Here is a 55,702-nt window from a genome sequence, read left to right as displayed (position 1 = left end):
GTGGAAGTGGATGTTGGCCGTGCCCACCGCTTTCCAGTCACCTTCGCGCGCCGCCCGCCGCCCGTCCCCGACCGCCGCGGTGAGGCGGTCGAGGGCGAACGGGGGTGCGCCGAGGCCGCGGACGACGGCGCACTCGACGAGGGTGCGGGTCCGGTAGATGTCGACGACGTCCTCGACGGTGAGCACCCGCACGAAGACGCCCCGGTTCAACTCGTGGACCAGCAGCCGCTCGTGGGTGAGCAGGCGGAACGCCTCGCGCAACGTGTTGCGGGAGACGCCGAGCGCGCCGCCGATGCCGTCCTCCGACAGGCGGGTGCCGGGCGGGAAGTAGCCCTCGGCGATCCGGCCCCTGAGGATGTCCGAGACCCGCTCGGCGGTGCTGGTGCGCCCGAGGAGGGCGCGGTCGTCGGCCAGTCCGGTCAACTCCTGTGCCATGCCTGGAATTCAACCGCAGTCGGCAGGACGGGACAACAAGGGTATTGAGGGATCGTTGAACAATCCCCTACGGTCCTCCACAGCAACGCCTCCAGAAGCACCCTCCCTCCCCATCGCGAGGTGCCCATGAGCGTGAACACCCTCCGTCAGCAAACCCCCACCGATGACACCACGTTCGGCTGGCTCCGGGCCCTCGGCCCACGCGGCCGCCGCGCCTTCGCGGGCGCGTTCGGCGGCTACGCCCTCGACTCCTACGACTACTTCACGCTGCCGCTGACCATGGTCGCGATCTCCGCGTACTTCGGCCTGGACAGCGGGCAGACCGGCCTGCTCACCACCGTCACCCTGGTCGTCTCGGCGGTCGGCGGCGCCCTCGCGGGCGTCCTCGCCGACCGCGTGGGCCGGGTCAGGGCACTGCTGCTCACCGTGATCACCTACGCCGTGTTCACCGTGGCCTGCGGCTTAGCGCCGAACTACGAGACGCTGCTGGTGCTGCGCGCCTTCCAGGGCCTCGGCTTCGGCGGTGAGTGGGCGGTCGGCGCGATCCTGGTCGCCGAGTACGCGAACGCCCGGCACCGGGGCCGCACCCTGGGCGCGGTGCAGAGCGCCTGGGCCGCGGGCTGGGGCCTGGCGGTGGCGGTGTACACGCTGGTCTTCTCGCTGGCCGGCGACGACCTGGCCTGGCGGGTGGTGTTCTGGACCGGCGCGCTGCCCGCGCTGCTCGTGGTGTGGGTGCGGCGCAGCGTGCACGACGCGCCCGTGGCCGCCGCGGTCCGGGAGGCGGGCGCCGGGAAGGGCTCGTTCCGGGCGATCTTCCGGCCGGCCGCAGCCGGTGCGCCGGGGCTGCTGCGCACGACCGTCTTCGCGAGCCTGCTCTCCACCGGCGTCCAGGGCGGCTACTACACGCTGGCCACCTGGGTGCCGACGTACCTGAAGGACGAGCGCGACCTGTCCGTGGTGGGCACCGGCGGCTACCTGTCGTTCCTGATCTCGGGCGCGTTCCTCGGCTATCTCACCGGCGGCCACCTCACCGACCGGCTGGGCCGCCGGCGCACCATCTGGCTGTTCGCCCTGCTGTCGGCGGTCTGCATCCTGGCGTACGCCAACCTCCCGGCCGGCGCCGACACCCTGCTCCTGGTGCTCGGGTTCCCGCTCGGCTTCTGCATGTCGGCCATCTTCAGCGGCTTCGGCTCCTATCTCAGCGAGCTGTACCCGACGGCGGTGCGCGGCGCCGGGCAGGGCTTCACGTACAACACCGGCCGCGCCGTGGGCGCCGTCTTCCCCACCACGGTGGGTTTCCTGGCCGACGGCTGGGGCGTGGGCGGCGCGCTGGTCTTCGGCGCGATCGGCTACGGCATCGCGGCGCTGGCCCTGCTGGGGCTGCCCGAGACCCGCGGAAGGGAGCTGACGTGAACCACCTGCCGAAGACCACCGGGGACCGCCCGGTCGTCCTGGCCGACGAGCACGCGCACGCGTGGCGCCCGGCAGCCGCCCGCGCCCGCTTCCGGGACGGGCTGACCGGTCCGACCGCCGGGGTCGCCGCCGGCCACACCCAGGCCAACCTGATCGCGGTGCCCGCCGACTGGGCCTACGACATGCTGCTGTTCTGCACCCGGAACCCCAAGCCCTGCCCGGTCCTCGACGTCACGGACGCCGGGTCCTGGGCCACCGCGCTGGCCGACGGCGCCGACCTGCGCACCGACCTGCCCCGCTACCGGGTGTGGCGGGACGGCGAGTTGGTCGACGAGCCGACGGACGCGCGCCCGTACTGGCGGGAGGACCTGGTGACGTTCCTGCTGGGGTGCAGCTTCACCTTCGAGTGGGCGCTGGCCGCGGCGGGCGTCCCGATCCGGCACCTGGAGCAGGGCCGCAACGTGCCGATGTACGTCACCGGACGACCGTGCCGGCCGGCCGGGCGGCTGCGCGGTCCGATGGTGGTGTCCATGCGCCCGGTGCCGCCCGAGCACCTGTCGGCGGCGATCCGGGAGACCGGCCTGCTCCCTGCGGTGCACGGCGCGCCGGTGCACTGCGGCGACCCTTCGGTGCTGGGCATCGCGGATCCGGGCCGCCCGGACTTCGGCGACCCGGTGGACCTCGAACCGGACGACATCCCGGTGTTCTGGGCCTGCGGGGTGACGCCGCAGGCGGCCGTCATGGCCTCACGTCCGCCGTTCGCGCTCACCCACGCGCCGGGGCAGATGTTCGTCACGGACGCGCGCGACGAGCAGTACCGCGTGCTGTGAACACGGACCGCGCGGACACCCCCGTGCGACCCGGGAACCGGAGACACTGGAGACATGACGTCGATCGACCTGAACGCCGACCTCGGCGAGGGCTTCGGCCGCTGGCAGCTGACCGACGACGAGGGCCTGCTCTCGGTGGTCACCAGCGCCAACGTGGCCTGCGGCTTCCACGCCGGGGACCCGGCGACCATGCGGCGGGTGTGCGAGCTGGCCGCCGCGCGCGGGGTGGTGATCGGCGCGCAGGTCTCCTACCGGGACCTGGCCGGCTTCGGGCGGCGCTCGATGGACGTGCCGTCCGGTGAGCTGGCGGCCGAGGTGGCCTACCAGATCGGCGCCCTGGAGGTGTTCGCGCGGGCGGCGGGCACGCGCGTGGCGTACGTCAAGCCGCACGGCGCGCTGTACAACCGGATCGTCCACGACGCGGAGCAGGCCGCCGCCGTGGTCGACGGGGTGGCCCTCGCGGGCACGCTGCCGGTGCTCGGGCTGCCCGGGTCGCGGATCCTGGAGCTGGCCGGCCGGGCCGGACTGCCCACCGTCGCCGAGGCGTTCGCGGACCGCGCCTACACCGACGAGGGCACGCTGGTGCCGCGCGGCGAGGCGGGGGCCGTGGTCGCCGACGCCGACGCGGTCGTGGCGCGCTCGGTGGGCCTGGCCCGCGACGGCGCGGTCACCGCCCGCTCCGGGGCCCGCGTCGCGGTGCGTGCCCGGTCGCTGTGCGTGCACGGCGACACGCCGGGCGCGGTGGAGCTGGCCCGCCGGGTGCGGGAGCGGCTGGCGGCGTCGGGCGTGCGGGTGGAGGCGTTCGCGTGAGAGTACTGCCGGTCGGGGACGACGCCCTGCTCGTGGAGGTCTCCTCCGGGGCGGAGGCCGAGGCGCTGCACGCGGAGCTGCTGCGGCGCCGTACGGAGGGCTCGCTCGCGGCGCGGGAGATCGTCCCGGCGGCCCGCACGGTGCTCCTGGACGGCCTGGCGGACCCGGCGCGGCTGGCCTCGGAGCTGGCCGCCGCCGAGGTACCGGCCGCGCCCCCGCGCGAGGGGCCGGTCGTGGAGCTGCCGGTCCGCTACGACGGGCCCGACCTCGCCGAGGTGGCGCGGCGGTGGGGCGTGGCCGAGGAGGAGGTGGGGCGGATCCACGCCGAGGCGGAGTACCGCGTCGCCTTCTGCGGGTTCGCGCCCGGGTTCGGCTACCTGACCGGGCTGCCCGAGAGCCGCCACGTGCCGCGCCGCGACACCCCGCGCACGGCGGTGCCGGCCGGGGCGGTGGGGGTGGCCGGGCCGTACACCGGGGTGTACCCGCGGTCGTCGCCGGGCGGCTGGCAGCTGATCGGCCGCACGGACGCCGTGCTGTGGGACCACACGCGCGTGCCGGCGGCCCTGCTGTCACCGGGCACGCGGGTCCGCTTCGTGCCGTACGGGTCAGAGGTTCCTCACGGGCCAGGGGGGTCGGCATGACCGACCGCGCCCTCGCCGTCGTCCGCGCCGGCGTCCTGACCACCGTGCAGGACCGGGGCCGCCCGGGCCACGCCCACCTCGGGGTACCCCGTTCGGGCGCCCTGGACCGGCCGGCGGCGGCGCTGGTCAACCGGCTGGTCGGCAACGCGGCCGGGGCGGCGGTCCTGGAGACGACGCTGGACGGCTGCGCCCTGCGCCCGCGCGCCGCCGTGACGGTGGCGGTCGGCGGCGCCCCCTGCCCGGTGACGGTGGACGGCCGGCCGGCCGCCTGGGGCGCGCCGCTGGAGGTGCCCGCCGGCGCGCTGCTCGACGTGGGCGCGGCCGTCCGCGGGGTCAGGACGTATGTGGCCGTCGGCGGCGGCGTGGTGGTCGAGCCGGTGCTCGGCAGCCGCTCCACCGACCTGCTGTCCGGGCTCGGCCCGCCCCCGCTCTCCGACGGCGCGGTGCTGCCGCTGGGCGACCCGCCCGGCCCGTACGCGCGCGTGGACGCCGCCCCCCAGCCGGCGCCGCCGGCCGAGCTGGTGCTGCGGGTGACGCCGGGGCCGCGCGCGGACTGGTTCACTCCCGAGGCGCTGGCGACCTTCACCTCACGGGCCTTCCGGGTGTCCGCCGCGAGCAACCGCATCGGGCTGCGGGTCGAGGGCCCCGCTCTGGGCCGGGCCCGGATGGGCGAGCTGGCCAGCGAGGGGATGGTCCTCGGGGCGGTGCAGGTGCCGCCGGCCGGCCGGCCGGTGGTCTTCCTCGCCGACCATCCCACGACCGGCGGCTACCCGGTGGTCGGCGTGGTGCGGGCCGCCGACCTCCCGGCTGCGGCCCAGGCGGCACCCGGCACCCCGGTCCGCTTCACCGCCGTGCGCAGGCGCTGACGGGGCCGGCGGGTCACACGGCGGGCGCGTCCGGGTTGAACCGGCTGCGTACGGCCGTCTGCACCTCGTCCTCCTCGGCCGGGTCGGCGGCGAGCCGGCGCAGCCGGTCGACGACGCGCTTGTCACCGGTCTCGGCATAGCGGGCGGCCAGTTCGCGGGTGCTCTCCTCGCAGTCCCAGAGGCACTCGACGGCGAAGCCTGCGGCGAAGGACGGGTCGGTGGCGGCCAGCGCGCCGGCGGCCTGCCCGCGCAGCCGGGAGCAGGAGGTCTCCCGGTAGAGATGGCGCAGCACGGGCGCGGCGCAGGCGATGCCGAGCCGGCCGGCGCCGTCGATGAGCGTGCCGAGCGCCGGGGAGTCGGGGCCCTGCGCGCGCAGGACGCCGCGCAGCGCGAAGAGCACGCGGTCGCGGTCGGCGGCCCCGCCCCGGCAGGCGAGGACCCGTCCGGCGGCGGCCCCCAGCGCGTCGGACCGGCCGGCCCAGCCGCGGGCCCGGGCCACGGCGGCGGGGCCGCACATGCGCTCGAAGGCGTCCACGGCGGCCGCCACGACGGGAGCGGGCCCCGAGGTCGCGGCGGCCTCGATGAGCGTCAGGGCCTCCGGGTCGTCGGAGGCGGCGAGATAGCGCAGCGCCGTGCAGCGGGCGCCCTCGGGGCCGCTGCGGGCGGCGGCGAGGATCTCGGGCCGGTCCTCGGGGCCCGCCACGGCCGTGAGGCACCGGGCGGCGGGCACGTGCAGCGCGGCGCCGCGCTCGACGCCCTGCTGGGCCCATTCGAGGACGGCCGCCACGCTCCAGCCCGGGCGCGGCCCGGTGGGACTGAGCTGGCGCTGCCAGCGGTCGAAGCAGCCGGCCTCCTGGGCGGCACGCACGCGCGCGCCGATCGCCGGGCGCGGATCGTCGGCCCACAGCCGCCAGGGCCGCGGCTCGAACGCGTCCCGCACGGCGGCGGCCAGCTCCGCCTCGCCCTCGGCGTCGCGCGAGAACCTGGCCAGCACGGGCACGGCGAGGGCGCGCAGCCCGGCGTCGTCGTCGTGCAGCGCCAGCTCGTCGAGTGCCCAGGCCCAGTTGGTGCCGTGGGCGGCGTACCGGCGCAGCAGTCCGACGGCGTCGGGGCGGTCGTAGGAGGCGAGGTGGCCGAGGACCGCGAGGGCGAGCCCGGTGCGGGACTCCTCGGGGTCGAGGATGTCCTCGGGGGCGAAGAGGTGGCCCTCGATCGCGTCCAGCTCGCCGTTCAGGTCGAGGTAGAGGCGGGCGTAGTACAGGGAGCGGTTCTCCACCTGCCAGTCGCGGCGGGGATCGCCGAGGACGCAGTGGTTCAGTGCCGCGAGCGCCTCGGGGCGGGGGGCGGTGAGCGCGTGCAGCGTGCCGTCGCCGCGACCCCGCTGGAGCAGGCCGAGCAGCGTGCCGCTGGGCGCTATGACCGGATCGAACATGGGAAACAGCCTCACATCAAGCGTCGACGCAACCGGGGAACACGCGTTACCAGGCCGTGTGACAACACGTCGGGGCGCCCGCCGTCTCTTGCTTGCTGTAGACCATCTTCCTCTGCCTCTCGTCGGTGGCCCTCGCGGGCCGTGCCACGGTCCGCGCGGTGCGGCAGAACCTGCCCAGCCATCACGTCCGTGAACCACGTCGTCATGATGGCCCGGCGTTCGTCCGCGCCGCGACCGAAATACCGGCGGCCCCGTTCCGCCTCCCCCGTTTCGTGCCGTCCGCCCTGGTCAGCAGGGCTTTGCCGAGTTCCGGATCACCCCGCGCCGAACAGCTCGAGCAGCTCGGCCCGGCCGAACATGCGGGCCGTGTCGACGGCCGACGGCGTGCCCGCCGCCGGGTCGGCGCCGCCCGCCAGGAGCACCCGGATCACCTCGGTCTCGCCCTTGAAGACGGCGCCGGCGAGCGGGGTCTGGCCCCGGTCGTTGACGCGGTCGGCGGCGGCGCCGCGGGCGAGCAGCTCCCGCACCGCGTCGGCATGCCCGTGATAGGCGGCCAGCATGACCAGTGAGTCGCCGCGGTCGTTGGTGAGGTCGGCCGGCACGCCGGCGTCCACGTAGGCCACCAGGTCGCCGGTCCGCCCCTGCCGGGCCCAATCGAAGATCTTGGTCGCCAGCTCCACGACCTCGGGGTCGGGGGCTTCGCTCATCGGCCGGACCGCCTCTCACTGCGCACGTACGAACGGGTGAATCGCCAGGGTACTGGCTCGCGCCGGGCCGGACCCGGAGCGTCCGGGGGTGAAGATCGTTCGGCCGGGCCCGCGCCACCCGGGACGCCGCCACCCGGGGGAATCTCGCCGAATTTCCCCCATTTGCACCTTTAATCGTATGGATACATGCTGTGATCCTGGAAGTACTCGTGGTGACTGTCCCCGTGAACCAGGAGAACTCACATGATCCTCTCGATCTCAGGCGTGGTCCTGCTCGGCATCGTCGTCTTCATCTTCTTCCGCAAGGACGGACTCAAGGCCTCGCACGCGCTGGTGGCGGTCCTGTTCGGCTTCTACCTCGCGAGCACCGCCATCGCCCCCAGCATCAAGGCGGGCGGCGAGAGCCTGGCGGGTCTCCTGGGCGGCATCAAGTTCTGACGGCCCCATCGCCCGACATCCCCGCGTCCCGACACCCCCACGTACGGACACCCAGGAGGCAGCAGTGGCCCGGCGGCCCCTCCCCCGCATTCTGAGCAACGGCGGCGCACAGCTCGCCCGGAGCCGGGAGCTGGCCCGGACGGCGGCCGACAGTGCCACCGATGTCCTCCAGCCGCTGATCACGATCGCCCGCGGTCTGGGCCGCCTGGCCTCGGCCGGGCGGCGCAGATGGACGGAGACCCCCAAGGACCGGCGCGGCGCGCTGCTGTTCCTGGCGGCCTCGGTGGTCCTGGTCGTGGCGCTCGTACCGTACGGTCCGCTGCTCGCCGTCATCATCCTGATGACGGCGGCAGCCTGGCAGGGCCGGGACCGCACCCCGCCGGCGTCCGACGACGCCGACGACTCCCGGACCACCCGCCTGCAGTCGCTCTACGAGGCGCTGGTCCCCTACTTCTCGCTCGCCGAGGACCCCGACCCCCTCTACGCCCACGGCGGCGGCTGGGAGGCGGCCTTCCCGGCCTACGAGTTCGACGACACCGGGCGCCTCGCCCACCTGGTGATCCGCTACCCGGCCCACTTCACCGACGGCGAGGCCGACTCCCGCGCCCGCGTCGAGCACCTGCTCACCGCCAAGGCGGGCCGGAGCCGCGAGTACCACTTCGCCTGGGAGGAGGAGGCCAACCACCTCTCGGTGACCGCCCTCGCCCCGCTGCCGACCGACCTCGCCGCCCAGCGCTTCGTCACCGCGCCCGGGGAGACCGTGCTCGGCTTCACCGACCCGACGCGGACGCAGCGCACGCTCCCGCTCTCCCACGGCGAGGAGCGGCGCGACGTCCCGCCGGTGGTCTGGCGCACCGGCGTCCGCTCCACCGAGCCGCACCTGCTGGCCCTCGGCCGGCCCGGCACGGGCACCTCGACCCTGCTGCGCTCGGTCGCGCTCCAGGCCCTCGCCCACGGCGACCTGCTCATCGTGGACGGCGGTGGCACCGGCGAGTACGCCTGCCTGGTCGGCCGGGACGGTGTCCTGGCCGTCGAGTGCGGGCTGGCCGGCGCGCTGACCAGCCTGGAGTGGGCCGCCGCCGAGACGGAACGGCGGCTGATCGCCGTCAACCGGGCCCGCCAGGAGGGCGAGCCGCCGCCCGAGGACACCCGGCGCCCGCTGTGGGTGCTGGTGGACCGGCCGAGCGCCTTCGCGCACCTGGCCGACGCGGACGGCCGCCGGGATCCGCAGACCCTGCTCCAGGTCCCCCTGCGGCACGGCCGCGCCGCCCATGTCACGGTGGTCGTCGCCGACCAGCTGGACGCGCTTGAGGACCTCAGCGACGCGGTGCGCCAGCACACCCGCGCGCGCGTGGTCCTCGGCCCGGCCACGCCGGAGGAGCTGGCGGACGCCCTGGGCGCTCCCCCGCACACCACGCCGGTCGACCAGGTTCCGCCGGGCCGCGGTTACGCCCGCCTGGGCGCCGGTCCCGTGCACCGCCTCCAGGTGCCGGCCACCCCGGACCCGTACGACGACGCGACGAGCGACGCGCACCGGCAGGCGGTGCTCGACCTGCTCCCGCCGCGCACCACACCGGCCGACGGCGAGAAGGTCCCGGAGCCGGCGGAGCCGGAGCGGGCGAAGGTCTCCATCGAGAAGGTCCCCGCCACGGCCGAGCCCGAGGGGACACCGGTGGTGGTCGTGACGGCCCCGGAACCAGCCGGGCCGACGACGAGCGCGGTCGGTCCGACGACGAGCGCGGAGCCCGTCCCGGCCCCGGCCGCCGCCGCCGACACGGCCTCCGACCAGCCGCCCACCACGGAGGAGGCCCAGGAAACCCACCCGGCCGAGGCGGTGGCGGCCGAGCCCTCCTGAGCGCCGAAGCGGGGCTGCGCCACCGTGGGGCCGGCTGCGCGGCGCCGCCCCACCGTGCGCGCGGCGTCGGCATCGGCCTCGGCGAACCCGCCAGCGGCAGGGGCCTCGGCGGTCCGCCGGCGGCCGACTCCGGCACCGCCCACGCCCCGGCCCGCGGCGGAGCCGTCGGCCGGGGTCAGGCCACGAAGGCCGGCGGTGCCTCTCCGCCGCCGGTCAGGCCGCCCTCCCGGACCAGGCGGGCCGCCGCCGCCAGGCGGAGCGCCGCCTCGTCGGCCACCGCGCCACCGACGGTGAACGGCAGCCGGACGTACCCCTCGAAGGCGCCGTCGACGCCGAAGCGCGGGCCCGAGGGGACCCGGACGCCGAACCGCTCTCCCGCCTCGGCCAGCCGCGACCCGGAGAGCCCCCCGGTGCGCACCCACAGGGTGAGTCCGCCGCGCGGCACCGCGAACTCCCAGTCGGGCAGCTCCCGGCGAAGGGCAGCGACCATGGCGTCGCGGTTCTCCCGGGCCTGCTCGCGCCGCACGGCGACGGCCTGCTCCCAGCCGCCGGTGCCGAAGAGCCAGTTCACCGCCAGCTGCTCCAGGACCGGCGTGCCCAGGTCGGCGTAGGCGCGCGAGGCGACCAGGCTGCGGATGACGTCGGGCGCGGCGCGCACCCAGCCGATGCGCATCCCGGCCCAGAACGCCTTGCTGGCCGAGCCGACGGTGACGACGGTGGAGCCGGCCGGGTCGAAGGCGCAGACCGGGCGGGGCATCTCGACGTCCTCCTCCAGCCACAGCTCGGTCATCGTCTCGTCGGCGATCAGCACGGTCCCCGCCGACCGGGCGGCCTCGACCAGGCGCCGCCGCTGGTCCTCGTCGGCGAGCGCGCCGGTGGGGTTGTGGAAGTCGGCGACGACGTAGGCGAGGCGCGGGGCGGCCTCGCGCAGCACCTGCCGCCAGCGGTCCACCTCCCAGCCGCCGAGCCCGTCCGCCATGGCCACCGGCACCAGGCGCGCCCCCGCCTCGCGCATCAACTGGAGGATGTTGGCGTAGGACGGCGACTCCACGGCGATCCGCTCCCCGCGCCCCCCGAAGAGGTGGCAGAGGGCGTCCATCGCGCCCATCGCCCCCGTGGTGACCATGATCTGCTCGGGCATCGTCGGGATGCCGCGGGCGGTGTACCGCTCGGCGATCATCGCGCGCAGCGCGGGCAGCCCGGCCGGGTAGTCCCCGTGCGTGTGCGCGTAGGGCGGCAGTTCCTCCAAGGCGCCCTGCACCGCCCGGGTGAGCCACGGTTCGGGCGCGGGGAGCGAGGCGCAGCCCAGGTCGATCACCGAGCCGAGGGTCTCCGGCGGCAGGGGTTCCAGGCCGCGGGCCGGCAGCGGGTTGCCGGCCGGGACGGCGGTCCAGCTCCCGGCGCCGCGTCGGGACTCCAGGAAGCCCTCGGCGCGCAGCGCCTCGTAGGCGGCGGCGACGGTGGTGCGGCTGACGGTCAGGGCGAGGGCCAGCTCCCGCTCGGCGGGCAGCCGGGCGGCGGCGGGCACGCGGCCCTCCAGGACGAGCAGCCGGATGCCGTCGGCGAGCGCCCGGTAGGCGGGCGGCCGGCGGGTGCCGGGCCCCGCGGGGCGCTCCTGCTGGGAGCCGAGGAGACGGGCGAGCTGCGCGGCTCCGACCGCCGAGGTCCACTTCGCCATGGAAATCAGTCCACCTTCCCCGAATTGGCCATGGTTGGCGCCACTTCCCCCGCCACAGGGTGTCATGTGTCAGGCCACTCTCACCACTCAGGGGGTTTTCGATGGCCAACGTCGTGTCCAGTGTCATGACTCGTCGGCTGACCCAGCTCTACGGCGGCCTCGTGCTCTACGGCGGGAGCTCCGCCCTGCTGGTGCGCTCCGGCCTCGGTCTCGAACCCTGGAACGTGCTGCACCAGGGGATCGCCGGGCGCACCGGCCTGTCGATGGGCCTGGTGCTGACCCTGGTGGGCGCGGCGGTGCTGCTGCTGTGGATCCCGCTCCGACAGCGGCCCGGGCTCGGCACCGTCTCCAACGTGCTGGTGATCGGCGCCGCCATGGACGCGGCGCTGGCGCTCGTTCCTGACGCCCGGGGCGTGGTCCTGCGCGTCGCCCTGCTGGTGGCGGGCATCGTGCTGAACGGCGCGGCCACCGGCCTGTACATCGCCGCCCGGTTCGGCCCCGGTCCACGCGACGGCCTGATGACCGGCCTGCACGCGCGGACGGGGCTCTCGGTGCGCCTGGTGCGGACGGCCGTGGAGATCACGGTCGTCGCGACGGGCTTCGCCCTCGGCGGCACGGTCGGCGTCGGCACCCTGCTCTACGCGCTGTCCATCGGCCCGCTCGCCCAGGTCTTCCTGCGCCTGTTCGCCGTTCCCACGGCATCCGCCGGCAGCACGGTCGTCGCCGCCGGGCAGCCGCGGCGCGCGATACTGCCTCGGTGAGCACGCCGATACGCCACCCCTACCTCGACCATCCAGGACCGATCGCCTTCGCCCACCGGGGCGGGTCCGCGGACGGCCTGGAGAACACGGCACGGCAGTTCCGGCGGGCCGTCGCGGCGGGCTACCGGTACCTGGAGACCGACGTCCACGCCACCCGGGACGGCCGGCTCGTCGCCTTCCACGACGACACCCTGGACCGGGTGACCGACGGCGCGGGGCGGATCGCGGAGCTGCCCTGGGACGAGGTGCGCCACGCGCGCGTGGGCGGCGCGGAGCCGGTGCCGCTCTTCGAGGAGCTGCTCAGCACCCTCCCCGGGGCGCGCTGGAACATCGACGTGAAGGCGGAGGCGGCGCTCGCGCCCCTCCTGGAGCTCATCGAGCGGACGGCCGCCTGGGACCGGGTCTGCGTCGGCTCGTTCTCCGAGGGCCGCGTGGCGCGCGCCCGGCGCCTGGCCGGGCCGCGCCTGGCCACCTCGTACGGCACCCGCGGGGTGCTCGCGCTGCGGCTGCGCTCCTGGGGGCTGCCGGTCCTGCCGCTCCGCTCGGCGGTGGCGGCGCAGGTGCCCGAGAGCCACGCGGGCGTGCCGGTGGTGGACCGGCGGTTCGTGCGGGCCGCGCACGCGCGGGGTGTCGCGGTGCACGTGTGGACGGTCAACGATCCCGCCCGGATGCACCGGCTCCTGGACCTGGGCGTGGATGGCATCATGACCGATCACATCGACACACTGCGCGAGGTCATGGCGGACCGCGGCGTCTGGGCCCCGGGCGGCTCGGGAGCCTAGGAGACGCCCCCGGCGCGGTCACGGGGAGGCGAGGGCACCGTGGGCACCGACACCGTGCGGGCGGACGCGGCCGACGGGCCGGAAGACGCCGAGGGGGCCGCGGACAGGCGGCGGGAGCAGCGCGGCTGGTACTTCTACGACTGGGCCTGCTCGGTCTACTCCACCAGCGTCCTCACCGTCTTCCTGGGGCCCTACCTCACCTCGGTCGCCGAGTCGGCGGCGGACGCGGACGGCTTCGTGCACCCCCTGGGGATCCCAGTGCGGGCCGGCTCGTTCTTCGCGTACGCCGTGTCCCTGTCGGTGATCGTGGCCGTCCTCGCGATGCCCCTGGTGGGCGCGGCGGCGGACCGGACGGGCCGCAAGAAGCCGCTGCTCGCGGCGGCCGCGTACACCGGGGCGGCGGCCACCACCGCCATGTTCCTCCTGGGCGGCGACCGCTACCTGCTCGGCGGGGTGCTCCTGGTGGTCGCCAACGCCGCGCAGTCGGTGGCGATGATGCTCTACAACTCCTACCTCCCGCAGATCGCCCCGCCCGAGGAGCGCGACGCGGTCTCCTCGCGCGGCTGGGCCTTCGGCTACGCGGCCGGGTCGCTGGTGCTGATCGCCAACCTGGTCGTCTACACAGCGCACGACTCCTTCGGCCTCGGCGAGGGTGCCGCGGTGCGCATCTGCCTGGCGTCGGCGGGCCTGTGGTGGGGCGCCTTCGCGCTGATCCCGCTGCGGCGGCTGCGCGACCGCCGCGCCCCCGCGCGCGAGGCGGCCGTCCCCGGGTTCCGGCAGCTCGCCGCGACCGTCCGGGAACTGCGCCGCACCCCGCTCACCCTGGCATTCCTGCTGGCCTACCTGGTCTACAACGACGGCATCCAGACGGTGATCAGCCAGGCGTCGGTCTACGGCTCCGAGGAGCTGGACCTCGGCCAGTCCACTCTGATCGTGGCGGTGCTGCTCGTCCAGGTCCTCGCGGTGGCCGGCGCCCTGGGCATGGGCCGCCTCGCGCGGACGTACGGCGCGAAGCGCACGATCCTCGGGTCGCTGGCCGCCTGGACGGTGATCCTCGCGGCCGGGTACTTCCTGCCGGCCGGCGCCCCGGCCTGGTTCTTCGTGCTCGCCGCCGGCATCGGCCTGGTGCTCGGCGGCAGCCAGGCGCTGTCCCGCTCCCTGTTCTCGCACCTCGTCCCGGCCGGCAAGGAGGCCGAGTACTTCTCGGCGTACGAGCTGAGCGACCGGGGCATGAGCTGGCTCGGGCCGCTGCTGTTCGGGCTCACCTACCAGCTGACCGGCAGCTACCGCGACGCGATCCTCTCGCTGGTGCTGTTCTTCGTCCTCGGCTTCGCCCTGCTCGCCCGGGTGCCGGTGCGCCGGGCCGTCGAGGACGCGGGCAACGCCGCGCCTGGAAGGATTTAGCACTCAGCGCGAAAGGGCGGTAGTGTACGCGTTTGGCCTGCCAGGCGTACCGTTACTGCGCGTCAAAGGTGCCGAATCGCTATGTCACTTCTGGTTTCGGAGGTGACAAACCGGACGTCGGCGGGTACTGCACTGGTTGCAAGGCTGCGGCTGCGACGGCGACGCAGGGCCGGATCGAGAGACGGATCGGGAATCTTCACCGCCGCCCGGACGTTGACCGGATGACGACGACAGCGACACCTGTCCTGTGGGCGACAAGCCCGGGAGGCACGATTCATGAGTGAGCGAGCTCTTCGCGGCACGCGCCTCGTGGTGACCAGCTACGAGACGGACCGCGGTATCGACCTGGCGCCCCGCCAGGCCGTGGAGTACGCGTGCGAGAAGGGGCATCGGTTCGAGATGCCCTTCTCGGTCGAGGCGGAGATCCCGCCGGAGTGGGAGTGCAAGGTCTGCGGGGCCCAGGCACTCCTGGTCGACGGCGACGGGCCTGAGGAGAAGAAGGCCAAGCCCGCGCGCACGCACTGGGACATGCTGATGGAGCGGCGCACCCGCGAGGAACTCGAAGAGGTCCTCGAGGAGCGGCTGGCCGTTCTGCGCTCCGGCGCGATGAACATCGCCGTTCATCCGCGGGACAGCCGTAAAAGCGCGTAGCGCGACGCCTTAAGGCGGCGCGAGAGAAGACCGCGGGTGCGGCACACGAGAGATCGTGTGCCGCACCCGCGGTCTTTCGCGCGCTGTGAGCCGGAGCGAGCCGGTCAGCGGGTCAGCGGCGGTCGGGGGTCCCGCGGGTTGTCCGCCGGGTCCTCGCGGACGACCTCGCCCTGCACGACCTTGCCGTCCGGGCGGTGCATGCGGGCGTGCCGGTAGGCGTCGCCGAGGGTGCCGGGGCGGGCCTCGCGCAGCCTGCGGTCCACCTGGCGCTCCGTGCCGCGGCGCACGGCCCGCTGGACCGGGGGCAGCAGCAGGAGCAGGCCCAGGGCGTCCGAGACGAGGCCCGGGAGGATGAGGAGCAGGCCGGCCAGCATGGTCAGGCCGTTGCCCTCTTCCCGGCGGGACTCGGGCGGCGCGCCCGCCTGCTGCTCGCGCAGCGCCTCGGTCAGGTTGCGGAAGGCGCGGCGCCCGGCCCGCTTGATGACCACGGAGCCGAGGACGACGCCCGCCACCAGGAGCAGGAAGACCACGAGGCCGCTCGTCGCCCCGGCGACCAGGGTGAGCAGCCAGATCTCCAGCACGAGCCAGGCGGCCACACCCAGCGGCAGGAAGGTGCGCAGCCGGGAGCGCGCCGGCCGGGCGGAGGGCCTGGGGGGTTGGGTGCCTGTGCTCATGCCTCCAGTGTGCCCGGTCCCGGCTCAGGGCGGCGTAAGAGGATGATCAGGCGCCGCTGTCCGGCGTCCGCGGCGCGGGGCCGCCGGACCGGCCGCGGCCGGTCACCTTGCCGACCCGCTCCCGCACGCCCCAGGTGGTGACCCGCCACAGGGCCTCCACCAGGATGTCCTTGCTCATCTTGGAGTCGCCCAGCTCGCGCTCGACGAAGGTGATGGGCACCTCGACGACGTGGTAGCCGGCCTTGACCGCCCGGCGGGCGAGGTCGACCTGGAAGCAGTAGCCCTGCGAGGCGACCTCCGCCAGGCCGAGGCCCTCCAGGGTCTCGCGGCGGAAGGCGCGGTAGCCGCCGGTGATGTCGCGCAGCGGCAGGTCGAGGGCGAGACGGGAGTAGAGGCTGCCGCCGCGGGAGATGAACTCGCGGGACTTCGGCCAGTTCACCACCCGGCCGCCGGGCACCCAGCGGGAGCCGAGCACCAGGTCGGCGCCCTTCAGGGCGGTGAGCAGCCGGGGCAGCTCCTCGGGCTGGTGGGAGCCGTCGGCGTCCATCTCGACCAGGACGCCGTAGTCGCGCTCCAGGCCCCACTGGAAGCCCGCGAGGTAGGCGGCGCCCAGGCCCTCCTTGCCCTTGCGGTGTAGGACGTGGACCTGGTCGTCGGTGGCGGCGAGTTCGTCGGCGAGCTTGCCGGTGCCGTCGGGGCTGTTGTCGTCGGCCACGAGGACGTGTGCCTCGGGGACCGCCGCGCGCACCCGCCCGACGATCGCCGTGATGTTCTCCGCCTCGTTGTAGGTCGGGATGATCACCAAGGCCGTGCCCAGGGGTCCGAACTGTCTCCCCCGGCCCGCTGCCGCGGGCGTCCCTTCGCCGTCGTTCACCGCTGCCCCTTCAATGTCCGTACGCGCAGATCCGTACGCAGAGGACCACCATAGTGGCCCCCGCCTGCGCGGCTGCGACAGGACGGTCCTCAGAGGGGTGTCGTGGGGGTGGCGGACGGGTACGGATGACCGTTTCGGGCAGCCGCGCGGCGGATGGGGGCCCGGCGCCCTTCGGGCCGGCCTGGGACCCGCTGGCTGCGGATCGCCCGAGAGCCGTTGTCTACTGAGCGCCCGGGCCCCACCCGGGGTCGCACCTCCCGACCGGCCGGAACGTTCCCTCGTCGCGACGCGAGCGCTGCGCCTGGCTCCCAGTGACGGCTCCCCGGTGCGGGGCCCCGACCCTGACCCAGCGGCGCCGCGGCGAGTGCGCGGAGGTTCCCCGGTCGGGCGTCCGGTGGTGGACCCGGCCGAACCTACCGGCCCGCTGCCATCGCCTGTCAACAGCCGCCCCACCTGCGCCTTCCGCGTCAATGCCCAGGTCAGCGCGGCGGCGGGGCGAGGGCTCCGGGGCCGAAGATCATCGCCCCGACGGCGGAGGGGATCACTCGCCCGGCCCTACGCGGCCGTTCCCTACGAGTCCCTACGAGGCCGTTCCCTACGAGGTCGCCCCCGCGAAGACGGTCCGGCCGCCCACCACGGTGCGCAGGCACACCGGCAGGTCGCGGCCCGGCGAGAGGTCGGGCAGGCCGGGCGTGCCGGAGCGCGGGTCGGTGGACCAGCGGGCCACCCGGTCGTCGGGGGCCTGCACCACCAGCTCGTCGGTGCGCCACACGGCGTAGTCCGCGGGCGCGCCCGGGACCAGCACGCCGGCGTCGTCGCGTCCCACGGCCCGCCAGCCGCCGCGGGTGTGGGCGGTGAAGGCGGCGCGGACGGAGACGCGGTGCTCCGGGGTGCGGTGGAAGGCGGCAGCCCGGACGGTGGCCCACGGGCCGAGCGGGGTGACCGGGCTGTCGGAGCCGAAGGCGAGCGGGACGCCGGCCCGCAGCAGGGCCGCGAACGGGTTGAGCGTGCGGGCGCGCTCGGCGCCGAGCCGTTCGGCGTACATGCCCTCCTCGCCGCCCCACAGCGCGTCGAAGACCGGCTGCACGGAGGCGGTCAGGCCGAGTTCCGCGAAGGCGGCGACGGTCTCGGGGGTGAGCATCTCGGCGTGTTCGACCCGGTGCCGGGCGGCGCGGACCCGGGCGAGGCCGAGCTTCTCGGCGGCGGCGCGCACGCCCTCCACGACGGAGGTCACGGCGGCGTCGCCGATGGCGTGGAAGCCCGCCTGGAGGCCGGCCTCGGTGCAGGCGACGACGTGGGCGGCGACGGCGGCGGCGTCCAGGTAGGCGGTGCCGGTGTGGGCGGCGTCGGCGTAGGGCTCGTGCAGGCAGGCGGTGTGCGAGCCGAGGGCGCCGTCCACGAAGAGGTCGCCGGCCGCGCCGACGGCACCCAGCTCGCGGGCCTTGTCGACGTCCTGCTCGGCCCAGTAGCCCAGCACGCGCGGGCCGGCCTCCTCGGCGGCGAGGCGGAGCAGGCCGGTGAGGTCGGCCTCGCTGGAGATCTCCGGGCCTGCGCATTCGTGAACGGTGCCGATGCCGAGGGAGGCGGCGTGCACGAGGGCGGCGCGCTGGGCCTCGGCGCGCTGGGCGGCGCCGAGGGCGCCCAGGGCGGTGGCGCGCACGGCGTGGTGGGCGCCGGCGGTGAGGGGGCCGTCGTCACGGCCGCTCACGGCGCCGGCGGGGGCCAGGTCGAGCAGGGCGGTGGTGACGACCGCCGAGTGCACGTCGATACGGCTCAGGTAGAGGGGCTGGCCGCCGGTGGCCGCGTCCAGTTCGGCGCGGCTCGGAGGCCGCCGGTCGGGCCAGCGGGCGGCGTCCCAGCCGTGGCCCAGCAGGACCCGGTCGGCCGGGCGGGCGGCGGCGAAGTCGCGGACCAGGGCGAGGGCGGCCTCGCGGGTGGGGGCGCCGGACAGGTCGAGGCCGGTGAGGGCGAGGCCGGTGGAGGTGGTGTGCACGTGTGCGTCGGTGAACGCCGGGGTCACCAGGGCGCCGTCCAGGTCGACCACCTCGTCCACGCCGTCCGCGAAGGCGTCCGCGGCGCCCTCGGAGCCGACCCAGGCGACGCGGCCGTGCTCGACGACCATGGCCGTCGCGAAGGGGTCGGCGGGACTGTGGACCTCGCCGCGGCGCAGCAGGACGGTCGGGGACGGGGCGGTGCTCTCGCTCATGGGCACCAGTCTCGCCCCTCGCGCCGGCCGCGCCGCACGCAGGTGGGAGGGGCGGCCCCGCGCGGCGTCAGATCCGGGGCGGCCGGGACTCGTACGGCGTGGAGAGGACGACGGTGGTGCGGGTGGAGACGCCGGCCAGGGAGCGCAGCCGGGCGAGGAGTTCCTCCAGCTCGTGCGGGGTGGAGACGCGCACCTTGAGGATGTAGTTCTCGTCGCCCGCCACGCTGTGGCAGGCCTCGATCTCCGGGACGCCGGCGAGGCGGTCGGCGATGTCGTCGGGGGCGCTGGGGTCGAAGGGTTTGACCGAGATGAACGCCGTCATCGGCAGCCCGACCGCCTCCGGGTCGACCACCGCGGCGTACCCGCGGATGACGCCACGCTGCTCGAGCCGTCGCACCCGCTGGTGCACGGCGGACGTGGACAGGCCCGTGGCCTTGCCCAGGTCCGTGTAGCTCATCCGCCCGTCCTTGACGAGCAGCTGCACGATCTGTCGGTCCAGCTCCTCCATGGCGCAAGAACCTACAGTGCGCCTGACCTCCTCGGATACCTGTTCCGGGCAGGTCATGCCCGGTTCGTGATGTGACGGGCCGTCGGCGCGCGCCGGGGGTCGGCCACACCGTGTGACGAACGCCACACCCCGCGACGGGGGTCCGTGATGCCGCCGTGATTACCCAGGGGGGCGCGGGGGAAGTGCTTGCTGTGGCCGGGACCGCACTGCCGTCCCCGCCCAGCCCGAGGGGGAGAATCCCATGCAGAGTCTTAAGCGCCCTGGTCGTACCGCACCCAAGCGGCAGCAGCCGGTCGTCGAGCCCGTTCCGGAGGGCGTCGAACCCGACGCCTTCGAGGACGAGGAGTACGACGCCTACGACACCTTCGAGATGTACCGGGTGATCTGCCCGGACTGCGCGCAGTCCATCGCCCTGCTGGCGGACGAGGACGTCCTGCCCGAGCACGCGCTGTGCGCCTCGCCGTGGAACCCGTTCGGCCTCACGGTCTGCACGGGCACCGGCCGCCCGGCCGCCGAGGCCCGTCCGGCGGACGAGTCCTTCCAGGCGCACGAGCAGGACACCGCCCTGCTCCTCACGCTGCCCCTGGGCCTCGACTGGCGCACGCAGCCCTTCTCCCACGTCGGCGGCCCGGGCTCGCGCCCGATGCGCATGCCGGAGATGCGGCGCGCCGCCTGAGCCGCACCCCCGGAGCCCGGGGGCACCGCTCGACCCTCGTCACCGCAGACGCCGCAGACCGAGCGCACCACGGCCCGCAGACCGCCGTGATGCGCCCGGCCGTGCCCCGGACGGGTCGGCGGGGCGGCATGAACGCACGCCCGATTCCGTACGCCGGTGACCCGAGCCCGTCCCGTGGCGTTGCCCGGGCATGACCCAGACGTACTCGGCGGGCAGACACGGGCGCCGCGTGTTCGTCCCGGCGCCCGCCGGTCCCGTCCCGCCGGTCCCGCAGGCCCCGGACCCGCCGATCTACCGCGAGCTGATGCGGAGCTGGGCCGACCACGGGCGCACCCTGCCCGGGCGCCACGACCCGGAGTGGGTCAGGCTCGTGACGCCCCCGCGCGGCCTCGCGGACTTCAGCGCGTCTCCTCCGGTCCGGCGAGGTGACGGGCGATGACCATGCGCTGGATCTGGTTGGTGCCCTCGACGATCTGGAGCACCTTGGCCTCGCGCATGTACCGCTCGGCGGGGAAGTCGGCGGTGTAGCCGTAGCCGCCGAGCACCTGCACGGCGTCGGTGGTGACGCGCATGGCCGCGTCGGTGCAGTGCAGCTTGGCCATGGCGGCCTGCTTGGCGAAGGGCCGGCCCGCGTCGCGCAGCCGGGCCGCCGACAGGTACAGGGCGCGGCCAGCCTCGATCTGGGTGGCCATGTCGGCGAGCAGGAAGCGCAGGCCCTGGAAGTCGGCGAGGGGCTTGCCGAACTGCCGGCGCTCGCGTGCGTAGGCCACCGCCTCGTCCAGCGCGGCCTGGGCCACGCCGATGGCGCAGGCGGCGATGCCGAGCCGGCCGGAGTCGAGCGCGGACAGGGCGATCGCGAAGCCCTGGCCCTCCTCGCCGAGCCGCCGGGCGTCGCTCACCCGGACGCCGTCGAGGTGCACCTGGGCCGTGGGCGAGCCCTTGAGCCCCATCTTCTTCTCCGGCGCCGCGGCGCTCAGTCCCTCGGCGTCCCCGGGCACGAGGAAGGCGGTGATGCCGCGCGGGCCCTCGCCGCCGGTGCGGGCCATGACGGTGTAGAAGTCGGCGATGCCGCCGTGGGTGATCCACGCCTTGGTGCCGGTGAGCACCCAGCCGTCGCCGTCGCGCACCGCCTTGGTGCGCAGCGAGGCGGCGTCGGAGCCCGAGGCGGGCTCGGACAGGCAGTAGGCGCCGAGCAGGCCGCCGCCGAGCATGGCGGGCAGGTGCTCGACGCGCTGCTCCTTGGTGCCGTACGCGGCGAGGGCGTAGGAGGCGAGGGTGTGCACGCTGACGCCGAGGCCGACGGTGAGCCGGGCCGCGGCCAGCTCCTCCAGGACCTGAAGGTAGACCTCGTAGGGCTGCTCGCCGCCGCCGTGGTCGGCGTCGTAGGGCAGGCCGAGCAGGCCGGAGGTGGAGAGCAGGGTGAAGACCTCGCGGGGGAAGCGTCCGGCGTCCTCCTCCGCGGCGGCGTCCGGGGCGATCTCGCGCTGGGCGATCTCGCGGACGAGCGAGATCAGGTCCCGGGACTCGTCCGTGGGCAGTTGCCGGTCCACCGGCTGCGGGGCGCGGTCGGGCATGGCGACGCTCTCCTCCCTGTCGGGCACGTCGGCGGGCATGCGCCCTGGGTGGAGGCGGCTCCGCCGGGTCGATCGTCCTGGCCGATGCTCGCACTCCCGGGTCGCGGAAGCAGCTGACCAGCGGCTGTGCGCTGTGAGTATGCCCGATCGGAGGCATGCCGTCACCGGTTAACGACCGCTCACTTCGACAATGGCGCGAAGCCGTTACCGAGGGCCGCCGGAGGCCGAATTGGTACGCACCATTGACCGCACTGGTCTAGTCCTCCTACCGTGACGGACCGAACGCCTTACCGCGTTCATGCCAATCGGCACGCGTTTCCCTCTTCCCCCACGAGGAGACACCGGATGCACGTCCCGCACCTCCCCCGCCTCCTGGCCGCCCTCTGCTCCGCCGCCCTCGGCGCGGGCCTGCTCGCCGGGGCAGGCCCGGCCGGCGCCGCCCCGCAGGCGCCCGCCGGGCAGCAGGCGGCCGGCTCCAAGGTCGTCGGCTACTTCACCGAATGGGGCACCTACGACCGCAAGTACTACGTCAAGAACATCGAGACCTCGGGCTCCGCCGCGAAGCTGACCCACATCAACTACTCCTTCGGCAACGTCACCGGCGGCAAGTGCGCCATGGGCGACGCCTACGCGGCCACCGACCGGGCCTACACGGCCGCCGAGTCGGTCGACGGCGTCGCGGACGCCTGGGACGCCCCGCTGCGCGGCAACTTCAACCAGCTGCGCAAGCTGAAGAAGAAGCACCCGAACCTCAAGATCCTCTGGTCCTTCGGCGGCTGGACCTGGTCCGGCGGCTTCGGCCAGGCCGCGCAGAACCCGGCGGCCTTCGCGCAGTCCTGCTACGACCTGGTCGAGAACTCCAAGTGGGCCGACGTCTTCGACGGCATCGACATCGACTGGGAGTACCCGAACGCCTGCGGCCTGAGCTGCGACACCAGCGGCCGGGACGCCTACCGCAAGCTGCTGGCGGCGCTGCGCGCCAAGTTCGGCACCAAGAACCTGGTCACCTCGGCCATCACCGCCGACGCCACGGCCGGCGGCAAGATCGAGGCGGCGGACTACGCGGGCGCGGCCCAGTACGTCGACTGGTACAACCCGATGACGTACGACTTCTTCGGCGCCTGGGACGCCAAGGGCCCGACCGCCCCGCACTCGCCGCTGACCTCCTACGCCGGCATCCCGAAGGCGGACTTCCACACCTCGGCGACGATCGCGAAGCTCAAGGGCCTCGGCATCCCCGCCTCCAAGCTGCTGCTCGGCATCGGCTTCTACGGGCGCGGCTGGACCGGCGTCACCCAGGCGGCGCCGGGCGGCACGGCGACCGGGCCGGCGAAGGGGACGTACGAGGACGGCATCGAGGACTACAAGGTGCTGAAGACCAGTTGCCCGGCGACGGGCACGGTGGGCGGCACCGCGTACGCCAAGTGCGGCAGCAACTGGTGGAGTTACGACACCCCGGCGACCATCGGCACCAAGATGACGTACAAGAACCAGCAGGGTCTGGGCGGCACGTTCTTCTGGGAGCTGAGCGGGGACACCGCGAACGGGGAGCTGATCAAGGCGATCAAGTGAGCCCGGAACGGCAGTAGTCGGGGGCGGGGACCGGTCGGCGGTCCCCGCCCCTCGTCGTCACGTCGGTCGCGTCAGCCGTCGCGGCGAGCGGGGGCCGGGGCCGGGTGGGAGGGGTCCAGCTCCTCGATGGCGCGCAGGGTGCCGCCGAGGGTCTTCACCAGCAGCTCGCGCATGGTGGCCCGGGGCAGTTCGGGGCAGCCGATCCAGTGCAGGGTGACGCCCTCGACGCCGCACACCCAGGACAGCAGGCCCATCCGGGCCTCGGCGCCGATGTCGGAGCGGCCGTAGGCGCCCTCGGCGATGGTGGCGACGATCGCCTCGCGCACGCCGTCGCGGATCGCGTGCACCTCGGCGTCGAAACCGACGCCGCCGTTGACGATCGTGCGGTAGGCGGCCTGGTTCTGCTCGGCGTAGCGCAGGTAGCCGTCGACGGTGCGCCGGACGCGGTCCTTCTGCGGCTGGTCCGTGCCGCTCGCCGCCTTGGTGACCAGGTCGGCGACCGAGTCCTCGACGATGGCCAGGTAATAGCCGCGCTTCGAGGTGAAGTAGTAGTAGATCAGCCCCTTGGCGACGTGCGCCTGGCGCGCGATGTCGTCCATGGAGAGCGCGTCGTAGGAGGTGTCGGCGAACAACCGGCGCCCGATGGCGATGAGTTCGGCGCGGCGGGCCAGCGAGCGCTCGGTGCCGCGGGCCCGGGGACGGGTGTCGGCATCATGGGGGGCACGCTGGGGGCTGATAGTCACGGTCGACCCTGGATCTCTGCGAGCTGCGGGACTTCCGCAGTATGGCAGGCCGGGTCAGAGCAGGCCGAGCTGGACGACCAGCATGGCGATCACCACGACGAGGGTCCAGCCCATGACGTGCTCGACGACGGCCGGGCCGTCGTCCTGGGGGCCGCCGGTGCGGGCGCGGGCGGCGGTGGCGGTGTGTGCGGTCATGCATCCCACTTTGCCAGCATGTGCCGCGGTTGCGGCGGTGTGGTTGGTCACAGGGGACGGCCCCCTGGTCACAGCGAACGGCCCCCGCGGAGCGGGGGCCGTTCCGTCGGAGGTGCGCCTCAGCGCACACCCACCGCCGCCAGGGCCAGCCGCTGGCGCGGGGTGGGATGGGCCGGGAAGTACAGGTAGCAGACGCCGCCGGTGCCGGAGACGACCGCGCCACTGGCGTTGTAGCGCTTGGTGCGCAGCCAGATGTTCTCCCACTCGCGCCGCTTGTAGACCCGGCGCACCGCCGCGTCGCTGGGCGAGGCCGGGTCGTTGGCGATCACGTCGCCGTCGGCGGTGAAGCCGATCACCGTCATCAGGTGGCCCGAGGTGCCGTAGCCGGCCCCGGTCAGCTCCGTGGCCAGGAAGGACTGGGACGTTATGGCCGGGATGCCGGCCGCGACCAGCCGTTCCAGGTCGGTCAGGGAGGTGAGCCGGGTGACCACGCCCTGGAGGTCCTTGTAGGTGGCCGCGTAGGCGGCGTTGAAGGGCCAGTTGCCGCAGCCGGAGTACTGCCAGTCGTAGGTGGAGCGGGCCGCGTAGCAGACCTGCGGGTCGGCGAAGGACGGGTCCACCCAGGCCAGTTGCTCCTTGCTCAGCCGGCCGCCCCAGTACTCGATGATCATCTGCGAGGAGGTCGGGCTGCACCACGCCTCGCCGCCGTTGTCGTACTCCGGGTACTGGCCCTTGTGGATCTCCTGGGAGTAGCGCGGGACGCGCAGCTCCTGGGCGAGCCCCGGGGTGGAGGCCGGGACGGTGAAGCGGTCGGGGATGTCGGAGCCCATCGCGCCGAGCCGCCAGACGGTGGGGGTGAGGCGGGTGCCGGGGCGGCGGTAGAGGGTGAGCCGGAGCCGGTAGGAGACGAGGCGGAGCCCGGAGGCGGCGTCGTCGATGGCGAAGGTGTCGGTCCAGATGCTGCTCTTGCCGTCGCTCTGGTCGTCCACGGAGGTGCGCCGGATGTCCGCCTCGCCGGAGGCCCAGCGGCCCATCACGTACCAGGGCGTGGCGGTGCCGTCGGAGTAGGTGCCGGTCAGCTCGACCTGGATCCAGGTGCCGGCCGGGGTGTGCGCGTTCCAGGAGGCGATGACCTCGGTGGCGGGGACGGCGAGCCGGTGGACGGGCGAGGTCCAGGTCGCGTACTGCCAGGCCGCGGTCCGCCCGGTGTGCGGGTCGGTGTAGTCGGCGGTGCCCGCCGGGGCGCCGATCGCCACGCCGGGGCGGAGGCCGGGCACGGGGTGGGCGCCCCGGGCGCTGCCCGCGCGCCAGTCCTGGTACGTGGTCCAGGCGCGGTAGTCGATCCGGCGGGCGGGGGCCCGGTCGGCGTCCGCGCCCCGCCCCGCGGCGGGCTCGGCCTCGGCGGTGGCCGGGATCGCGGCGCCGGTCACGGCCGCGGCGACGGCGGCGGCCAGGACGGTTCGGCGGGACGGCGGTTCGGGTCTGCTCATGGGCGGGTGACCCCCAGGTGTCCGAGTCGGTCGGTCCGTGGCACGCTTCCGCTGCACGGTCGTGCGCCCACTATGGCCTCGGCCGCCCGCTCCTGCCAGCACTTCTTCGCACGCCACGCCCGCCAATATTGGTGTCGACCAGTGGCGGTCCGGACCGGGGCGGACCGACGGGCGCGATTAGAGTGCGGGGTGATCGCTCCCCGCCCCGCTTCCCGTTCAGGAACCCCCGTGCACGACCTCGCCGCCGCCCTCCGCCGCCTCCCGCCGTCCTGCGGCCCCGTGCGCCTGGTCGGCGTCGACGGGCACGCCGGGTCGGGGAAGTCGACGTTCGCCGGGCGGCTGGCCGGGGCGCTTGGCGGCGCGCCGGTGCTGCACCTCGACGATCTGGCCAGCCACGACGCGCTGTTCGGCTGGACCGGCCGGCTCCACGCCCAGGTCGTGGAGCCGCTCGGGCGGGGCGGGACGGCGCACTACGCCCCCTACGACTGGCGGACCCGGCGCTTCGGACTGCCGCGCCCGCTCGCGCCCGCCCCGGTGGTCCTGGTCGAGGGCGTCGGCGCCGGGCGCCGCGCGCTGCGGCCGTACCTGGCCCGGCTGCTGTGGATGGACCTGCCGGCCGAGGAGGCGTGGGCGCGGGGGCGGGCGCGCGACGGCGCCGGGCAGCGCGACTTCTGGAACGGCTGGATCCCCGCCGAGCGCCGGCACTTCGCCGACGACCCCTCGCGCCCCTCCGCACATCTGCTGGTACGGCAGAGCGGGCCGGGACGGGAGGGGTACGAGCTGCTGCCGGGGCCCGCGGGTGCCGACCCGGAGGGCATTTCGTTCACGCTCGGTGACGACCCCTCGGCAATGTGCTGACCCGGTGAAGATCCCTTTTTGACCGGCGTTCGAAGTGCCTCAACTTGGCTTGACCGGGGGGTCGTCCAGGTCTTACGTTCTCAATGAGCGGCCGTTCGCGGTCGCCGGCAGACGCGAAGCCCCCGGTTGTTCCCCCGTGATCGGGGGCTTCGTTCTGTCTTGAAGCGGCATTCGCCCGGATTTCGGCCCGCAGCGCGGGCCCGGCCGATCACATTCGGTCACCGCCCCGCGTCCCCGTCATGGCGTCATCCGCCCTTGTCGGCACCCTTCGGGGGGAAGACCCCCGCGGGTACGATGCCCTGCGAAGGTTGCCGACGGGGGCGTGGTTCGTGGGGGGACGGATGGACTTCGGCGGTGAGGGCCGGCGGGCCCCGGCCGACCTCGCCTGGCTGCGCGGCGTGGACGCGTACACGATGGGCGCGTACCCGCAGGCCGAGGAGGAGTTCCGGGCCGCCGTGCGGATCGACCCCGCGATGGCCGACGCCTGGCTCGGACTGCACGCGCTGCGCGTGGACACGACCAACGCGCTGCTGCGCATGTTCCGGCACCGCGAGCGCTTCGGCGAGCAGCGCACCCGCCATCGCCGCACGCTCAACTCCTGGTACTGGCTGGGCTGGTGGGTGCAACCGGTCCTGGAGAGCCCGCGCGACCTGCTGCTCGCGCACGCCTCGCACTGGCTGGACGGCCGCCATGTCCCCGAGTTGGACCGGGCGTTGGCCGGGCTGCCTCCGGTGGACGCCGACCGGCAGGTCCGCTTCCTGCACGCCTGCCGGGCCTATCTGGTCAAGGACTGGGAGCAGTTGGTGCGGCACACCGACCCGCTGCTCGGGGATCCGCTGCTCGGCATCGAGGCGGGCCTGTTCAGCGGCATGGCCCGGGTCAGGCTGGAGATGTTCGGGCAGGCCGAGCCGCTCCTCTCGACGGCCCTGATGCGGTGCCGCAGCGAGCAGCCGCAGCGCAAGGAGCTGCGCTACTGGCTGGCCCGGGCGCACGAGGGCACCGGGCGCAGCGCCGCGGCGATGCCCCTGTACCGGGCGGTGCACCGGGCCGACCCCGCCTTCATGGACACCTCCGCCCGGCTCGCGGCCATCGCCGAGGGCGACGGCTACGACGGCGACACCGACCTGGCCGGGCTGTGGCCGGCCGGGCTGGTGGCGGACGGCGTGGAAGGGCCCGACGGGCTCGACCCGCTCTTCGGCACCGAGGAGCGCGACCTGAAGCTGTCCGAGCCGGAACCGGCGCCGGCCGCCCCGGCCACGCTGTCCGGGCCGCCGGTGCGGGAGCGAGCCGACGGCCCGGACCCGGCGCCGCCCACCGGCCCCACCGACCCCGCCCTGCTGGCCCAGGCACTCGCCGAGCTGGAGCGCATGGTGGGCCTGGAGCCGGTGAAGCGCCAGGTCAAGGCGTTGTCGGCGCAGCTCAACATGGCGCGGCTGCGGGCCGGGCAGGGCCTGCCGGTGCAGCCGCCAAAACGTCACTTCGTCTTCTCAGGACCCTCCGGCACCGGCAAGACCACGGTGGCCCGCATCCTGGGCCGGGTCTTCTACGCCCTCGGCCTGCTCGGCGGCGACCATCTCGTGGAGGCTCAGCGGGCCGACCTGGTCGGCGAGTACCTGGGGCAGACCGCCGTGAAGGCCAACGAGCTGATCGACTCCGCGCTCGGCGGCGTCCTCTTCGTGGACGAGGCGTACGCGCTGTCCAACGCCGGTTACGGCAAGGGCGACGCGTACGGCGACGAGGCGCTGCAGGTGCTGCTGAAGCGGGCCGAGGACAACCGGGACCACCTGGTGGTGATCCTGGCCGGCTACCCCGAGGGCATGGACCGCCTGCTCGCCGCCAACCCCGGCCTCTCCTCCCGCTTCACCACCCGCGTGGACTTCCCGTCCTACCGCCCCCTGGAGCTGACCGCGATCGGCGAGGTCCTGGCCGCCGAGAACGGCGACGGGTGGGACGCCGAGGCGCTGGACGAGCTGCGCTCGATCGCCGGGCACGTGGTGGGCCAGGGCTGGATCGACGAGCTGGGCAACGGCCGCTTCCTGCGCACCCTGTACGAGAAGAGCTGCGCCTACCGGGATCTGCGCCTGTCCGGCTACCCCGGCGAGCTGACCCGCGACGACCTGGCCACCCTGCGCCTGCCGGACCTGATGCAGGCGTACGGCGAGGTGCTCTCGGGCCGGGGGCCGCAGGACCCACCGGGGGTGTGACGCCCCCGGCGGGTCCGTGACGGACCGGCCGTCAGGTCGCCATGGCCTGCTCCGGGGAGCCCGTGGTGCGCGGGCGCGGGGCCGCCGCGTCCGGAACCTCCCGGTGCGCCGGGTCGCGGACCTCGCCGACCAGCAGCTCCAGGGCGTCCTCCAGGGCGACCAGGCCGAGCACCCGGCCCGCCGGGTCGGCGACCTGGGCCAGGTGGGTGGCCGCGCGGCGCATCACCGTCAGGGCGTCGTCCAGCGGGAGTTCGGCCCGCAGCGTCGTCATCGGGCGCCAGTGGCGCTGCGGGACGGCGCGGTCGGAGTGCTCCAGGTCGAGGACGTCCTTGACGTGCACGTACCCCATGAACGGCCCCTGGTCGCTCGCGGCGACCGGGAAGCGGGAGTAGCCGGTGCGGGCGGTCAGCTCGACGATCTCGCCGGGGGTGACCGAGGGGGTCACGGTGACCAGCGACTCGCGGCGCAGCAGGACGTCGGTGACCGGGCGGGAGCCCAGCTCCAGGGCGTCCTCCAGCCGCTCGCGCTCCTCGGGGTCGAGCAGGCCGGCCTGGCCGGAGTCCTCCAGGAGGCGGTTGAGCTGCTCGCTGGTGACGACCGCCTCGACCTCGTCCTTGGGCTCGACGCGGAAAAGCCGCAGGATGCCCTGCGCGCAGGCGCCGAGCGCGACGGTGATCGGCCGGCACAGCCGGGCGAACCAGACCAGGCCGGGGCTGAGCCACAGGGCCGCCTTCTCGGGCGCGGCCATGGCGAGGTTCTTCGGGACCATCTCGCCGATCACGAGGTGGCAGAAGACGACGGCGGCCAGGGCGATGACGTACCCGAGGGGGTGGATCACGCCGTGTGGGAGGTGGATCGCCTCGAACAGCGGCTCCAGCAGGCGGGCCACGGTCGGCTCGGCGACCGCGCCGAGGGTCAGGGAGCAGACGGTGATGCCGAACTGGGCGGCGGCCATCATCTGCGGCAGCCGCTCCAGGCCGTACAGCACCTGGCGGGCCCGCGCGGTGCCGAGCGGCTCGATCTGGCTGCGCCGGACCGAGACGAGGGCGAACTCGGCGCCGACGAAGAAGCCGTTGGCGAGCACGAGGAGCGCGGCGAAGAGGAGCTGGACGACGCTCATCGGGCGGCCTCCATCACGTTCACGGCGCGCTCGGTGCGGACCAGGCGGACCCGTTCGGCGCGGTAGTGGCTGACTCGGCGCACCGAGAGCCGCCAGCCGGGCAGCTCGGTGCGGTCGCCGGGGGCCGGGATCCGGCCGAGCAGGTCGGCGACGAGGCCGGCGACCGTCTCGTACGGGCCCTCGGGTGCCTCAAGGCCGATGCGGCGCAGGACGTCCACCCGGCAGCTGCCGTCGACGTCCCAGGCGGAGCGGCCGTCCTCGGGCGGCGCGGGGGCCACCTCGGGGGTGTCCTTGGCGTCGTGCTCGTCGCGGACCTCGCCGACCAGCTCCTCGACGATGTCCTCAAGGGTGACCACGCCGGCCGTGCCGCCGTACTCGTCGACGACTACGGCGATGGGCTGCTCGCTGCGCAGCCGGGCCAGAAGCGGCTGGACGGGCAGGGACTCGGGGACGAGCAGGGCCCGGCGGGCGATCCGGCCGACCGGGGTGTGCAGCCGGTCGTGCACGGGGACCGCGAGGGCGTCCTTGAGGTGGGCCATGCCGACGATCTCGTCGATCTTGTCCCGGTAGACCGGGAAGCGGGACAGTCCGGTGGCCCGGGTGAGGTTGACGACGTCCTCGGCGGTGGCCGAGGACTGGAGCGCGCTGACCTTCACGCGGGGCGTCATGACGTGCTGCGCGGTCAGGTCGCCGAGGGAGAGGGTGCGCACGAACAGGTCGGCGGTGTCCTGCTCCAGGGCGCCGGCCTGCGCGGAGTGCCGGGCCAGGGAGACCAGTTCGCCGGGGGTGCGGGCGGAGGCCAGCTCGTCGGCGGGCTCGACGCCGAGGGCGCGGACCAGTCGGTTGGCGACCGTGTTCAGGGCGGCGATCACCGGCCGGAACAGGCGGGCGAAGCGGTGCTGGGGGCCGGCGACGAAGCGGGCGACCTGGAGCGGCTTGGACACCGCCCAGTTCTTCGGCACGAGTTCGCCGATGACCATCTGGATCGCGGAGGCCAGCAGCATGCCGACGACCACGGCGACGCCGGGCACGGCGCCCTCGGGCAGGCCGATCGCGGCGAACGGGCCGTGCAGCAGCGCGGCCAGTGCCGGTTCGGCGAGCATGCCGACGACCAGGGAGGTGATGGTGATGCCGAGCTGGGTGCCGGAGAGCTGGAAGGAGAGTTCCTTCAGCGACTCCACGACCCGGCCGGCGCGCCGGTCGCCGGCGGCGGCGGCCTGCTCGGCCTCGGGCCGCTCGACGGTCACCAGGCCGAACTCGGCGGCGACGAAGAAGCCGTTGGCGAGGATGAGCAGGAAGGCGGCTGCCAGGAGCAGCAGGGGGGTGGTCATGATGCCGCCGCCTGGGCTCGATGTCGGCCGGGGGCGGCGCAGGTACTACAGGACGATCCGTCCATCGCTGGAGGGAGTCACTCCTCGGGTCGCAGGAACCCCCGCGCACCGGGCGGTGCGGCAGGGGCGGGGACGCGAGGGCCGCGTCCCGGGGTATCCAGATTAGTCGGGAACGGGCCCTTACCGGCAGGGCCGACGGCTGTGATCCGTCACCGGGGGGCCGTGGGGATCCCTCACCGGGGTCCCGAGCGGGCCTCGACCAGCGCCCGCAGGGCACGCGCGTCGGCGATGGCGTGCTCCCGGGCGATGCCCGGCTGGATGCCGAGCGCGGGGAGGCTGGTGCCGTCGCTGAGGTCGAGGTAGACCCAGGGGTCGCCGGAGCGCAGGTTCACCCGGAGGATCTCCGGCCACTCCAGGCGGCGGCTGGTGGTGAGGTTGACGACGGTGACGCCGGCCTCGTCGGCGACGACCTTGGGCCGGGACAGCACCAGGAGGACGCCGGCCAGCAGGACGGCGGTCAGCACGAAGCTGGCCCGCTCCCCCGGGCCGAGCCCCTTGAGCAGCATCCCGACCGCCGTGATGGTCACCAGGGCGCCCACGGCCAGGGTGAGCAGGACGGCCCGGGTGCGGCCGGGGCGGAAGGTCACGGGAAGGGCGGCCGGCCCCTGGTCCGACGCGGTGTCCGGCATCAGAGGCGGCAGGCGTGGATGGCCGTGGTCAGGATGGCGCGGGCGCCGATGTCGTACAGGTCGTCCATGATGCGCTGGGCCTCCTTGGACGGCACCATGGCGCGGACCGCGACCCAGCCCTCGTTGTGCAGCGGGGAGACGGTCGGGGACTCCAGGCCCGGGGTGAGCGCGACGGCCTTCTCCAGCTGCTCCACCCGGCAGTCGTAGTCCATCATCACGTAGGTCCGGGCCACCAGGACGCCCTGGAGGCGGCGCAGGAACTGCTGCACCTTGGGCTCGGTGGTCTCGTCGGGCTCGGCCCCGGTGCGGCGGATCACCACCGCCTCGGACTTCATGATCGGCTCGCCGAAGACCTCCAGGCCGGCGTTGCGCAGCGAGGTGCCGGTCTCCACGACGTCGGCGATGACCTCGGCGACGCCCAGCTCGATGGCGGTCTCCACGGCGCCGTCCAGGTGCACGACCGAGGCGTCGACGCCGTGGTCCGCGAGGTGGGCGGCGACGATGCCCTCGTAGGAGGTGGCGACGGTCTTGCCGGCCAGGTCGGTGACGCCGGTGGCGGTGCCGGGCTTGCCGGCGTAGCGGAAGGTGGAGCGGGCGAAGCCGAGGGGGAGGATCTCCTCGGCCTTCGCGCCGGAGTCCTTCAGCAGGTCGCGGCCGGTGATGCCGATGTCCAGCATGCCGGAGGAGACGTAGATGGCGATGTCGCGGGGGCGGAGGTAGAAGAACTCCACCTCGTTCTCCGGGTCGACGATGCGCAGTTCCTTGGCCTCGCGGCGCTGCTGGTAGCCGGCCTCATGCAGCATCTCCCCCGCGGGGCCTGACAGGGAACCCTTGTTGGGGACGGCGATGCGCAGCATGAGGTCGGCTTCCTTTGTTCTCAACGGGATGGCTCTGAACGGGGGGTGGGGAGAGCGGCGTGCGGCTCAGAGATGGGCGTAGACGTCGTCCAGCGAGATGCCGCGGGCGACCATCATCACCTGGACGTGGTAGAGCAGCTGCGAGATCTCCTCGGCTGCCGCGTCCTTGCCCTCGTACTCGGCGGCCATCCAGACCTCGGCGGCCTCCTCGACGACCTTCTTGCCGATGGCATGGACGCCCTTGCCGACCAGCTCGGCGGTGCGGGAGGTGGCGGGGTCGCCGGTGGCGGCCTTGTGCTGGAGCTCGCTGAACAGCTCTTCGAAGGTCTTCTTGGACATGGTGCCGCCCACTCTACGGGTTGTCCCGGCCGACCTAACGCCAGGGCTCGGAGACCGAACGCAGCGTAGCCGCCGTGGCGACGGCCGCGGTGACCGCCTCGTGGCCCTTGTCCTCGCTGGAGCCCTCGATGCCGGCCCGGTCCAGGGCCTGCTCCTCGGTGTCGCAGGTGAGGACGCCGAAGCCGACGGGGACGCCGGTGTCGACGGAGACCTGGGTGAGGCCCTGGGTGACGCCCTGGCAGACGTACTCGAAGTGCGGGGTGCCACCGCGGATGACGACGCCGAGCGCGACGATCGCGTCGTAGCCGCGGCCCGCGAGGACCTTGGCGACGACCGGCAGCTCGAAGCTGCCGGGGACGCGGAGCAGGGTCGGCTCGTCGATCCCCAGCTCGTGCAGCGCGCGCAGGGCGCCGTCCACCAGTCCGTCCATCACCTTCTCGTGCCACTGCGCCGCGATGACGGCGACCCTGAGGTCGCCGACCTTGCGTACGGACAGCTCCGGTGCACCCTTGCCGCTCACGTTCGTGCCTCTCCTAGGGGTCGTGCAGGTGTCGTGTTCACTGGTTCCGGCAGGCGGACACCGGGGCGGTGTCCAGCCACGGCAGGTCATGGCCCATCCGGTCCCGCTTGGTGCGCAGGTAGCGCAGGTTGTGCTCGCCCGCCTGGACGGGCATCGGCTCGCGCCCGGCGACCTCGATGCCGTGCCGGGCGAGCGCCTCGGACTTGTCGGGGTTGTTGGTCATCAGGCGCACCCGGCGCACCCCGAGGTCGGCGAGGATCTGCGCGCCGGCGCCGTAGTCGCGGGCGTCGGCGGGCAGGCCCAGCTCCAGGTTGGCGTCGAGCGTGTCGCGCCCGCGCTCCTGGAGCTCGTAGGCGCGCAGCTTGGACATCAGGCCGATGCCGCGGCCCTCGTGTCCGCGCAGGTAGACGAGGACGCCCCGGCCCTCGGCCTGGATGCGGGCGAGCGAGGCGTCCAGCTGGGGGCCGCAGTCGCAGCGCTGGGAGCCGAAGACGTCGCCGGTCAGGCACTCGGAGTGGACGCGCACCAGCACGTCCCGGCCGTCGCCGACCTCGCCCCGCACCAGCGCGACGTGCTCGACGCCGTCCACCGTGGAGCGGTAGCCGTACGCCGTGAAGTCGCCGTGCCGGGTGGGCAGCCGGACCTCGGCCTCGCGGCGGACGGTGGGCTCGGCGCTGCGCCGGTGGGCGATGAGGTCGGCGATGGAGATGATGGTCAGGCCGTGCTTGCGGGCGAAGGGGACCAGCTCGGGCAGGCGCAGCATCCGGCCGTCCTCCCCGGCGATCTCCACGATCGCGCCGGCCGGGCGCAGGCCGGCCAGCCGGGCCAGGTCGACGGCGGCCTCGGTGTGGCCGTCGCGGGCGAGGACGCCGCCGGCGCGGGCGCGCAGCGGGAAGATGTGGCCGGGCCTGACCAGGTCGGACGGCTCGGCGGTGCCGCTCGCCAGGAGGCGCAGGGTGGCGGCGCGGTCGGCGGCGGAGATGCCGGTGGTGACGCCGTGCGCGGCGCCGGCGTCCACGGAGACGGTGAACGCGGTGCGCATCGACTCGGTGTTGTCGGCGACCATCTGCGGCAGGCGGAGCCGGTCCAGTTCGTCGCCCTCCATGGGGGCGCAGATCAGGCCGCGGCACTCGCTCATCATGAAGGCGACGATCTCCTCGGTCGCCTTCTCGGCGGCGATGACGAGGTCCCCTTCGTTCTCGCGGTCCTCGTCGTCGACGACCACGACGGGGCGGCCGGCCGCGATGTCGGCGACGGCTTGCGCCACCGGGTCGAGGCGGAGGTCCTCGGTGTCGGCGTAGGCGGGTGCGGTGCTCATGCGGGCACTCCTTCCGGGGCGGGGTGCGCCGCGCGGCGGGAGCGCAGCCACCAGTCGCGCAGGCCCCACAGGACGAGCGCGCCGTAGAGGACGTAGACGAAGCCGGAGAAGGCGAAGCCGTTGGCGAAGTTCAGCGGGACGCCGACCAGGTCGACCAGGAGCCAGGCCAGCCAGAACTCGACCATGCCGCGGGCCTGGGCGTACATGGCGACGACGGTGCCGACGAAGATGTACGCGTCGGGCCAGGGGTCCCAGGACAGCGTCGGGAAGGCGGTGAAGAGGCCGCCGACCGCGAGGGTGCCGAGGGCGGCGGCGCCGAGCAGGGCGCCGCGCTCGCGCCAGGTGGCGAACCGGACGGCGAGGCGGCCGTCCTGGGCCTCGTCCCGGCCGCGGTTCCACTGCCAGTAGCCCCAGGCGGCGACCACCATGACGACAATCTGCTTGCCGGCGCTGCCGGAGAGGTGGGCGGTGGCGAAGGCGGCGAACAGGACGAGGCCGGAGGCGAACTGCACCGGCCAGGTCCAGATCGAGCGCCGCCAGCCGAGGGCGAGGCCGAGCAGCCCGATCACGTTGCCGATCATGTCGGACCACTTGATGTGCTGGTCGAGGAGGACGAACGCCTCGGAGTTGAGCCAGTTCACCGGGTGCCCCCCTGGGTGCCCAGCAGGCGCTCGACGTACTTGGCGATGACGTCCACCTCGAGGTTGACCGGGTCGCCGGGCTGCTTGAGGCCGAGCGTGGTCAGGGCGAGCGTGGTGGGGATGAGGCTGACGGTGAAGAAGTCGGGCCCGGCGTCCACGACGGTCAGGCTGATGCCGTCGACGGTGATGGAGCCCTTCTCGACCACGTAGCGGGCGAGGTGCCCGGGCAGGGAGACCTTGACGATCTCCCAGTGCTCGGAGGGCTTGCGGTCGAGGATCTCGCCGGTGCCGTCGACGTGGCCCTGCACGATGTGGCCGCCGAGGCGGGCGCCGACGGCGGTGGGGCGCTCCAGGTTGACGCGCGAGCCGACGGCGAGGACGCCGAGGCTGGAGCGGTCGAGGGTCTCGGCCATCACGTCGGCGGTGAACTCGTCGCCCTCGTGGTCGACGACCGTCAGGCACACGCCGTTGACGGCGATGGAGTCGCCGTGGCGCGCTCCCTCGGTGACGACGGTGCCGCGCAGGCGGAAGCGACAGGCGTCGTCGAGGGTCTCGACGGCGGTGATCTCGCCCAGCTCTTCGACGATTCCGGTGAACACTTCCCGGGTCCTCCTGCCTCTTCGGGCACGGACTCCGGGGCTGTCGCGGAACGACAGAAGGGACGGACGTGGACACCGGGAACGACGCCGGACGGGACCCGCCCCGCCGAGGGACGTGTCCGAAGACCGGCGACGTGCACAGATGTGCCCGCCCGCCGCGCACTGCCTCCCATCCGGACTTTAACCGTCGGTCCAGGAATTTCACCTGGTCAACCGGCCGCTGGAGGCGACCGGGTCGCGGACTGTAACCGCCGGTTCGGACTTTCACCGACCCCGGAGTGCGCTGCTTGTGATACCCGACCAGTGTGCCACGCCTGATCGTCGGCCATCCGGGCGGTGCGTGTGGGGTAGCTCACAGCGGGGCGCTTCCCGACTGGTCCAGACCTATTGACTCGCTGGTCTAGTCCTCTCTATGTTCTGCGCAACTCGCCTGAAGGGGAACCGACATCACGATGCCCTCTCGGGGGAACACGGGGAGAGGCATGCGGTGGACGCGGGGCGCGGAGCCCCCGGCGAGACCGGCCCGGCGGCGGTGACGACGGCCCTTGCCCGCCGCCGGGTCTTGCCACCGGCCCCTCGGGGCCGCACCGAAGGGGGCCGCGCACATGACCACCACCCTGGTGACCGGCGGCACCGGCACGCTCGGCCGGCTCGTCGCCGAGCGACTGCGCACCGCCGGCCATGAGGTTCGGGTGCTCAGCCGGCACGCCCTGCCGTACTCCGTCGACCTGCGCAGGCCCGACAGCGGCCTCGACGTGGCCCTCGCCGGGGTGGGCACCGTCGTGCACTGCGCGAGCGCGCCGGGCGGCGGGGACGAGCGGGCGGCGCGGCGGCTGATCGCCGCGGCGCGGCGGGCCGGAGTGGGGCACCTGGTGTACATCTCCATCGTCGGCGTCGACCGGGTGCCGCTCCGCTACTACCGCGCCAAGCTCGCCGTCGAGGGGCTGGTGGAGCGGTCGGGCCTGGAGTGGAGCCTGCTGCGGGCCACGCAGTTCCACGACCTGGTGGTCGAGATGCTGGCGGGGATGGCCAGGCCGCCGGTCATGGTGGTGCCGGCCGGGCTCACCGACCAGCCCGTGGAGGTCGCGGAGGTCGCCGACCGGCTCGCCGAGATGGCACGGGGCGGCCCGGTGGGGCGGGTTCCCGACCTCGGCGGGCCCGAGGTGCGGACGGTGGAGTCGCTGGCCCGCGCCTATCTGAGCGCCACGGGGCGCCGGCGGCGCCTGGTGCGGGTGCCGCTGGCGGGCGCGGCGTACCGCGGCTTCCGCGACGGCGGCCACCTCACGTCGGGGCCGGCGCTGCTGGGCACGGGGACCTTCGAGGAGTACCTGGCGCGGCGGTTCGGGCCGCGGGAGGAGCGGGGCTGAGCCGTCCGGGCACTCGGGCCTCTCAGCGCTCCGCCGGTGCGAACAGCTCGTCCTGGGCCCGGTCGCGGGCCGTCAGCAGGGCCCCGCGCAGGACCGCGCCGCCGCCGAGGGCGCCGGTGCGGACCTCGGTGGCCAGCGGGGAGAGGCGGCCGAGCCGGTCCTGGACCCGCGCGGCGAGCGCGCTGCCGCCCGCGCGGCCGGTCTCGCCGGCCAGGACGACACAGCCCGGGTCCAGGACGGCGACGACGGCGGCGACCCCGACGGCGAGCCGGTCGGCCAGGACGTCGAGGAAGCGGCCTGCGGAGGGCCCGCCGTCGTCCACCGCCCGGCGCACCAGCGCCGCCGCGCGCTGCTCGGGCGGCGCCGGATCCGCCGTCACCCCGTGCTCCGCCGCGAGGGCGGTCACCGCCACGGCGCCGGCCAGCGAGTGGAAGCCGCCGCCGCAGTCGGTGGCCGACGGCAGGCCGGTCGTCCCCGGCACCGGCAGGAAGCCGATCTCCCCCGCGCCGCCCGAGACGCCCCGCCGCAACGTGCCGTCGAGGACGACCCCGGCGCCGATCCCCAGACCCAGCCAGAGCAGCGCGAACGTCTCCCGGTCCCGGGCCGCCCCCTCGCGCTGCTCGGCCAGGGCGGCGAGGTTGGTCTCGTTCTCGACGCTGATCCGGGCCCCGGCGAACCGCTCCCCCAGCCCCGCCATGAGCCGTCGGTGCCAGGCGGGCAGGCCGGTGGAGTCGCGCAGTTCGCCGGTGGCCGGGTCGATCAGGCCGGGCGCCCCGATGCCGATGGCGTGCAGCCGGTCGGCGCCGGCCTCCTTGGCGGCGCGCTCCACCAGCGTCACCGCCTGCTCCACGGCGGGGCCGGTCCCGGCGTCGTCGCCGATCGGTGCGGACGCCTCGGCGCGCACCCGGCCGACCAGGTCGGAGACCAGCACCGAGACGCTCTCGGTGCGCACGTCGAGGGCGGCCAGCCAGGCCCGCTCGGCGACGATGCGGTGCAGCCGGGCGTTGGGCCCGCGGCGCTGCTCGCCCGACTCGCCGGCCGGCTCGATCAGGCCGGCCGCGGTGAGGCGCTCGACGAGGTCGGCGACGGTGGGGCGGGACAGGCCGGTGAGCTGCTTGAGCCGGCCGGCCGTCAGCGGGCCCTCCTGCTGGAGCAGGCGCAGGGCGAGCCGGTCGTTGATGGCCCGGGCGGTGCTCGGGGATGCGGGCATGCCGGGATCCTTCCAGATCGGCGGGCGCCTCGAATCACGGTATCTATCAGGCAGGCACCCTGATAGTTTACCTCGCGGCGCGGCAGAAGCGGCGGCACGGACGACGGACGCACCGGGAGGGCCCCACGATGAGCACTGTGGTCTACGAGCAACGCGAGGTCAGGCGCGCCCGGTACGCCGTGGCGGCCGTCTTCGCCGTGCACGGCGCGGTGACCGGCTCGTTCGCCACCCGGGTCCCGTGGATCCAGGACCACGCCGGCGCGAGCGCGGGCCAGCTCGGCCTGGCGCTCGCCTTCCCGGCGCTCGGCGCGTCCCTCGCCATGCCGCTGGCCGGCAGCGTCACCCACCGCTTCGGCGCCCGCACCGCCCTGCGCGGCCTGCTCGCCCTGTGGACGCTGGCCCTGGTCCTGCCCTCCCTCGCCCCGAACCTGCTGACCCTCTGCCTCTCCCTGTTCGTCTACGGGGCGACGGCGGGCATGTCGGACGTGGCGATGAACGCGCTCGGCGTCGAGGTGGAGAACCGCCTGGACCGGTCGATCATGTCCGGGCTGCACGGCATGTGGAGCGTGGGCGCCCTGCTGGGCTCGGCGGGCGGCACGCTCGCCGCCCACCTGGGCACCGACGCCCGGCTGCACCACATAGTGGCCGCCGGGGTGCTGACCGTCCTCGGCCTGGTCTTCTGCTCCTGGGTCCTCGACCTCCAGCCGGCCGAGGACGAGGACCCGCCGCCGCGGTTCGCGCTGCCGCCGCGCTCGGCGCTGCTGATCGGCGCGATCGGCTTCTGCGCGGTGTTCGCGGAGGGCGCCAGCCTGGACTGGTCCGCGGTCTACCTGCACGACCGGCTGGAGACCTCGGCCGGCCTCGCGGCGGCCTGCACGACGGGGTTCACGCTCACCATGGCGGTGGCCCGGCTGGTCGGTGACCGGCTGGTGGACCGGTTCGGCGCGGTGCGCTCGGTCCGCGCCAGCGGGGTGCTCGCGGTGCTCGGCGGGGCGCTCGTCGTCATCGGCGGCCACCCGGCGGTGGCGATGACCGGCTTCGCGCTGCTGGGGCTCGGCATCGCCGTGGTCGTCCCGCTGTGCTTCGCCGCGGCCGGACGCAGCGGGTCCAACCCGAGCCTTGCCATCGCGGGCGTCGCCACCGTCACCTACACCTCGGGGCTGATCGCCCCGAGCGCCATCGGCGGCATCGCCCAGGCGACCAGCCTGACGGTGTCCTTCTGCCTGGTGACCGTGCTGGCCTGCTGCCTGGTGGCCTTCGCGAAGGTGCTGCGCGCCGGCGACCGCACCTCGCTCCGGGTCACTCCGCAGGACGCAGCAGTGCCCGGCCGGCAGCCCTGAACGCCTCGCTCCACGGCGCCGGGCGCAGCGTCCCGGGGTCCAGCCGGACCAGCACCCGGGTGCCGCGAGCGTAGGTGACGGCGCCGTCCGCCGAGCAGAAGCGGAAGCCGTAGGTGAGGCCGGTCGTGCCGAGCCGGTCCAGCCAAAGGTGGACGGCGTAGGCGCCGGGGCGGGTGACCGGCGCCTCGTAGCCGATGCGCAGCTCCTTGACCGCGTTGCAGGCGTCGCCGGCGGCGGCCCAGTCACCCTCGAAGCGGAAGCCGTGCTCGGTCCACAGCTCGGCCCAGGCGCGTTCGACCATCACCGGGTAGCGGGCGTTGTGCAGCAGGCCGAGCGCGTCGAGGTCGTCGAAGTGCACGGTGACGGGGACGAGCCGGCCGTGGGAGAGGCGGGCGGGGGCATCGGCGGTCACGGCGTACTCCTGGCGTCTTGCTCGGGGTGTCCTCGCGTCCTGCGGGGCCGGCCCCCATCCTAAGCGGCCGCTCAGCCGGACCGGCGTCGGTGTCACCCCGAAGGCGCTGGTCAGCCGGGGGTGCGGTGCGTGGGAGGGGCCGGTACCCCTGACAATGGTCCGGACCCACCCGTACAAGGAAAGCGAAACCCCACCATGGACCTCGGCGTGCGCTGGAAGCTGCACGGTGACGGCAAGGTTCCCGCGCCCGGCGCGGTGGTCCGCCCCGACGAACGGCTCTCGTGGCCCAGGACGGCCGGGCTCGGCGCCCAGCACGTGGTGGCCATGTTCGGGGCGTCCTTCGTCGCGCCGGTCCTGATGGGCCTTGACCCCAACCTCGCGATCATGATGTCGGGCGTCTCGACCGTCATCTTCCTGCTCGCCACCCGCGGCCGGGTGCCCAGCTACCTGGGCTGCTCGCTCTCCTTCGTGGGCGTGGCCGCGGTGATCCGGGCGCAGGGCGGGACCAGCGGGACGGTCACCGGCGCGGTGTTCGTGGTCGGCGCCGCGCTCTTCCTGGTGGGGCTCGCGGTGCAGCGGTTCGGGGCGCGGATCATCCACGCCGCGATGCCTCCGGTGGTCACCGGCGCGGTGGTGATGCTGATCGGCTTCAACCTGGCCCCGGTCACCGCCTCCACCTACTGGCCGCAGGACCAGTGGACGGCCCTCCTGGTGATGCTGTTCACCGGTCTGGCGGTGGTGTGCCTGCGCGGCTTCTGGTCCCGCATCGCGATCTTCCTCGGCCTGGTCTTCGGCTACGTGCTCTCCTGGGCCCTGGACCGGATCTTCGGCCGGATCCACTCGGTGGGCGGCGACGGCAAGGTCACCGACCACTGGCGCCTGGACTTCTCCGCGGTCGGGCACGCCGACTGGATCGGCCTGCCGTCCTTCCACGGCCCCGACTTCAAGTGGTCGGCGATCCTGGTCGCGCTGCCGGTGGTCATCGCGCTGGTCGCCGAGAACGCCGGGCACGTGAAGGCGGTGGGCGAGATGACCGGCGACCCGCTGGACGACAAGCTGGGCACGGCGATCTCCGCCGACGGCGTCGGCTCCATGCTCTCCACCGCGCTCGGCGGCCCGCCCAACACCACCTACTCCGAGAACATCGGCGTGATGGCCGCGACCCGCGTCTACTCGACGGCCGCCTACTGGGCCGCCGCCGGCTTCGCCCTGCTGTTCGGCCTGTGCCCGAAGTTCGGCGCGGTGGTGGCCGCGATCCCGGGCGGCGTCCTCGGCGGCATCACCGTCATCCTGTACGGCATGATCGGCCTGCTCGGCGCCCAGATCTGGACCAACGCCCGGGTCGACCTGCGCAACCCGCTGAACCTGGTGCCGGCCGCGGCGGGCATCATCATCGGCGTCGGCAACGTCAGCCTGAAGTTCACCGACACCTTCTCGCTCAGCGGCATCGCGCTCGGCACCCTCGTGGTCATCACCGGCTACCACGCGCTGCGCGCCTTCGCCCCGGCCCACCTCAAGGGGCAGCAGCCGCTCCTGGACGAGGGCACCTCGTCGTACGGGGAGCGCGAGAGCGGGGTCTGAGGGGCAGCGCGTCCCCCGTTCTGGGGAAGCATCCGGCTCGTCGGCCCCGCCGCCGACCCGGAGCTGCGACGCTGCCGCCATGCCGTACCTCGAGCACGTCCCGCCGGCCCCCGACACGGTGGACGCCGTCCTGATCCGGATGCGCGCCCTGGACCTGGCGCTGCCCGCCCGGGACGGCGTGGCCGTCTTCAACCGCGTCTACCTGGCGGTCACCGAGGCCGTCGACCGGCACATCGACGGCGGCCGGTTCCCCGACACCCGGGCCGCGACCGCGCTGGACGTGCGGTTCGCCGAGCGCTACCTGGACGCCGTGGACGCGGCGGAGGACGGCCGCCGCCCGCCGGCCTGCTGGCGACCGCTGTTCCACTTCCGCCGCCATCCCGGCGTACGGCCGCTCCAGTTCGCCATGGCGGGCATCAACGCCCACATCGGGCACGACCTCGCCCTTGCCGTGGTGGACGCCTGCCGTGCGCTCGGCTGCGAACCGGCCGACCTGGAGGACGAGTTCGACCGGGTCGGCGATCTCCTCGTGTCGCTGGAGGAACGGGTCCGCGAGGAGCTGATGCCGGGCCCGGACCTGCTCCAGATCGCGGATCCGCTGACCCATCTGCTGGGCTCCTGGAGCCTGGAGCGGGCCCGGGACGCCACCTGGGCGGCGGCCCGCGCGCTGTGGGCGCTGCGCCGACTGCCCGACATCGCCGAAGAGTTCACCGGCCGCCTGGACGCGGCGGTCGGCTTCGCGGGCCGCATGATGCTGACGCCGCTGGGCCGCCCGGCCGGAATCTCCATGCCCCAGCCGCGCGTTGACTCCTGACGACGGACGGCACCTCATCGAGAAGGAGTACCCATGGCGACCCCCCTCGGACTCGGCCTCCCCCAGATGCGGCAGTACGACATCGGCACCGACGTCCCCGACGTGGCCCGCGCGGCGGAGGCCGCCGGCTACGAGAGCCTGTGGGTCTTCGAGCGCGCCCTGTTCCCCGAGCCCGCCACCCAGGGCCTGTACGGCGTCGAGGGCCTGCCCTGGCCCGACAGCTACCGGAGCGTGGCCGAGCCGCTGGTCACCCTGACCCTCGCCGCGGCGGCCACCGAGCGGGCCCGGCTCGGCAGCAGCGTCCTCGTCGCCCCGCTGCACGGGCCGTTCCAGCTGGCCAAGGCGCTGGCGACGCTGGACGCGGCGAGCGGCGGCCGGGTGGTGGCGGGGTTCGGCACCGGCTGGTCCCACGACGAGTACGCGGCGGCGGCCCCGCGCCCCTTCGCCGAGCGCGGCCGGGCCCTGGACGAGCTGATCGAGGTGTGCCGGGCGGTGTGGGGCCCGGACCCGGTCGCCCACGACGGGGAGACCGCGAAGATCGCCTCCGCCGTGGTCGGCCCCAAGCCGGCCCGGCCCATCCCGATCCTGCTGGCGGCGAGCAACGGCCGGGCCCGGCGCCGCCTCGTCGACCACGCCGACGGCTGGCTGCCGGCCGCGCGGGGCGCGGAGGGGCTGGCCGAGGAGTGGCGGGGGCTGCGCGAGCTGGCCGCCGAGCGGGGCCGCACGCAGCCCATCCACACCGTCCTGCGCGTCAACGCCCGCTACCGGGCCAAGCCCTACGAGGGCTCCGGGCGCCAGCCCTTCCAGGGCAGCGCCGACCAGATCGTGGCGGACCTGGTGGCGCACGCCGAGGTCGGCATGGACGAGATCCTCCTCGACCTCCAGGCCCCGCTGCGGGACGCGGCGGAGCTGAAGGAGGTCGCCGCCGAGGTCTACGAGAAGGCGCGGGCGGCCGGGGTCTGAGCGACCGGCTCAGTCCTCCGGCAGCTCCACCGGCGCGATCTCGTCGTACCGGTCGCCGGGGCCGGGGTTGGTGGCGTCGGTGGTGCCGCCGAAGTGGTGCATGACACCCCAGACCGCGTTGAGGGCGGTCTGCACCGCGCCCTCGGCCCAGCCGGCCGTCCAGGAGATGTCGTCGCCGGCGAGGAAGATGCCGCGCTTGTCCTCGGGGAGGCGGTCCTGCATGAAGTGGGTGAACAGGCGCCGCTGGTAGCGGTAGTGGCCGGGCAGGTTGGCCTTGAAGGCGCCCATGAAGTAGGGCTCGTTCTCCCAGGAGACGGTCACCGGGTTGCCGATGACGTGCTTGCGGATGTCGACCTTCGGATAGATCTCGCCGAGCGACTTCAGCATGACCTCCATCCGCTCGTTGGCGGACAGCGGCAGCCACTTCAGGCTGTCGTCGCACCAGGTGTAGGAGAGGCAGATGACGGCCGGCTTGTCGGGGCCGTCGTCCAGGAGGTAGGTGCCGCGGGTCATCCGGTCGGTGAGCGTCATCGACATGACGTCCCGGTCGGTCGGGTTTCCCCTGTCGTCGACGGCCTTGTCCAGCCAGAACGGCCGGTCGACCGGCACGAAGAGCTTGGAGCTCTCCATGTAGTGGGTGCGCTCGATCGCCGTCCAGTGGTCGATCGGGAAGAGCGAGTCGTCGCAGGCGATCTTGGAGAGCAGCATCCAGGACTGGGCGGTGAAGACGGCCGCCGGGTAGGTGCGGATGTCGCCGCCCGCGTCCGTCACCGTGATCCGGTTGCCCGCGGTGCGGTGCAGCCGGGTCACCGCCGGGCGGGGCTCCCCCGCCGGGTGCAGCGAGCTGAGCGAGGTGCCGTGGGGCCAGTGGACGAGCTTCCCCGGCTCGCGCTCCCAGAGCCGGAGCGGCAGCTGCTGGGAGCCGCCTTCGATGCCGCGGTGGTGGTCGTCGGCCTCGGTGTAGACGACGCGGAGGATCTCCAGGATGGAGTTGGGGAAGTCGGTGTCCCAGCCGCCGGTGCCGAAGCCGACCTGGCCGAAGATCTCCCGGTGCCGGAAGGACTTGAAGGCGTCGGAGTCGCAGAGGAAGCCGTAGAAGGTCTGGTTGTCCAGCTTCTCCACGAGGCGGGCCCAGATCTCCCGGATCCGGGGCACGTCCCGCTCGCGCAGCGCGCGGTTCATGTCGGTGAAGTCGGCGCCCTCCTCCAGGCAGCGGGCCCAGGCGTCGGCGACGTCCCGGTAGACCTGGGGCAGGTCGGCCATGGTCTCGGCGTAGTGCGACTCGCCCTTGAGGTCGACGACGGTCGACGGGGTGGTCTCCGCGAGCGGGTTCGGGAAGGGGCGGGTGGTGAGGCCGACCAGGTCGATGTAGTGCTGGAGGGCGGTGGAGGACGGCGGGAAGCGCATCGCGCCCATCTCGGCGGTCAGCTCGGGGTCGCAGCCGTCGAAGCCGACGGTGCGCAGCCGGCCGCCGATCTTGTCGGCCTCGTAGACGACGGGCTTGAGGCCCATCTTCATCAGCTCGTAGGCGGCCACGATGCCGGACAGGCCGCCGCCGATGACCGCGACCTCGGTGCCGTGCTCGGTGGCGGGTATCTGGCCGAGGCCCGCCGGGTGGGCGAGGAAGTCGTCGTACGCGTACGGGAAGTCCGGGCCGAACATGGTGATCGGCGGCTGCTGCTCGTCGGCGTGCTCGATCGCGTTGGGCACCGTGGACGTCATGGGGTACGGACTCCTTGCGGGTGAAGCGGTGGGGAGGCTGGCGGGGGGCGCGGGTCAGGCCAGGGACCCGTAGAGGCCGGGGCGGCGGTCGCGCAGGTAGGGGTTGTCCGCGCGGGAGGCGGCGAGGAAGGCCGGGTCCACGTCGGCGAGGAGCAGCTCCTCGGTGCGGCCGGCCCGGGCGCGGGCGGTGCCGTCGGGGGCGGCGAGGGTGGACAGGCCGACGAACTCGAACTCGCCCTCGGGGCCGACCCGGTTCACGTAGGCCACGTACAGCTGGTTCTCGAAGGCCCGCACCGGCACGACCGACTCGGCGACGAACTGGAAGGGGTGCATCTGCGCCGTGGGCACGAGCAGCAGGTCGGTGCCGGCCAGGGCGTGGGCGCGGACGTTCTCCGGGAACTCCACGTCGTAGCAGATCATCAGGCCGACGGTGAGGCCGTCGAGGTCGGCCTGGACGACCGGACGGTCGCCGGGGGTGAAGTGGTCGTGCTCGAAGCAGCCGAAGAGGTGCGTCTTGCGGTAGTTCGCGCGGCGGCTGCCGTCGGCGGCGATGAGCTGCACGGAGTTGAAGACCCGCTCGCCGTCCCGCTCCGGGTAGCCGTAGGCGACGGCGAGGCCGTGCCGGGCGGCGGTCTCCGCGACCGCGTCGGCGGCCTCGCCGTCGGCGGGCTCGGCGAGCCGGCCGATGCCGTCGCCGATGGCGTAACCGGTGAGGAACAGCTCCGAGGTGACCAGCAGCCCGGCGCCCGCGGCGGCGGCCCGGCCGGCGGCCGCGTCGAGCACCTGGAGGTTCTCGGCGGTGGAGCCGGGCCGGCCGGAGCTCTGGAGCAGGGCGGTGCGCATGCGGAGTCCTCGCCGTGGTGGAGGGGGTGGGTGGGGCCGGTTGGCCGGCCAGATAGACGGTACGGTCGCGGGTCGCGGCGGGACAAGAAGGACCTGTTGCGCGCCGGTGAGCGGTTCATTGCGTCCCACGGGGCCCCTTCGGCGATTCGTTGCGCACCCGTCGCGTGGCCACCAGGACCAGTGCTGTCACCAGGTACGGCACCGCGAACCACACGAACGCCGTGGCGTTGCCGCCCGCGTCGCTCACCGCCGCGTAGCCGCCGTACACGGCGACCGTGCCCAGCTCGCCGCCGAGGCCGGCGATCGAGGTGAGGGTCGCCCTGCCGGAGGCGTCGATACGGTGCTGGAGGCGGGCGTCGGCCAGCACGTGGGCCAGCTGGAAGCCGCCGAAGGCGAGGCCGACCAGCACGAGGCCGGCCGGCGACCCCGAGCCCGCCCCCACGGCCAGCGCCAGGGCGGCGCCCGCGAGCAGCCCGGCGAACCCGGCGGTGCCGAGCCGCTCCCCCGGCCCCGCGAGGAGGCCGCCCGCCGTGGCGCCGGTCCAGATCATCAACAGCAGCCAGGGCACCGTCGCCTCCGCGACGCCGGTGTCCCGCACCAGCAGCGGCGTGTACTCGTCCAGCGCGCCCCACACCGCCGACACCGCCGGGACCAGCAGCAGCGCGCCCCGCACCGAGCGGTCGGCGCGGGCGGCGGCGAGGCCGGTGCGCAGGGACGCCGCCCAGCCGTCGGTCTCGTCGGACGACGGCGTGCGGTGCTCGGGGAGGCGGGTCGCGAGGGCGGCGCGGACCAGGCAGACCAGCACGCTGGCGCCGCCGACCGCCGCGTAACCGCCCCAGGCGAAGACCGGCCCGGCGACGGCCATCGCCGCCATCACCGCGACCAGGCCGGCCGAGCGGGCGCGGCCCATGACGCGGGCGTAGCGGCCGGCCGCGCCGAGCCGGTCCAGCTCGTCGTGGACCAGCGCCTCCAGGGACCCGGAGGCGAGCGCGCCGCCCGCGCCCCACAGCAGGAAGCCGAGCGCGAAGGCGCCGTACGAGGGCACGAGGACCCACAGGGCGAAGCCGGCCGCGGTGAGCAGCGGGCCGAGCACCAGCAGCAGGCGCCGGGAGACCGCGTCGGCCCAGACGCCGGAGGGCACCTCCAGGACGACGCCGGTGGCCGACCACACGGCGAACAGGGAGGAGATCTGCCAGACGGAGAGCCCGGTGTCGGCGAAGAGCAGCGCGTACACCGGGTAGAGCAGGACGAAGTCGTCGAGGAACGCGTAGCCGTAGAGCGTGCGCGTCAGACGGCGGTACGGGGCGGCCCCGGTGGGGCTGGAAACTCAATGTCGCCAGGTCATGCCACCGATGCTAGACCGGCCGCCCCGCGCCCGTCTCCCCCATTTTCGGGGACTACGCCGGCGCCCCCGACGAGAACCGCCGCAGCAGCGGCGACAGCACCAGGACCGACTTGGTCCGCTCCACGAAGGGCTCCCCGGCGATCCGCTCCAGGACCCGCTCGAAGTGCCGCATGTCGGAGGCGAAGACCTGGGCGACGGCGTCGGCGTCCCCGGTGACGGTGGAGGCGGCCACCACCTCCTGGTAGCGCTCCAGGCCCCGCTGGATGGTCTCCGGGGAGGTGTTGCGGCGGCAGAAGATCTCGACGAACCCCTCGGTCTCCCAGCCGAGCGCCCCGGGGTCGACCCGGACGGTGAAGCCGGTGATGGCGCCGGTGGCGCGCAGCCGGTCCACGCGCCGTTTGACGGCGGGCGCGGACAGGCCGACCAGCTGCCCGATGTCGGCGTAGGAGCGGCGGGCGTCCTCGGCGAGGGCGTGCACGATGCGTTCGTCGAGATCGTTCAGCACTGCGGGTGGTTCACTTCGCTTCAGGGGTGGCGGGTGTCTCCGGCGCGGCGAGCCGGGACCGGCGGTGGCCGTACACGAAGTAGAACACGAGCCCGGCGGCCATCCAGACACCGAAGATCACCCAGGTCACGGTGGACAGGCTGCCCATCAGCCACACGCAGCAGCCGAAGCCGAGGGCGGGCAGCACCGGCGAGAGCGGCACCCGGAAGCTGCGGGACATCTCGGGACGGGTCCGGCGCAGCACCACGACGGCCACGTTGACCAGCGCGAAGGCGAAGAGCGTGCCGATGCTGGTGGCGTCGGCGAGCTGCCCGAGCGGGATCGCGGCGGCCAGGACGCCGCAGAACAGGGAGACGATCACGGTGTTGGCGCGGGGCGCACCGGTCTTCGGGTGGACCTTGGAGAACACCTTGGGCACCAGGCCGTCCCGGGACATCGCGAACAGCACGCGGGTCTGGCCGTAGAGCACGGTCAGCACGACGCTGGCGATGGCGACCACCGCGCAGAAGGCGAGCAGGGTGCCCCAGAAGCTCTGCCCGGTGACGTCCCGCATGATCTGGGCGAGCGCCGCCTCGGAGTCGGTGAAGCTGCGCCAGGGCTTGGCACCGACGGCGACGGCGGCGACCGCGACGTAGAGCAGGGTGACGATGACCAGGGAGAGCATGATCGCCCGGGGCAGGTCGCGCTGGGCGTTCCTGGCCTCCTCGCCGGCGGTGGAGGCGGCGTCGAAGCCGATGTAGGAGAAGAACAGGGTGGCGCCGGCCGCGCTGACCCCGGCCATGCCGAGCGGCATGAAGTGCGCGTAGTTGCCGGAGCGCACGCCCTGCAGGCCGATGGCGCAGAACATCACCAGGGCGGCGATCTTGATCATCACCATCACGGTGTTGGCGCGGGCGGACTCCCGGGCGCCGCCGAGCAGGAAGGCCATGGCGAGCAGCACCACGAGCAGCGCCGGCAGGTTGAAGTACCCGCCGTCGCCGGGCGGGGCGGACAGGGCGGCCGGGATGGTGACGCCGATGGTGCCGTCGAGCAGCTCGTTCAGGTACTCGCCCCAGCCGACCGCGACGGCGGCCACCGACACGCCGTACTCCAGGACCAGGCACCAGCCGCAGATCCAGGCGATCAGCTCGCCCAGGGTGGCGTAGGCGTACGAGTAGGAGGACCCGGCGACCGGGATGGTGCCGGCCAGCTCGGCGTAGGACAGCGCCGAGAACAGCGCCGTCAGGCCGGCCAGCACGAAGGAGAGGGTGACGGCCGGGCCGGCCTTGGGGACGGCCTCGCCGAGGACGACGAAGATGCCGGTGCCGAGGGTGGCGCCGATGCTGATCATGGTCAGCTGCCACAGGCCCATGGTGCGGCGCAGGGCGCCGCCCTCGCCGTGGCCGCCCTCCGCGACCAGGCGTTCCACCGGCTTGCGCCGCATGAGGCGGGCGCCGAGCCCCGGGCCGCCGGGTGGGCCGGCCGGGGTGCCGGGCTGCGGGGGTGCGCCGTGGTCGAGCACGCGTGGACTCCTTCGTCGCTGCCGTTCCGGAGCGGCGGGGACGCGTGCGGCGGCCCGCACCAGGGCGGGAACCCACCGCGCGGGTCCCCGCCACGCCACGTACAGGCCAGAACCCTATGAGCCGGGTACCACCAGGGGTAATGCAGCAACCTTGCGTGTTCGCGCACGATCGTTGCGTCGGCCGGGGCGGCGCGGGCCATCGTTGCGCCGGGGGTGTCCCCGGCGCCCGGGCCCGCTCCCGGCTCAGCTCCAGCTGGCGTGCAGCGGCTTGCCCTCGGCGTAGCCGGCGGCGCTCTGGATACCGACGACGGCGCGCTCGGCGAACTCCTCCAGGGAGTTGGCGCCGGCGTAGGTGCAGGAGGAGCGGACGCCCGCGATGATCGAGTCGACCAGGTCCTCGACGCCGGGGCGGGTCGGGTCCAGGAACATCCGGGAGGTCGAGATGCCCTCCTCGAACAGCGCCTTGCGGGCGCGGTCGTAGGCAGACTCCTCGGAGGTCCGGTTGCGCACGGCGCGCGCGGAGGCCATGCCGAAGGACTCCTTGTACAGGCGGCCGTCGGCGGCCTGCTGGAGGTCGCCCGGGGACTCGTAGGTGCCCGCGAACCAGGAGCCGACCATCACGTTGGCCGCGCCGGCCGCGAGGGCCATGGCCACGTCGCGCGGGTGGCGGACACCGCCGTCGGCCCACACGTGCTTGCCGTACTTCTTCGCCTCGGCGGCGCACTCCAGGACGGCGGAGAACTGCGGCCGGCCGACGCCGGTCATCATGCGGGTGGTGCACATGGCGCCGGGTCCGACACCGACCTTGATGATGTCGGCGCCGGCCTCGATCAGGTCGCGCACGCCCTCGGCGGAGACGATGTTGCCCGCGACGATCGGCACCCGCGGGTCGAGGTCGCGCACCAGCTTGACGGCGCTGATCATCGACTCCTGGTGACCGTGCGCGGTGTCGATGACGAGGGTGTCCACGCCCGCGTCGAGCAACTGCTTGGCCTTGCCCGCCACGTCGCCGTTGATGCCGACGGCGGCGGCGATCCGCAGCCGCCCCTGCGCGTCCACGGCCGGGGTGTAGAGCGTGGCGCGCAGTGCGCTCTTGCGGGTGAGGATGCCGGCAAGCCGGCCGTCGGCGTCCACGGCGGGCGCGTAGCGGCGGTTGGCGTTGTCCAGGGTGGTGAAGGCGACGCCCGGGTCCACGCCGGCGTCCAGGAGCAGCAGGTCCTTGGACATGACCAGTTCGAGCTGGGTGAAGCGGTCCACGCCGGTCAGGTCGGCGTCGGTGACCACGCCGATCGGCTTGTGGTCCTCGTCCACGACGACGCCCGCGTTGTGCGCGCGCTTGGGCAGCAGGGCCAGCGCGTCGGCGACGGTCTGGTGGGGGGCCAGCACGATAGGGGTGTCGAGCACCAGGTGGCGGCTCTTGACCCAGGAGACGACCTCGGTGACGACCTCGATCGGGATGTCCTGCGGGATGACCACGAGGCCGCCGCGCCGGGCCATCGTCTCGGCCATGCGGCGCCCGGCGATGGCGGTCATGTTGGCCACGACGAGCGGGATGGTGGTGCCCGTGCCGTCCGGGGAGGAGAGGTCCACGCCCTGCCGGGAGCCGACGGCGGACCGGCTCGGCACCATGAAGACGTCGTCGTACGTCAGGTCGTACGAGGGCTGGAGGTCATTGAGGAAACGCACGTGCTGCACATCCCAGTCGATCAGAGGTGGCCCCCGGACAGGTCAGCCAGGGGGAAAGAGCACGTACTTCATTGTCCCACGGCCGGGGCCCGGTGACCCCCGGGCGGATCGTCCGAGCTGGTCAGGGGCGCGCTTGGAGCATCCTCCAGGGCGGGGCCGACTCAGCCGTCACCGGGGCCCCATCGTCACGAACAGTCCCGGGGCGCGGTCCGTGGCCTCGGAGAAGACCTCCTCGGCGACGGCCCACTCGTCGGGCCGGGCCTCGGCGTACGACCCCCAGCCCCGCACCTCCAGGACCAGCCCGCGCTCGCCGGTCTCCGCGGGCCAGACCGAGGGGTCGGCGAGGGCGTCGGCGAGCGCGTCCCAGTTGCGGCCGAACCAGTCGGGCAGGGCGAGGGCGTGGGCGCAGCGGTCCATCAGGGCCGCCTTGTCCGTGACGCCGGCCAGGTCCAGGGCGACCACGAGTCGTCCGGCCGGGTCGTGCGTCACGCCGGGATCCCGTCCGGGTCGGTGCGGCCGAGGGCGGGCTTGGGGTTGCTGCCCGCCGCCATGAGGTAGTCGGCGGCCGAGGTGTCGGTCACCAGGCTGGTGACCAGACCGGAGCGCAGTACGGCGTCGATGGCCGCCGCCTTGCGCTGCCCGCCGGCGATGGCCACCACCTCGGGGATGTGGCGCAGCTGGTCGGCCTTGACGGTGATGCACCGCTCCCCCAGGTCCCGGCCGACCCGGCGCCCCTCGGCGTCGAAGAGGTGCGCGGACATCTCGGCGGCGACGCCGAGGGAGGCGTAGTGCGCGCGCTCCTCGTCGCTGAGCATGTCGTGCACGGTGGAGATGCCGGGCTCCCAGGAGCCGATGGAGACGCAGGCGACCGTGACCTTGTCGAAGTACTCGAAGGCCCGGGCGATGCCGGTCTGGTGCCGCAGCGCCCCGGCGGTGGCGGCGTCAGGGAGCAGCATCGGCGCGTAGATGGGGTGGGCGTCGCCGCCGGAGACCTGGGCGGCCCGGCGGACGGCCTCGACGGAGCCGCGCTCGGCGGTCCCCGCGTCGTACACGCCGGTCAGCTGGACCACCGTGCAGGGCGGCAGCCGGTCGAGGGCGGCCGCCATGTGGATGGTGGAGCGGCCCCAGGCCAGGCCCAGCACATCGCCCTCGGCCACCAGCTCGCCGAGCAGGTCGGCGGCCACCTCGCCGAGGTTCTCCGGGTCGGGGGTCTCCTCGGCCTCCGCCGGGGACTCCACGACGACCGCGTGCCTGAGGCCGTAGCGGGCGCGCAGGGCGTCGGAGCGCTCGGCGTCCAGCTCGGCCGGCACCCGGATCTCGATGCGGACCAGGTCCCGCTCCAGGGCGGTCTCCAGGACCCGGGCCACCTTGAAGCGGCTGACGCCGAACTCCTCGGCGATCTGGATCTTGGACTTGCCCTCCAGGTAGAAGCGGCGGGCCATGGCCGCCGCCTGGACCAGCTCAGCGGGACCCATCCGCATGGCTGAACGGCCCGCCGACATACCCGACACGGCGATCTCCTCACTTCCGTGCACCCGTGCACAGACTCTTGGTTCGCCGTTCATCCTCGCAGATTCGGCGCCGTCGATCGGCCCTGACGGGAGCCGTTCACGTATCGGTGGCTCAGTGGTCAGTTCAGTGGTCGCACGCCCAGGACGCGGCGACGGTGGCCGCCTCGGCGCGGGCGCGCAGGGAGCGGACCGCCTCGGCGGGGTCGTCCGCCCCGTAGACGGCCGAGCCGGCGACGAAGACGTCGGCTCCCGCCTCCGCGCAGCGCTCGATCGTCTCCGCCGACACCCCTCCGTCCACCTGGAGCCACATCTGGAGGCCGTGCTTGCGGATCAGCTCACGGGTGCGGCGGATCTTCGGCAGCATGATGTCGAGGAACGCCTGCCCCCCGAAGCCCGGTTCAACCGTCATGACCAGCAGCATGTCCAGCTCGGGCAGCAGGTCCTCGTACGGCTCGATCGGCGTCGCGGGCCGCAGCGCCATGGACGCGCGGGCGCCCTTGGCCCGGATCTCGCGGGCGAGGCGGACGGGGGCGGTGGCGGCCTCGACGTGGAAGGTGACGGATCCCGCGCCGGCCTCGACGTACTGGGGGGCCCAGCGGTCGGGGGCGTCGATCATCAGGTGGCAGTCCAGCGGGGTGTCGGTGGCCCGGGCCAGGGACTCGACGACGGGGACGCCGAGGGTGAGGTTCGGGACGAAGTGGTTGTCCATGACGTCGACGTGGAGCCAGTCCGCGCCGGTCACTGCGTTGGCTTCGGCGGAGAGGTTGGCGAAGTCGGCGGAGAGGATGCTGGGGCTGATCTGGGGGGCCATGGTCCCTAGGTTGCCATGCCGTTGGCGTCCGCCGTACGGGGTCCCCTCCCCGCGCAGCTGCGGGCAGTCGTGCCGCTGGGGCGGCACGGGTGGGCGCTGGGGGTACCCCCTGCTCGAAGAGCTTGGGGGAGGCACCCCGCAGCGCCGGGCTGCGCCACGCCCCCCTCACGTGCCGGGTTGCGCAATGATCCCGGGGTGCGGGCACGTCGTGGCTGGTCGCGCAGTTCCCCGCGCCCCTAGGGGGGTGCAGTCACGTCGGCCATACGACGCCGCCCCGCTCAGGAAGCCACCTCGCCGGCGTCACGCCGTTCTGCGGATCAGGGCCAGGTACATCGCGTCCGTGCCGTGGACGTGGGGCCAGAGCTGGATGTCGGGGCCCTCGCCCAGGGAGGGGACGTCCGGGAGGAGGGGGCGGGCGTCGATCAGGTCGGCGGCGGGGTGGTGCTTCAGGGTGTCGGCGACCACCGCGCGGGTCTCCGCCAGGTGGGGCGAGCACGTGGCGTACGCGACCACGCCGCCGGGCCGCACCGCCTCCAGGGCGTTGCGGAGCAGCCCCCGCTGGAGCGGCGCGAAGGCGTCCAGGTCCTCGGGGCGGCGGCGCCAGCGGGCCTCGGGGCGGCGGCGCAGCGCACCGAGGCCGGTGCAGGGGACGTCCACCAGGACCCGGTCGAAGCTGCCGGGCAGCCAGGGCGGACGCGTGCCGTCGGCGGCGATCACCTGGTAGGGGCCCGGGTTGCCGGCCAGCGCCTTGGCCACCAGGCCGGCCCGGTGCGGCTGCTTCTCGGAGGCCAGCAGGAAGGCCCCCCGCTGAGCAGCCAGCGCAGCGAGCAGCGCGGCCTTGCCGCCAGGCCCCGCGCAGCCGTCCAGCCAGCGCAGGTCGGGCCCGTCCAGGGGGGCGTTGGCGAGGGCGATCGCGACCAGCTGACTGCCCTCGTCCTGCACGCCGGCCCGGCCCTCGCGCACGGCCTCCACCGCCCCCGGCTCACCGCCCTCGCTGAGCCGCACGGCATACGGCGACCAACGCCCCGGCACCGCGGCCTCCTCGGCAAGCAGCTCGTCCGGCGTGGCACGGCCGGGACGCGCGACCAGGGTGACCTCCGGCCGCTCGTTGTCGGCGGCCAGCAGCTCCTCGATGCCCGTCCGCCCGCCGCCGAGGGAGTCCCACAGGGCGGAGACCACCCAGCGCGGGTGGGAGTGGACGACGGCGAGATGGTCCTCGGGGTCCTCGTCGTAGGGCGGCGCGACCTTCTCCAGCCAGCCGTCCAGATCGCGCTGGGCCACCTTGCGCAGCACCGCGTTCACGAACTTGGCCCGCCCGTCGCCGAGCACCACCCGGGCCAGCTCCACGGACGCGGACACCGCGGCGTGGGTCGGGATGCGCGTGCCGAGCAGCTGGTGTGCGCCCAGGGAGAGCACGTCGAGCACCGGCGGGTCGACCTCGCGCAGCGGCCGGTCCACGCAGGCCGCGATGATCGCGTCGTACGTGCCCTGCCGGCGCAGGGTGCCGTAGACCAGCTCCGTGGCGAGCGCCGCGTCCCGGGCGTCGAAGCCCTCCTTCTCCCGCGCCTTGCGCAGCAGCGGGGGCAGGACGAGGTTGGCGTACGCGTCCCGCTCGTCCACGGCCCGCAGCGCGTCGAAGGCGAGGATGCGGACGGGGTCCTTCTGGGGCCGGCGATAGGGCTTGCGGGGACGGCGGGGCTGGTCGCTCACGAAAAGGTGCTCCGGGTGTGGGACGGGGGCGCCTCACGAGGCCGAGGCGCGCGTCCCCAGCCTACGGGCCCGACGCGTGGGGCAGGTCAGCCGCCGACCCGCTCCCCGTCCGTGATCCGCACGCCGCGCGCCCAGTCGGCGGCCCGCATCGGCTTCTTGCCCTGGGCCTGCACCCACAGCAGCTCCACCGCGTGCGAGCCGGTGCCGACGTGCACGGTGTTCTTGCCGGCGGCGAGCTGCCCCGGGGTGAGGTCGGTCCGCTCGGGCGCGGGCACGGCCTGCACGAGCTTGAGCCGCTCTCCGCGGAAGGTGGTCCACGCGCCGGGCGCCGGGGTGCAGCCGCGCACCACGCGGTCGACGCGCAGCGCCGGCGCGCTCCAGTCGACCCGGGCGTCCTCGACGGTGATCTTCGGGGCGAGGGTGACGCCGTCGGCGGGCTGGGAGACGGCCTTCAGGCTGCCGTCCTCGATGCCGTCCATGGTGGCGGCGAGCAGCCCGGAGCCCGCGAAGGCGAGACGGGTGAGGAGGTCGCCGCTGGTGTCGGTGGGCCGGACCGTCTCGGTGACCGTCCCGTACACCGGCCCGGAGTCGAGCCCCTCCTCGATGAGGAAGGTGGACGCCCCGGTGATCTCGTCCCCGGCCATCAGTGCGTGCTGCACGGGCGCGGCCCCGCGCCAGGCGGGCAGCAGC

Annotated in this window: 54 protein-coding genes and 1 riboswitch (2 of these 55 running past the window's edge); of the genes, 20 read left to right on the top strand and 34 right to left on the bottom strand. The window is 74.2% G+C overall.

Going from position 1 to position 55,702, the window contains the following annotated elements:
- A protein-coding gene (locus tag ACGFZL_RS27370) for a GntR family transcriptional regulator (protein WP_393695620.1) crosses the window boundary here: on the bottom strand, positions 1-435 show its 5' portion. 285 nt of this gene lie to the left of the window's left edge; the window shows 435 of its 720 coding nt (coding positions 1-435); its start codon is at positions 433-435; the stop codon falls past the left edge of the window.
- A 126-nt stretch (positions 436-561) separates the two neighbouring features.
- On the opposite strand from ACGFZL_RS27370, the gene ACGFZL_RS27365 reads away from it, so the two are divergent.
- The 5 genes from ACGFZL_RS27365 to ACGFZL_RS27345 are packed head-to-tail and all read left to right on the top strand — an operon-like array spanning position 562 to position 4,995.
- Complete coding sequence (locus ACGFZL_RS27365) at positions 562-1,848, top strand: MFS transporter (RefSeq protein ID WP_393695618.1); 1,287 nt, start codon at positions 562-564, stop codon at positions 1,846-1,848.
- Positions 1,845-2,678, top strand: a complete 834-nt coding sequence (locus ACGFZL_RS27360) for a putative hydro-lyase (protein WP_355173112.1) — start codon at positions 1,845-1,847, stop codon at positions 2,676-2,678. Before ACGFZL_RS27365 ends, ACGFZL_RS27360 begins: the two co-directional genes overlap by 4 nt.
- Positions 2,679-2,732: 54 nt before the next feature.
- Complete coding sequence (locus tag ACGFZL_RS27355) at positions 2,733-3,488, top strand: LamB/YcsF family protein (RefSeq protein WP_393695615.1); 756 nt, start codon at positions 2,733-2,735, stop codon at positions 3,486-3,488.
- Positions 3,485-4,129: a 5-oxoprolinase subunit PxpB gene (gene pxpB, locus ACGFZL_RS27350; RefSeq protein WP_393695613.1), complete on the top strand. Its 645-nt coding sequence runs from the start codon at positions 3,485-3,487 to the stop codon at positions 4,127-4,129. Before ACGFZL_RS27355 ends, pxpB begins: the two co-directional genes overlap by 4 nt.
- A complete protein-coding gene (locus ACGFZL_RS27345; RefSeq protein WP_393695611.1) occupies positions 4,126-4,995 on the top strand; it encodes a biotin-dependent carboxyltransferase family protein in 870 nt (289 codons plus the stop codon). Before pxpB ends, ACGFZL_RS27345 begins: the two co-directional genes overlap by 4 nt.
- A 13-nt stretch (positions 4,996-5,008) precedes the next feature.
- On the opposite strand, the gene ACGFZL_RS27340 is transcribed toward ACGFZL_RS27345, so the two are convergent.
- Both ACGFZL_RS27340 and ACGFZL_RS27335 read right to left on the bottom strand, forming a co-directional pair.
- Positions 5,009-6,427 (bottom strand): HEAT repeat domain-containing protein, encoded by a 1,419-nt coding sequence (locus ACGFZL_RS27340; protein WP_393695609.1) that lies wholly within the window; start codon positions 6,425-6,427, stop codon positions 5,009-5,011.
- Between the two features lie 314 nt (positions 6,428-6,741).
- Positions 6,742-7,134: an ankyrin repeat domain-containing protein gene (locus ACGFZL_RS27335; protein WP_355173102.1), complete on the bottom strand. Its 393-nt coding sequence runs from the start codon at positions 7,132-7,134 to the stop codon at positions 6,742-6,744.
- A gap of 243 nt (positions 7,135-7,377) precedes the next feature.
- On the opposite strand from ACGFZL_RS27335, the gene ACGFZL_RS27330 reads away from it, so the two are divergent.
- Positions 7,378-7,572, top strand: a complete 195-nt coding sequence (locus ACGFZL_RS27330) for a hypothetical protein (protein ID WP_003977410.1) — start codon at positions 7,378-7,380, stop codon at positions 7,570-7,572.
- Positions 7,573-7,636: 64 nt separating this feature from the next.
- The gene (locus tag ACGFZL_RS27325) at positions 7,637-9,427 is read left to right on the top strand and encodes a hypothetical protein (RefSeq protein WP_393695606.1); all 1,791 of its coding nucleotides are present in this window, start codon (positions 7,637-7,639) and stop codon (positions 9,425-9,427) included.
- Between the two features lie 175 nt (positions 9,428-9,602).
- Here ACGFZL_RS27325 and ACGFZL_RS27320 read toward each other — a convergent pair whose 3' ends face one another.
- Complete coding sequence (locus ACGFZL_RS27320; RefSeq protein WP_393695604.1) at positions 9,603-11,105, bottom strand: PLP-dependent aminotransferase family protein; 1,503 nt, start codon at positions 11,103-11,105, stop codon at positions 9,603-9,605.
- A 101-nt stretch (positions 11,106-11,206) separates the two neighbouring features.
- On the opposite strand from ACGFZL_RS27320, the gene ACGFZL_RS27315 reads away from it, so the two are divergent.
- The 4 genes from ACGFZL_RS27315 (at position 11,207) to ACGFZL_RS27300 (ending at position 14,703) form a co-directional block, all read left to right on the top strand.
- The gene (locus ACGFZL_RS27315; protein WP_393695602.1) at positions 11,207-11,866 is read left to right on the top strand and encodes a YitT family protein; all 660 of its coding nucleotides are present in this window, start codon (positions 11,207-11,209) and stop codon (positions 11,864-11,866) included.
- Entirely contained in the window at positions 11,863-12,648 is a 786-nt protein-coding gene (locus ACGFZL_RS27310; RefSeq protein WP_393695600.1) for a glycerophosphodiester phosphodiesterase, read from the top strand. Before ACGFZL_RS27315 ends, ACGFZL_RS27310 begins: the two co-directional genes overlap by 4 nt.
- Positions 12,649-12,687: 39 nt before the next feature.
- On the top strand, positions 12,688-14,052 hold the full coding sequence (locus ACGFZL_RS27305; RefSeq protein ID WP_393695597.1) for an MFS transporter: 1,365 nt from the start codon (positions 12,688-12,690) through the stop codon (positions 14,050-14,052).
- 276 nt (positions 14,053-14,328) lie between these two features.
- Positions 14,329-14,703, top strand: a complete 375-nt coding sequence (locus tag ACGFZL_RS27300; protein WP_003977404.1) for an RNA polymerase-binding protein RbpA — start codon at positions 14,329-14,331, stop codon at positions 14,701-14,703.
- A gap of 104 nt (positions 14,704-14,807) precedes the next feature.
- On the opposite strand, the gene fxsA is transcribed toward ACGFZL_RS27300, so the two are convergent.
- The 4 genes from fxsA to ACGFZL_RS27280 all read right to left on the bottom strand — a co-directional run bounded on the left by fxsA (position 14,808) and on the right by ACGFZL_RS27280 (position 18,965).
- Positions 14,808-15,377 carry an FxsA family membrane protein gene (fxsA, locus tag ACGFZL_RS27295; protein WP_393695595.1) on the bottom strand — a complete coding sequence of 190 codons (570 nt, stop codon included), beginning with the start codon at positions 15,375-15,377 and terminating at the stop codon, positions 14,808-14,810.
- A gap of 46 nt (positions 15,378-15,423) precedes the next feature.
- Positions 15,424-16,251, bottom strand: a complete 828-nt coding sequence (locus ACGFZL_RS27290; protein ID WP_355173089.1) for a polyprenol monophosphomannose synthase — start codon at positions 16,249-16,251, stop codon at positions 15,424-15,426.
- 595 nt (positions 16,252-16,846) lie between these two features.
- Positions 16,847-18,457 (bottom strand): amidohydrolase, encoded by a 1,611-nt coding sequence (locus ACGFZL_RS27285; RefSeq protein ID WP_393695593.1) that lies wholly within the window; start codon positions 18,455-18,457, stop codon positions 16,847-16,849.
- Positions 18,458-18,524: 67 nt separating this feature from the next.
- Positions 18,525-18,965 (bottom strand): Lrp/AsnC family transcriptional regulator, encoded by a 441-nt coding sequence (locus ACGFZL_RS27280; RefSeq protein ID WP_355173086.1) that lies wholly within the window; start codon positions 18,963-18,965, stop codon positions 18,525-18,527.
- Positions 18,966-19,206: 241 nt separating this feature from the next.
- Here ACGFZL_RS27280 and ACGFZL_RS27275 point away from each other — a divergent pair, with 241 nt between their 5' ends.
- Positions 19,207-19,641 (top strand): hypothetical protein, encoded by a 435-nt coding sequence (locus tag ACGFZL_RS27275; protein WP_393695591.1) that lies wholly within the window; start codon positions 19,207-19,209, stop codon positions 19,639-19,641.
- A gap of 398 nt (positions 19,642-20,039) precedes the next feature.
- On the opposite strand, the gene ACGFZL_RS27270 is transcribed toward ACGFZL_RS27275, so the two are convergent.
- Positions 20,040-21,215 (bottom strand): acyl-CoA dehydrogenase family protein, encoded by a 1,176-nt coding sequence (locus tag ACGFZL_RS27270; protein WP_355173164.1) that lies wholly within the window; start codon positions 21,213-21,215, stop codon positions 20,040-20,042.
- Positions 21,216-21,560: 345 nt separating this feature from the next.
- Between ACGFZL_RS27270 and ACGFZL_RS27265 the strand changes: the two genes are divergently transcribed.
- Entirely contained in the window at positions 21,561-22,787 is a 1,227-nt protein-coding gene (locus ACGFZL_RS27265) for a glycoside hydrolase family 18 protein (RefSeq protein ID WP_355173082.1), read from the top strand.
- A gap of 71 nt (positions 22,788-22,858) precedes the next feature.
- Here ACGFZL_RS27265 and ACGFZL_RS27260 read toward each other — a convergent pair whose 3' ends face one another.
- From ACGFZL_RS27260 to ACGFZL_RS27250, 3 genes are all read right to left on the bottom strand, one after another.
- Positions 22,859-23,530 (bottom strand): TetR/AcrR family transcriptional regulator, encoded by a 672-nt coding sequence (locus ACGFZL_RS27260; RefSeq protein ID WP_393695589.1) that lies wholly within the window; start codon positions 23,528-23,530, stop codon positions 22,859-22,861.
- A gap of 54 nt (positions 23,531-23,584) precedes the next feature.
- Positions 23,585-23,725 carry an SCO1431 family membrane protein gene (locus tag ACGFZL_RS27255; RefSeq protein WP_355173078.1) on the bottom strand — a complete coding sequence of 47 codons (141 nt, stop codon included), beginning with the start codon at positions 23,723-23,725 and terminating at the stop codon, positions 23,585-23,587.
- A gap of 119 nt (positions 23,726-23,844) precedes the next feature.
- Positions 23,845-25,215, bottom strand: a complete 1,371-nt coding sequence (locus tag ACGFZL_RS27250; protein WP_393695586.1) for a peptidase C39 family protein — start codon at positions 25,213-25,215, stop codon at positions 23,845-23,847.
- A gap of 228 nt (positions 25,216-25,443) precedes the next feature.
- Between ACGFZL_RS27250 and ACGFZL_RS27245 the strand changes: the two genes are divergently transcribed.
- Together ACGFZL_RS27245 and ACGFZL_RS27240 are read left to right on the top strand one after the other, a co-directional pair.
- Positions 25,444-26,073 carry a uridine kinase gene (locus tag ACGFZL_RS27245; RefSeq protein WP_393695584.1) on the top strand — a complete coding sequence of 210 codons (630 nt, stop codon included), beginning with the start codon at positions 25,444-25,446 and terminating at the stop codon, positions 26,071-26,073.
- Between the two features lie 341 nt (positions 26,074-26,414).
- Positions 26,415-28,277, top strand: coding sequence for an AAA family ATPase (locus ACGFZL_RS27240; RefSeq protein ID WP_393695582.1), 1,863 nt, complete (start codon positions 26,415-26,417; stop codon positions 28,275-28,277).
- Between the two features lie 31 nt (positions 28,278-28,308).
- Here ACGFZL_RS27240 and ACGFZL_RS27235 read toward each other — a convergent pair whose 3' ends face one another.
- From ACGFZL_RS27235 to ACGFZL_RS27195, 9 genes are all read right to left on the bottom strand, one after another.
- Positions 28,309-29,397, bottom strand: a complete 1,089-nt coding sequence (locus ACGFZL_RS27235; RefSeq protein WP_393695580.1) for a hemolysin family protein — start codon at positions 29,395-29,397, stop codon at positions 28,309-28,311.
- The gene (locus ACGFZL_RS27230) at positions 29,394-30,728 is read right to left on the bottom strand and encodes a hemolysin family protein (RefSeq protein WP_393695578.1); all 1,335 of its coding nucleotides are present in this window, start codon (positions 30,726-30,728) and stop codon (positions 29,394-29,396) included. Before ACGFZL_RS27230 ends, ACGFZL_RS27235 begins: the two co-directional genes overlap by 4 nt.
- 233 nt (positions 30,729-30,961) lie before the next feature.
- Positions 30,962-31,417, bottom strand: a complete 456-nt coding sequence (locus ACGFZL_RS27225) for a PH domain-containing protein (RefSeq protein ID WP_355173066.1) — start codon at positions 31,415-31,417, stop codon at positions 30,962-30,964.
- Positions 31,417-32,274: an ATP phosphoribosyltransferase gene (gene hisG, locus ACGFZL_RS27220; RefSeq protein WP_355173064.1), complete on the bottom strand. Its 858-nt coding sequence runs from the start codon at positions 32,272-32,274 to the stop codon at positions 31,417-31,419. Before hisG ends, ACGFZL_RS27225 begins: the two co-directional genes overlap by 1 nt.
- Positions 32,275-32,340: 66 nt before the next feature.
- The gene (locus tag ACGFZL_RS27215; RefSeq protein ID WP_355173062.1) at positions 32,341-32,613 is read right to left on the bottom strand and encodes a phosphoribosyl-ATP diphosphatase; all 273 of its coding nucleotides are present in this window, start codon (positions 32,611-32,613) and stop codon (positions 32,341-32,343) included.
- A gap of 34 nt (positions 32,614-32,647) precedes the next feature.
- Entirely contained in the window at positions 32,648-33,133 is a 486-nt protein-coding gene (gene ribH, locus ACGFZL_RS27210) for a 6,7-dimethyl-8-ribityllumazine synthase (protein ID WP_355173060.1), read from the bottom strand.
- Positions 33,134-33,170: 37 nt separating this feature from the next.
- Complete coding sequence (locus tag ACGFZL_RS27205; RefSeq protein WP_393695575.1) at positions 33,171-34,451, bottom strand: bifunctional 3,4-dihydroxy-2-butanone-4-phosphate synthase/GTP cyclohydrolase II; 1,281 nt, start codon at positions 34,449-34,451, stop codon at positions 33,171-33,173.
- Positions 34,448-35,092, bottom strand: a complete 645-nt coding sequence (locus ACGFZL_RS27200) for a nicotinamide riboside transporter PnuC (protein ID WP_393695573.1) — start codon at positions 35,090-35,092, stop codon at positions 34,448-34,450. Before ACGFZL_RS27200 ends, ACGFZL_RS27205 begins: the two co-directional genes overlap by 4 nt.
- Positions 35,089-35,691, bottom strand: a complete 603-nt coding sequence (locus ACGFZL_RS27195) for a riboflavin synthase (RefSeq protein ID WP_393695571.1) — start codon at positions 35,689-35,691, stop codon at positions 35,089-35,091. The genes ACGFZL_RS27200 and ACGFZL_RS27195 overlap by 4 nt, the downstream gene beginning before the upstream one ends.
- Positions 35,692-35,846: 155 nt before the next feature.
- Positions 35,847-35,977: riboswitch (FMN riboswitch) on the bottom strand.
- A gap of 319 nt (positions 35,978-36,296) precedes the next feature.
- On the opposite strand from ACGFZL_RS27195, the gene ACGFZL_RS27190 reads away from it, so the two are divergent.
- Positions 36,297-37,058, top strand: coding sequence for an SDR family oxidoreductase (locus ACGFZL_RS27190; protein WP_393695569.1), 762 nt, complete (start codon positions 36,297-36,299; stop codon positions 37,056-37,058).
- Between the two features lie 22 nt (positions 37,059-37,080).
- Here the strand turns inward: ACGFZL_RS27190 and ACGFZL_RS27185 are convergent, their stop codons facing one another.
- Positions 37,081-38,268: an ROK family transcriptional regulator gene (locus tag ACGFZL_RS27185; RefSeq protein ID WP_393695567.1), complete on the bottom strand. Its 1,188-nt coding sequence runs from the start codon at positions 38,266-38,268 to the stop codon at positions 37,081-37,083.
- A 128-nt stretch (positions 38,269-38,396) separates the two neighbouring features.
- Here ACGFZL_RS27185 and ACGFZL_RS27180 point away from each other — a divergent pair, with 128 nt between their 5' ends.
- Positions 38,397-39,608, top strand: a complete 1,212-nt coding sequence (locus ACGFZL_RS27180) for an MFS transporter (protein ID WP_393695565.1) — start codon at positions 38,397-38,399, stop codon at positions 39,606-39,608.
- On the opposite strand, the gene ACGFZL_RS27175 is transcribed toward ACGFZL_RS27180, so the two are convergent.
- Complete coding sequence (locus tag ACGFZL_RS27175; protein ID WP_355173046.1) at positions 39,568-40,020, bottom strand: thioesterase family protein; 453 nt, start codon at positions 40,018-40,020, stop codon at positions 39,568-39,570. The two genes, ACGFZL_RS27180 and ACGFZL_RS27175, sit on opposite strands and share 41 nt — an antisense overlap.
- Before the next feature lie 195 nt (positions 40,021-40,215).
- Between ACGFZL_RS27175 and ACGFZL_RS27170 the strand changes: the two genes are divergently transcribed.
- From ACGFZL_RS27170 to ACGFZL_RS27160, 3 genes are all read left to right on the top strand, one after another.
- Entirely contained in the window at positions 40,216-41,601 is a 1,386-nt protein-coding gene (locus ACGFZL_RS27170) for a uracil-xanthine permease family protein (protein WP_393695562.1), read from the top strand.
- Between the two features lie 79 nt (positions 41,602-41,680).
- Positions 41,681-42,415, top strand: a complete 735-nt coding sequence (locus ACGFZL_RS27165; protein WP_393695560.1) for a DUF5995 family protein — start codon at positions 41,681-41,683, stop codon at positions 42,413-42,415.
- Between the two features lie 33 nt (positions 42,416-42,448).
- Entirely contained in the window at positions 42,449-43,378 is a 930-nt protein-coding gene (locus ACGFZL_RS27160; RefSeq protein WP_393695558.1) for an LLM class F420-dependent oxidoreductase, read from the top strand.
- Positions 43,379-43,387: 9 nt separating this feature from the next.
- Here the strand turns inward: ACGFZL_RS27160 and ACGFZL_RS27155 are convergent, their stop codons facing one another.
- The 11 genes from ACGFZL_RS27155 to fmt all read right to left on the bottom strand — a co-directional run.
- Positions 43,388-45,100 (bottom strand): flavin monoamine oxidase family protein, encoded by a 1,713-nt coding sequence (locus ACGFZL_RS27155; protein ID WP_393695556.1) that lies wholly within the window; start codon positions 45,098-45,100, stop codon positions 43,388-43,390.
- 54 nt (positions 45,101-45,154) lie between these two features.
- Positions 45,155-45,943: a carbon-nitrogen hydrolase family protein gene (locus tag ACGFZL_RS27150; protein ID WP_393695554.1), complete on the bottom strand. Its 789-nt coding sequence runs from the start codon at positions 45,941-45,943 to the stop codon at positions 45,155-45,157.
- Positions 45,944-46,058: 115 nt separating this feature from the next.
- Entirely contained in the window at positions 46,059-47,234 is a 1,176-nt protein-coding gene (locus tag ACGFZL_RS27145) for an MFS transporter (RefSeq protein WP_393695646.1), read from the bottom strand.
- A gap of 106 nt (positions 47,235-47,340) precedes the next feature.
- Positions 47,341-47,793 (bottom strand): Lrp/AsnC family transcriptional regulator, encoded by a 453-nt coding sequence (locus ACGFZL_RS27140; protein ID WP_355173034.1) that lies wholly within the window; start codon positions 47,791-47,793, stop codon positions 47,341-47,343.
- Between the two features lie 10 nt (positions 47,794-47,803).
- A complete protein-coding gene (locus ACGFZL_RS27135) occupies positions 47,804-49,294 on the bottom strand; it encodes an amino acid permease (RefSeq protein WP_393695552.1) in 1,491 nt (496 codons plus the stop codon).
- A gap of 243 nt (positions 49,295-49,537) precedes the next feature.
- Positions 49,538-50,980, bottom strand: coding sequence for a GuaB1 family IMP dehydrogenase-related protein (locus tag ACGFZL_RS27130; RefSeq protein WP_393695550.1), 1,443 nt, complete (start codon positions 50,978-50,980; stop codon positions 49,538-49,540).
- A 168-nt stretch (positions 50,981-51,148) separates the two neighbouring features.
- Positions 51,149-51,469, bottom strand: a complete 321-nt coding sequence (locus ACGFZL_RS27125) for a barstar family protein (RefSeq protein ID WP_393695548.1) — start codon at positions 51,467-51,469, stop codon at positions 51,149-51,151.
- Entirely contained in the window at positions 51,466-52,515 is a 1,050-nt protein-coding gene (locus tag ACGFZL_RS27120; protein WP_393695546.1) for a sugar-binding transcriptional regulator, read from the bottom strand. Before ACGFZL_RS27120 ends, ACGFZL_RS27125 begins: the two co-directional genes overlap by 4 nt.
- Positions 52,516-52,615: 100 nt before the next feature.
- The gene (gene rpe, locus ACGFZL_RS27115) at positions 52,616-53,302 is read right to left on the bottom strand and encodes a ribulose-phosphate 3-epimerase (protein ID WP_393695544.1); all 687 of its coding nucleotides are present in this window, start codon (positions 53,300-53,302) and stop codon (positions 52,616-52,618) included.
- A 300-nt stretch (positions 53,303-53,602) separates the two neighbouring features.
- Positions 53,603-55,012 carry an RsmB/NOP family class I SAM-dependent RNA methyltransferase gene (locus tag ACGFZL_RS27110; RefSeq protein WP_393695542.1) on the bottom strand — a complete coding sequence of 470 codons (1,410 nt, stop codon included), beginning with the start codon at positions 55,010-55,012 and terminating at the stop codon, positions 53,603-53,605.
- An 86-nt stretch (positions 55,013-55,098) separates the two neighbouring features.
- Positions 55,099-55,702, bottom strand: partial view of a methionyl-tRNA formyltransferase gene (fmt, locus tag ACGFZL_RS27105; protein ID WP_393695540.1) — the 3' portion only. Its footprint extends 329 nt past the window's final position; 604 of the gene's 933 nt are visible here — the last part of the coding sequence; its start codon lies off the right edge, out of view; its stop codon occupies positions 55,099-55,101.

It is taken from the genome of Streptomyces sp. NPDC048182 (assembly GCF_043202555.1).
Classification (GTDB): domain Bacteria; phylum Actinomycetota; class Actinomycetes; order Streptomycetales; family Streptomycetaceae; genus Streptomyces.
Note: the sequence above shows the minus strand (reverse complement) of the source record. Positions and strands in the feature narration are given on the sequence as shown.

Coding starts and splice junctions, on each gene's coding strand:
- ACGFZL_RS27365 (WP_393695618.1), top strand. CDS start 562: ATGAGCGTGAACACCCTCCGTCAGCAAACCCCCACCGATGACACCACG.
- ACGFZL_RS27355 (WP_393695615.1), top strand. CDS start 2,733: ATGACGTCGATCGACCTGAACGCCGACCTCGGCGAGGGCTTCGGCCGC.
- ACGFZL_RS27345 (WP_393695611.1), top strand. CDS start 4,126: ATGACCGACCGCGCCCTCGCCGTCGTCCGCGCCGGCGTCCTGACCACC.
- ACGFZL_RS27340 (WP_393695609.1), bottom strand. CDS start 6,427: ATGTTCGATCCGGTCATAGCGCCCAGCGGCACGCTGCTCGGCCTGCTC.
- ACGFZL_RS27335 (WP_355173102.1), bottom strand. CDS start 7,134: ATGAGCGAAGCCCCCGACCCCGAGGTCGTGGAGCTGGCGACCAAGATC.
- ACGFZL_RS27330 (WP_003977410.1), top strand. CDS start 7,378: ATGATCCTCTCGATCTCAGGCGTGGTCCTGCTCGGCATCGTCGTCTTC.
- ACGFZL_RS27320 (WP_393695604.1), bottom strand. CDS start 11,105: ATGGCGAAGTGGACCTCGGCGGTCGGAGCCGCGCAGCTCGCCCGTCTC.
- ACGFZL_RS27315 (WP_393695602.1), top strand. CDS start 11,207: ATGGCCAACGTCGTGTCCAGTGTCATGACTCGTCGGCTGACCCAGCTC.
- ACGFZL_RS27300 (WP_003977404.1), top strand. CDS start 14,329: ATGAGTGAGCGAGCTCTTCGCGGCACGCGCCTCGTGGTGACCAGCTAC.
- fxsA (WP_393695595.1), bottom strand. CDS start 15,377: ATGAGCACAGGCACCCAACCCCCCAGGCCCTCCGCCCGGCCGGCGCGC.
- ACGFZL_RS27285 (WP_393695593.1), bottom strand. CDS start 18,457: ATGAGCGAGAGCACCGCCCCGTCCCCGACCGTCCTGCTGCGCCGCGGC.
- ACGFZL_RS27280 (WP_355173086.1), bottom strand. CDS start 18,965: ATGGAGGAGCTGGACCGACAGATCGTGCAGCTGCTCGTCAAGGACGGG.
- ACGFZL_RS27275 (WP_393695591.1), top strand. CDS start 19,207: ATGCAGAGTCTTAAGCGCCCTGGTCGTACCGCACCCAAGCGGCAGCAG.
- ACGFZL_RS27270 (WP_355173164.1), bottom strand. CDS start 21,215: ATGCCCGACCGCGCCCCGCAGCCGGTGGACCGGCAACTGCCCACGGAC.
- ACGFZL_RS27265 (WP_355173082.1), top strand. CDS start 21,561: ATGCACGTCCCGCACCTCCCCCGCCTCCTGGCCGCCCTCTGCTCCGCC.
- ACGFZL_RS27255 (WP_355173078.1), bottom strand. CDS start 23,725: ATGACCGCACACACCGCCACCGCCGCCCGCGCCCGCACCGGCGGCCCC.
- ACGFZL_RS27250 (WP_393695586.1), bottom strand. CDS start 25,215: ATGAGCAGACCCGAACCGCCGTCCCGCCGAACCGTCCTGGCCGCCGCC.
- ACGFZL_RS27240 (WP_393695582.1), top strand. CDS start 26,415: ATGGACTTCGGCGGTGAGGGCCGGCGGGCCCCGGCCGACCTCGCCTGG.
- ACGFZL_RS27235 (WP_393695580.1), bottom strand. CDS start 29,397: ATGAGCGTCGTCCAGCTCCTCTTCGCCGCGCTCCTCGTGCTCGCCAAC.
- ACGFZL_RS27230 (WP_393695578.1), bottom strand. CDS start 30,728: ATGACCACCCCCCTGCTGCTCCTGGCAGCCGCCTTCCTGCTCATCCTC.
- ACGFZL_RS27225 (WP_355173066.1), bottom strand. CDS start 31,417: ATGCCGGACACCGCGTCGGACCAGGGGCCGGCCGCCCTTCCCGTGACC.
- hisG (WP_355173064.1), bottom strand. CDS start 32,274: ATGCTGCGCATCGCCGTCCCCAACAAGGGTTCCCTGTCAGGCCCCGCG.
- ACGFZL_RS27215 (WP_355173062.1), bottom strand. CDS start 32,613: ATGTCCAAGAAGACCTTCGAAGAGCTGTTCAGCGAGCTCCAGCACAAG.
- ACGFZL_RS27205 (WP_393695575.1), bottom strand. CDS start 34,451: ATGAGCACCGCACCCGCCTACGCCGACACCGAGGACCTCCGCCTCGAC.
- ACGFZL_RS27190 (WP_393695569.1), top strand. CDS start 36,297: ATGACCACCACCCTGGTGACCGGCGGCACCGGCACGCTCGGCCGGCTC.
- ACGFZL_RS27185 (WP_393695567.1), bottom strand. CDS start 38,268: ATGCCCGCATCCCCGAGCACCGCCCGGGCCATCAACGACCGGCTCGCC.
- ACGFZL_RS27180 (WP_393695565.1), top strand. CDS start 38,397: ATGAGCACTGTGGTCTACGAGCAACGCGAGGTCAGGCGCGCCCGGTAC.
- ACGFZL_RS27170 (WP_393695562.1), top strand. CDS start 40,216: ATGGACCTCGGCGTGCGCTGGAAGCTGCACGGTGACGGCAAGGTTCCC.
- ACGFZL_RS27165 (WP_393695560.1), top strand. CDS start 41,681: ATGCCGTACCTCGAGCACGTCCCGCCGGCCCCCGACACGGTGGACGCC.
- ACGFZL_RS27160 (WP_393695558.1), top strand. CDS start 42,449: ATGGCGACCCCCCTCGGACTCGGCCTCCCCCAGATGCGGCAGTACGAC.
- ACGFZL_RS27155 (WP_393695556.1), bottom strand. CDS start 45,100: ATGACGTCCACGGTGCCCAACGCGATCGAGCACGCCGACGAGCAGCAG.
- ACGFZL_RS27150 (WP_393695554.1), bottom strand. CDS start 45,943: ATGCGCACCGCCCTGCTCCAGAGCTCCGGCCGGCCCGGCTCCACCGCC.
- rpe (WP_393695544.1), bottom strand. CDS start 53,302: ATGGCCCCCCAGATCAGCCCCAGCATCCTCTCCGCCGACTTCGCCAAC.